Genomic DNA, 55,972 nt, shown 5'->3' with positions numbered 1-55,972 from the left:
AGATCGCGTTCACCGCGCCCTTGGTCCCGCTATAGACCGCGGCGGCCGGCGTGCTGACATGGGTGATGGCCGAGGAGATGTTGACGATGCTCCCGCCCTCCCCGAGGTGCTTGGCCGCCGCCTGGGAGGCGAGCAGGACACCGAGCACGTTGACGTCGAAGAGCCGGTGGTAATGCGCCTCCGTGACCTCCTCGATCGTGGCGAATTCGTAGACGCCGGAATTGTTGACCAGCACGTCGAGCCGGCCGAACTGCGCGACCGCCGCCTCGATCAGGGCCTGCGCCTCCGCCGTCTTGGAGACGTCCGCCCGGACCGCGATCGCCCGGCCTCCTTCGGCGGTGATCGCCGAGACCACGGCGTCCGCCCCCGCCTGGCTCGAGGCGTAGTTGACCACCACCGCCGCGCCGTCCCGTGCCAGCGCCTTGGCGATCCCCGCGCCGATCCCCTTCGATGCGCCGGTCACGACCGCGACCTTGCCCTGAAGCTTCGACATCTGTGCATCCTTCCGACATGGGCCGGTGCCGATGCGGCACCCTGGATCCCATAGTTCGAAAGTTCGGAACTACCGAAGTCTCGGTCAAGGGTCCATATGTCGAAAACATGAGACCGCTGTTCCATCCCGCCCCCGAGGACCTGCAGACGCGTGCGATCCTGCACGCGCTGGCCGACCCGGATCGGGCCGCGATCTTCGCCAACATCATGCGCGCGGGGTGCGTCGAGGCCTGCTCGGCGCTCTCGGCGGTCGGCGACCGGGTGATTCCGAAATCCTCGCTCTCCAACCACTTCAAGGTGCTGCGCGAGGCCGGGCTGATCCGCAGCGAGCGCCGCGGCGTCGAGATGCGCAACCACTCGCGCTGGGCGGAGGTGGAGTCGCGCTTCCCGGGCCTGCTCCCGGCGATCCTGAACGCCTATGCGGGCGAGTGTGCGCGGGTCGCGGATGGGGCGCCGGCGGAGCCGTAGGCGAACGCGAAGCTCTGGGCGCGCCTCGCCGGCAGGCGCGGGTTCCCTGCCCCGCCGGGACCGGGAGCGCCGTTGCGTTTCGGCGCAGGCTCACTCGCTCATCGAACATCGCCGCCGCTGACAGCCGAAGAGGCACCTGAATCCGGTATCGCGCTGGGGGCTCGGGTCCCTCTGCTGAAAGGAGAGGAACAGGGTGAGGTGTGTGCTTTGTCCGGAAAGGTCACACACCTCACCCCAACCCTCTCCTTTCAGGAGAGGGAGCGCCGTTGCGTCTCGGCGCGACCCGACTCGCTCATCGGACATCGCTGCCGATGACAGCCGAGGAAGCCCGGATGCCGGTATCGCGCTGGTCGCGCGGGTCCTCTCTCCTTCCAGGAAAGAGAGCACCGTCGCGTCTCGGGTCGTGCGTCGGCGACCGTCCGGTTCGGGATGCGGGCAGGGCCGCCCCGCTCCCATCGCCTCGCGATCCGGTGCAGCCGGTCCGGTCTCCGGTGGATTCGCACCGCCGTTCCGGCGCGCCAACCGGAGCCGCTGACGGCGTCAGGCTCGGCACCACCCGCGTGTCCGGATCCCGGGCTCCGCTGCGCGACCCCGGGATGATGCGGTGCCGCGCGCCGAGGACGGCGGAGCCCCCGCCCCAAACCCGTCACGCCGCGGCCGCGAGCGCCTTCCGGAACTCCGCCTCGGGCAGGAGCGCCCCGCCGGTGGTCCACACCACCTGGGTGGCGCCGCGCAGGTCCGGCCGGGCCGCCAGGGTCGGGCGGACGGCCGCGAAGGCGGCGGCGGCCGAGGGTTCGAGGCGCAGGGCCGCCCGCTGCCAGAGATCGCGCACCCCGGCGAAGAGCGCGTCGTCCGCCACCGTGACGACAGCCGCGATGAGCGGGCCGACCGTGCCGGCGACGAGGAGCGAGGCGCTCGACACCGCGAGGCCGTCGGCGGCGGTGCGGTTGTCGAGGCCGATGTCATAGACGCTGAGCGGCCGGTCGAGCCCGGCGGCGAGCTGCACCAGCATGCAGGGCGCGGCGACGGGCTCGACGAAGACGCAGTGAACGGCGTCGCCGAACAGGAGTTTCAGCCCCAGGGTGACGCCCCCCGGCGCGCCGCCGACGCCGCAGGGCAGGTAGACCACCAGGGGATGCGCGGCATCGACCCCGATCCCGGCCGCCGCCAGCTGGCGCTGCAGGTCGAAGGCCGCGGCGGCATAGCCGAGGAACAGGTCGACCGAGCTCTCGTCGTCGACGAAATGCGCGTCCGCCCGGCCCGCGAAGGCGTCCCGCGCCGCCGCGACCGCGCTGCCGTAATCGCCGGCATGCTCGACCACCCGGGCGCCGATGTCGCGCAAGCGCTGCTTCTTCCAGGCCTTGGCATCGTGGGACATGTGGACCTCGACCTGGAAGCCGAGGGCGCGCGCCATCACCCCAACGCTGAAGCCGAGATTGCCGGTGCTGCCCACCGCGACCGTGTAGGCCCCTAAGGCGGTCCGGATCTCCGGCTCGGTCAGGCGCGCGTAGGAGTCGCCGTCCCGCAGCCAGCCCTGCGCGAGCGCCAGGCGCTCGGCGGTGACCAGCACCTCGTAGACGCCGCCGCGCGCTTTGATGCAGCCCGTCACCGGCAGGTCATGGTCGGCCTTGACCCAGACCGCCGGACCGTCGCCGCCGCGGACATGGGCCGCGACCTCCGGGGCCAGCGGCAGCAGCGGCGAATCGATCCGTCCGGTCTCCAGTTCGGGGAACAGGGCCGCCAGCAGCGGATCGAACCGGCGCCAGCGCGCCTCCGCCGCGCGCACCTCGGCGAGGCCGTAGGCGAGGCCGGGCAGGACCTCGCCGGCCGGGCGGCTCCCCGGGTTGCGCCAGACCGTCGGACGTCCCGCGCGCACGGCCTCCGGAATCCCCTGCGGCAGATCGGACATGGGCGTGACCCTTCTTCCTGGACTGATCGGGCGGACGTCCCGCGCCTCCGTGCCCGCCGCCTTCGTATATCCCATGGGCCGCACGAGTCCTCGCTACCTTCCAGGAGAGGGAGCGCCGTCGCGTCTGGCGCAGCCCAACTTTCTCATTGAACGTCGTAGATGACAGCCGAAAAAGCCCGGATGCCGGCATCGCGCTGGTCGCGCGGGTCCCCTCTCCTGGAAGGAGAGAGACAGGGTGAGGTGTGTGGTTTGTCCGGAAAGGTCACCCACCTCACCCCAGCCCTCTCCTTCCAGGAGAGGGAGCGCCGTTGCGTCTCGGGTCGCTCGTCGGCGAGCTTCCGGTTCGGGATGCTGGCAGAGCCACTCCCGTCTCGATTTCCTTCCGACGAACTGCCGCCGGTCTGATTGCCGATGAAGTCGCGGCGTCCGACCGCGTGGGGTTCCGGCGCGACCCTCCGTCGAATGCCACCCCGTCGACGCCCCGCTCAGAGGTCGAGCGGCGCGTTGTCGACCACCTCCTTCATCACGAAGAAGGTCCGGGTCTGGCGGACCCCCGGCAGGGCGATCAGCGTCGCGCTGTGGAGGCGGTTGAAATCCGCCATGTCGGAGACGCGGATCTTGAGGAAGTAGTCGAAATCGCCGGCCACGAGGTGGCAGTCGAGCACCATCGGCATGGCCCGGGCCGCGGCCTCGAAGGCGGCGAAGCTCTCCGGCGTCGAGCGGTCCAGCACCACGCCGACCATGACCAGGGAGCCGCGCCCGACCTTCTCCGGCGCGATCTGCGCCCGCACGCCCCGGACGTAGCCCTCGTCGAACAGGCGCTGGATGCGCCGGTGGCAGGTGGCCGCGCTGGTGTTCACCCGCTTGGCGATCTCGGCATTGCCCATGCGCCCGTCGGCCTGGAGCAGGCGCAGGATCTTCAGGTCCATGCGGTCCAGCCCAGCGTCCATGAAAGATCCTTTCGCGAGAGGGGACAAAGTCGCAACCGATGTGCACCGATGCGGCCTGCCGGCTCCACTCTGCAAAATCCGAGCCCTGATTTCGAGAGCACCTTTCGCGAAGCGTTTGCTAACTTTGCCGGGCTGACCACGAAGGATTCCGCCCATGCTGTCGAAATTCGAGCGCTACCCCCTCACCTTCGGCCCGACCCCGATCGAGCACCTGCCCCGCCTCACCGCCCATCTGGGCGGCGACGTGCTGATCTACGCCAAGCGCGAGGACTGCAATTCCGGCCTGGCCTATGGCGGCAACAAGCTGCGCAAGCTCGAATACATCGTGCCCGACGCCATCGCGAGCGGGGCCGACACCCTGGTGACCATCGGCGGCGTCCAGTCCAACCACACCCGCATGGTGGCGGCGGTGGCCGCCAAGATCGGCATGAAGTGCCGGCTGATCCAGGAAGCCTGGGTGCCGCACGAGGACGCCGTCTACGACCGCGTCGGCAACATCATGCTGTCGCGCATCATGGGCGCGGAGACGCAGCTCGTGGATGACGGCTTCGACATCGGCATCCGCGAGAGCTGGACCAAGGCCCTTGAGGACGTGAAGGCCAAGGGCGGCAAGCCCTACGCGATCCCCGCCGGTGCCTCGGTGCACAAGTTCGGCGGCCTCGGCTTCGTCGGCTTCGCCGAGGAGGTCCGCGCCCAGGAGGCCGCGATGGGCCTCCACTTCGACTACATCGTGGTCTGCACCGTCACGGGCTCGACCCATGCCGGCATGGTGGTGGGCTTCGCCGCCGATGGGCGCGCCCGCAACGTCATCGGCATCGACGCCTCCTGCACCCCGGCCCAGACCAAGGCGCAGGTGCTGGAGATCGCCCGCAACACCGCCGAGCTCATCGGCGCCCCAGCCATCGCCGCCGACGACATCGTGCTCAACGAGGACTACGCCTACCCGGTCTACGGCGTGCCCTCGAAGGAGACCGTCGAGGCCATCCGACTCTCGGCCCGGCTGGAGGGCATGATCACCGACCCCGTCTACGAGGGGAAGTCGATGCAGGGCATGATCGACCTCGTGCGGAAGGGCTTCTTCCCCAAGGGTTCGAAGGTGCTCTACGCCCATCTGGGTGGCGCCCCGGCGCTCAACGGCTACAGCTATACCTTCCGCAACGGCTGAGTTGCTGGGCCGGTCCGGGGGCTGACAGGTCTCCTCCGGTTGAAAGGCGAGCGCTTTCCTTCGGCGCCGCCGCGCGACATGGTTCGACCGCGAAGGCCGAACCTGCGCGCGGCCAGCCACGACGCGCCCTGCCGGAAGACCCCCCATGCCGGAATCCCTGTCGGATCGCGACGACCTGACCCCGTTCAAGGCCCTCCTCGGCGCCGGCGGTGTCCTCACGGACCCGGGCCTGACGGCGCGCTACACCCGGGACCAGCGCGACCTGATGCAGGGCGAGACGCCCGCGGTGCTGCGCCCGCGCAGCGTCGAGGCGGTCCAGGGCATCGTCGGGCTCGCCCGGACCCACGGCTTCGGCCTCGTGCCCCAGGGCGGCAACACGGGCTATGTCGGCGGGGCGACGCCGGAGCCCGGCCGCCGCCAGCTCGTGGTCAACCTGGAGCGGATGACCCGCATCCGCGGGGTCGACCCCCTGAACTTCACCCTCTCCTGCGATGCCGGGACCATCCTGGCCGATGCCCAGAAGGCGGCCGAGGCGGAGGGGCTGTTCCTGCCGCTGAGCCTCGGCTCCGAAGGCAGCTGCCGCCTCGGCGGCAACCTCGGCACCAATGCGGGCGGCCTCCAGGTCCTGCGCTACGGCATGGCCCGCGACCTCGTCCTCGGCCTGGAGGTGGTGCTGCCGGACGGATCGCTGTTCTCCGACATGCGGACCCTGCGCAAGAACAACATCGGTTACGACCTGAAGCAGCTCTTCATCGGGGCCGAGGGGACCCTCGGCATCATCACCGGCGTGGTCCTCAAGCTCTGGCCGGCCCAGGGCCAGCGGGCGACCGCCTGGCTCGAACTCGCCGCCGGGGCGCCGATCCCCGAGATGGCCGCCCTGGTGCGCCGGGAGACCTCCGACCTCGCCTCGACCTTCGAGCTGATCTCCGCCTCCTCCCTCGGCCTCGTCACCGAGATGCGCGGCGCCGAGACCGGACTGAAGGCCGGACCCGGCGGGGCGGTGCTCCTCGAGCTCACCGCCTCCTCGGACCGCATCCCCCTCGACGACGTGCTGACGGGCTGCCTCGAGGCCCTGATGGAACGAGGCTGGGTCGTCGACGCGGTGCTGGCCCAGTCCGAGACCCAGCGCCGCGCCTTCTGGGCGGTTCGCGAAACGATTCCCGAGGGGGAGAAGCATGCCGGCGGATCGGTCAAGCACGATATCGCCGTGCCGATCTCCCGCCTGACCGATTTCCTCGATCGCGGCGCCGCCCTGCTCGCCGAGCGCCTGCCGGACGTCCGCCTCTCGGTCTACGGCCATGTCGGCGACGGCAACCTGCACTACAACCTTGTCGTGCCGGCGGGCCGTGACCGGGTCGCGTTCACGCGCGAGATCGAGGCGGGTTTCGCCCACGACCTCTACACGATCGCGCTGGAATACGGCGGTGGATACAGCGCGGAATACGGCATCGGCCGCTTCAAGCGCGACCTCCTGGAACGCTACTCCGATCCCGCCCGCTTGCGCCTGATCGCGGCCGTCAAGCACGCCCTCGACCCCGACGGGATCATGAATGCCGGCGCCCTGGTCTGAGGAATCCTCAGCCCTGGAACGAGAGGGTGGCCCGGGTTCCGATCGGGCCGCCGCCATAGACCAGGCCCGAGCGCAGGTTCGCCGCCATCGCCCGGATGATGCGCGAGCCGAGGCCGGTGCCCCGCGGCTGGCCCTCGCCGGTCCAGCCGATCCCGTCATCCTCCACCGTCAGGGTCAGTCCATCGGCGCCCTCGCGCGCGACGGAGACCCGGATTTCTCCTGGAACTTCCGGTGGATAGGCGTATTTGTAGGCGTTCGTCACAAGCTCGGTGACGACGACGCCGATCGAGACCGCCTTGTCGGTGGCGAGCCGCACCGGCGCCGCGTCGAGGCGGATGGCATGGTCGCGCCCGGCCGCCTTCATGGCCGCCTGGAGCTCCTCCACGAGGCTCGCCAGGTAGGCGTCGAGGTCCACCGCCTCGACGTCGTCGGAGGTGTAGAGCCGGCGATGGATGCCCGCGATCGCCGAGATCCGGGCCTGCATCTCCCGGAGCGCGGCCTTCGCGGCCGGGTCCGTGACCGCGTTGGTCTGCATGTGCGCCAGCGCCGCCACCAGGGCCAGCGAGTTGGCGACGCGGTGGTTGACCTCCCGCAGCATGATCTCCGCCCGGTCCCGCGCCTCCCGCACAGCCTGCTCGGCCCGCTCCTTGTCCCGCCGCAGCGCTTCCTGCCGGAGCGCCGTGTCGATGGCTTCGCCGAGGAGCTCTCGGAACTGGCCCTGGAGGTCCTTCCAGACGTAGTCGACGGCGCCCGCCTTCAGGGCCGCCACCGCGACGCGGCTGTCCTCCGACCCGGTGACGTAGACCACCGGCGGCGCGTCTGGCAGCGCGCGGATCGTCGGCAGGATGTCGAGGCCGGTCTGGCCCGGCATGTGATGATCCAGCGCGACGACGTCGATGCCACCCTGTCCGAGACGCAGGAGGCCGGCATCGCCGTCGACGGCGATCTCCACGGCGTAGCCCCGGGCCGCGAGGGCACGCTGGACGAGCCGCCCCAGGCCGGGGTCGTCGTCGATGTAGAGGACGCGACCGCGGCCTGCAGGGGCGGGCTCGGTCATGAGCGTGCGGACGTCATGGGTTTTCCGGCACCTGCATGACCGAGAAGAACAGCCCGAGCTGCCGGATGGCGTTGGCGAAGCCCTCGTAGTTCACCGGCTTGGTGATGTAGACGTTCGCCCCGAGATCGTAGCAGCGCTGGATCTCGCGCTGGTCATCCGTGGTGGTGAGGACGACGACGGGCGAGCGCTTGGTGTGGGTGTTCGCCTTCACCTTCTCGAGGATGTCGATGCCGGTCATGTCCGGCAGGTTCAGGTCGAGGAGGATCAGCAGGTGACGCTTGGCGCTCGCCTCACCCGTTCCATCGGCGCCGAGCAGGTACTCGAGCGCCGTCGTCCCGTCCCGGAAGGGCAGGATGGTGTTGTTCACGCCGGCACGGCGGATGTTGCGCTCGATCAGGCGCGCATGGCCTTCGTCGTCTTCGATCATGACGATTTCGACGGCGTTCACGCTTCGCTCCGCACCTATTCCGCAGCGAGCCGCATCGGCGGCTCATCCTGTCCCCGACCTGTAGCGGTCTCGCGCGGCAGCGTCACGCTGAAGGTTGTACCGACCCCCAGTTCCGACGCGACCTCGATCCGACCCCCGAGCGAGCGCACCAGCGCCTTCACGTGGGCGAGTCCGATGCCCTCACCGGGCTTGTCCTGAGCGCCGGAGCGCCGGAACAGCTCGAAGACCCGCGCGTGGTCGCGTTCCGCGATGCCGCGGCCATTGTCCATGACGGTGTAGCGGATGCGACCGCCTCCCAGCGCCTGTCCCTTGATCTCGATGCGGCCCGGCCGCGCCGGGTCGAGATACTTCACCGCGTTGTCGATGAGATTGCCGAAGATCTGCTCGATCGCCAGCCGGTCGGCGACGAGGCGGGGCAGGTCCGGTGCGATCGTGACGCGGGCGTCTACCCGATCGATCTGATGCTGCTGCGCATCCGCGAGGCGGCGCAGGAGGCCCGTCATGTCGAGACGTTCCGGCGTGAAGCTGCGCCGGCCCTCCCGCGACAGCTTCAGGATGGCGGCGATCAGACGCTCCATGCGCGTCACCGCAGCCTTGATGAAGCCGAGAGCCTCGCCGAGATCCGCGTCGATCCGCTCCGCCTGCGGATGCCCCTGGAGGGCGGCGCGCACGTCGTCCCGTGTCGTCTCCAGCTCGCTCGTGAACCCCATCACGTTGACGAGGGGCGCGCGCAGATCGTGACTGACGATGTAGGCGTAGCGCTGGATCTCCTCGTTGGATTCGCGGAGTTCCGCCTCCGCTTGTCGCTGCTCGGTGATGTCGGTGTGCACGCCGACCCATTCTCGGATCGACCCATCGGCATTCAGGACCGGCACGGCACGGATGGCATAGTGCCGCCAGGCGCCGTCGGCGGAGCGAACCCGATGCTCGTGCACGAAGGTCTGGCGCGCCCGGACGGTCTCGTTCCAGGCCTCGATACTGGCCTGCTGGTCGTCGGGATGAACCGCGTTGGCCCAGCCGTAACCCTCGTATTCCATCTGGGTCTGGCCGGTGATGGCGCTCCAGCCGGGCTGCTCGCCGAGCATCCGGCCCTCAGCATCGTTGGTCCAGAGGACGCCGCGCACCGCCTGCACGGCGGCACGGAAGCGCGCCTCGCTGGCCTGCAGTTCGCCCTGGACCCGCTGCTGGTCGAAGGAGGACGCGAGCATTGCCAGGAACAGGATCAGGAAGGTTGCGCCGGCCACGGCCAGGGCGAGGTTCTGCTGCGCGGCGCTGAGGCCGGACGCGTGCCCGGCAGCGCCCTCGGCGGTGAAGGTCGCTGCAGTCATGCCGGTGTAGTGCATGCCCGCGACAGCGAGGCCCATGACGCCGGCAGCGATGAGTGTCTGCGACACGCTGTTCTGACGCAGGGTCAGCCAGAGGGCCGCAGTCGCCGCCGTGACCGCGATGACGACCGAGAGCGCAACCAGCGGCCAAGCATAGGTGAGGTGGCCCGGCATGCGCATCGCCGCCATGCCGGTGTAGTGCATGGCGGCCACCCCGACGCCCATGACCGGCCCTGCGACGAACAGGTCGCGATGCGTCGCTCCCTGCCGGCCGATCCAGCCAAAGGCCGCTCCGGTGCAGACGACGGCGAGCAGAAGGGACAGGGCCGTGGCGCCGAGATCGTAGGCGACCGGCATGCCCATCTCGAAAGCCAGCATTCCAACGAAGTGCATCGACCAGATGCCTCCGCCCATGGCGCAGGCGGCGGCAGCGATCCAAGCCCAGCGGCGCCTGCCCGCCGAGACCCGGCCGCGTCCCCCAAGATCGAGGGCGGTGTAGGAGGCGAAGATCGCGATCGTGACGGACAGGGCGACGAGCGCCGGATTGTAGCCGGTGTGGACCATCGGAGGCGCGAAGAGACCGTTCTGACCGTGAAAGCGCCAGCCTAGCCGGTCTTCGCCTCAAGGACCATCGGCACCGAACCGGGAGAAGGCACCGGCCCGGTGCCGCCCTGCACTACCCCTTGGCGCCCGCATGCCGTAAGGCCGCTGCATCCGCCCGAACCTCTGTGAAACCATGATCCGCCTCGAAAAAATCGGCAAGCAGAACGGTCGCCAGATCGTCTTCATCGAGGCTTCCGCCGCGCTGCAGCGGGGCGAGAAGGTCGGCCTCGTCGGGCCCAACGGTGCCGGCAAGACCACGCTGTTCCGGATGATCACCGGCGAGGAGCAGCCCGACGAGGGCCAGGTCGCAGCAGATCGGGGCATCACCATCGGGTACTTCAGCCAGGATGTCGGCGAGATGTCCGGCCGGACCGTGGTCTCCGAGGTGATGAACGGTGCCGGCCCGGTCAGCGAGATCGGGGCCGAGTTGAAAGAGGTCGAGCAGGCCCTGGCCGATCCCGAGCGAGCCGACGAGATGGAGGCGCTGATCGAGCGCTACGGCGAGGTTCAGGCCCGTTTCGAGGAACTCGACGGATACGCTCTGGAAGGCCGTGCCTACGAGGTTCTGGCGGGCCTCAGCTTTTCCCAGGAGATGATGGACGGCGACGTCGGCAAGCTCTCGGGCGGCTGGAAGATGCGCGTGGCGCTCGCCCGCATCCTTCTGATGAATCCGGACGTCATGCTCCTCGACGAACCGAGCAACCACCTGGACCTGGAGAGCCTGATCTGGCTCGAGGCCTTCCTCAAGGGGTACGAGGGCGCCCTGCTGATGACCTCGCACGACCGCGAGTTCATGAACCGCATCGTCACCAAGATCGTCGAGATCGACGGCGGGCAACTCACAACCTATTCGGGCGACTATGCCTTTTACGAGCAGCAGCGGGCACTGAACGAGACTCAGCAGCAGGCGCAGTTCGAGCGCCAGCAGGCGATGCTCGCCAAGGAGATCAAGTTCATCGAGCGTTTCAAGGCGCGGGCCTCCCACGCCGCCCAGGTACAGAGCCGGGTGAAGAAACTCGACAAGATCGAGCGGGTGGAGCCCCCCAAGCGCCGTCAGAGCGTCGCCTTCGAGTTCCTGCCCGCCCCCCGCTCCGGCGACGACGTCGTGATGCTCAAGAACGTGCACAAGCGCTACGGCAGCCGCACGATCTACGAGGGCCTCGATTTTTCGATTCGGCGTCGTGAGCGCTGGTGCGTGATGGGCATCAACGGGGCCGGCAAGTCGACGCTCCTGAAACTGGTGACCGGCACCGCGGAGCCGGACGACGGCAGCGTCGCGGTGGGCGGGAGCGTGAAGCTCGGCTATTTCGCCCAGCATGCGATGGATGTGCTGGACGGCGATCGCACGGTGTTCGGTTTTCTCGAGGATTCCTTCCCACAGGCCGGCCAAGGCTCACTCCGGGCGCTGGCGGGCTGCTTCGGCTTCTCGGGCGACGATGTGGAGAAGCGCTGCCGGGTGCTCTCGGGCGGCGAGAAGGCCCGCCTCGTCATGGCCCGGATGCTCTACGATCCGCCGAACTTCCTCGTTCTCGACGAGCCCACCAACCACCTCGACATGGGCACAAAGGAGATGCTGATCGCCGCCTTGGCGAACTATGAAGGCACGATGCTGTTCGTGAGCCACGATCGGCACTTTCTCGCCGCCCTGTCGAACCGCGTCCTCGAACTCACTCCGGACGGGATCCATCAGTATGGCGGGGGCTACACCGAGTACGTCGCCCGCACGGGCCAGGAGGCACCTGGACTGCGAAGCTGACGTCGGGGAACGGGTCGGCCGAGGCTCCGTCGAGCCGACGCCGGCTCGGCGATGCCGGATCGACCGTGATCCATATGGTGAGTCTGTCGGCCTCACGCGGAGCAGAAACGATCGCCCGGAAGACACTCTGCGAGTGCCATCGGACACAAAGCGGATGATCCGCGAAAGGCGCATTCCGACCCTGAACTTGAAATGAACAAAATGTCAGATTAACTGAACGTGAACGATCAGCCTCCCACACTCGGCTGCCACTCACCAACCAGGAGTACGGATATGTCCAGCGGACTGTTCCAGAACCTGCCGGGCGCTCACGAAATGGGAGGGCTTCAGGCCCTTCCGAGTGAGCCGTGGCTTCTTCCGATCTCGGACCGGATGAACTCCGTGACGACGGATGCCGATCGATTGGAAGCGGCCGTTCGATTGTCCGTTCGTCCGTTCCAGCGAGCGGCGAACGTGCTGGTGGCGGCGCTTCTGCTCCTGCTGTCTGTTCAGATCGGCGCGGATTGGATGAGTGCGCGCACCCCGCATCCAACTACGGGCCAGATCGCGGACGCCACCCCGCCAGAGATGCCGGTGACGAAAGCCACGCTCACCATCAACAACTGAACGCTCACTCCGTCGGTCCCATGGCCGACCCGCTTCCGAGCGGGTCGTGGGGATGTCAGAGCAAGCGTCGCGTCAGCCAGATCTACCCAGCCACCTGAGCGGCCTCGCTATCGCGCCGGGTCCGTGCGTCGACCCGGTCATTACCGCGAGAGCGAGGCGATCGATCGCGTCCAGCTGCGCCTTTAAGCGTCTCCTGATCACCCGCGTGAGACCCGTCGGCGGCTCCATGCCGCCTCGCGGTTTTGGGCGGGATCAAGCGGTGATCGAAGCCGAGTGTGAAGCCGCTGTTGCCGGCACATCCCCATCCTCATCCTTGGCCAGTCCGGGCTTCCGCCGTGACAGGGTCAGGATGAGCACCGGCAGGATCAGCAGGATCAGGAGCGGCGCTAGGCTCATGCCGCCGACGACCACCAGCGCCAGCGGCTTCTGAACCTGCGAACCCACGCCGTTGGAGAAGGCAGCCGGCAGGAGGCCCACGCCGGCGACCACGCAGGTCATCACCACTGGCCGGAGTTGGGTGTGGCAGGTCCGCAGCATCGCCCGCACACGCTCCTCGCCCTCGGCGATGAGGCCGTTGAAATGCGAGAGCACGATGATGCCATCCATCACGGCGATGCCGAGCAGCGCGATGAAGCCGATGGCGGCGGACACACTGAACGGCGTGTCGGTGATCACCAGCGCGAGGACGCCACCGGCCGCCGCCATCGGGATGACGCTGAGCGCCAGCAGCATGTCGATCACCGAACCGAAGTTCATGAAGAGCAGGATCGCGATGAGGCCGATGGCGATCGGCACCGTGACCGACAGGCGCGCCAGGGCGCCCTGCATGTTGTTGAACTCGCCCACGAGTTCGAGGCGATAGCCGCGCGGAAGGGTCACTTCGGTATTCACGCGCTCGCGCGCCTCCAGGATCGCGCTGCCGAGATCACGGTCGCGGACGCTGAACTTGACCGGCAGGTAACGCTCCTGGCCTTCGCGGTAGATGTAGGCCGGGCCTGAAACGAGAGCGACCTGCGCGACCTCGCTCAGGGGCACCTGCATCAGGGTACCGTTCGGCCCCTGCCCCGAGATGCGGAGGTTGCGGATCGAGGCCACGCTCTGGCGGAATTGCTCGGCCAGGCGGATCACGATCGGATAGTGCCGGTCCGAGCCGCTGTCGTAGAGGTCGCCGGCGCTGTCGCCACCGATGGCGGTGCGCACGGTGGCGTTGATGTCACCGGGGGTGAGCCCGTAGCGAGCCGCACGGATGCGATCGACATCGATCTGGACCGTCGGCTGGCCGAGCGACGTGAAGACGCCGAGATCGGTCACGCCGGGGACCTTGCGCAGCACCGTTTCGACCCGGTTGGCGACCTCCGTCAAGGTTTCGAGATCCGGCCCGAACACCTTGAAGGAATTCTCGCCCTTGATGCCCGAGACCGCTTCGGCGACGTTGTCCTGCAGGTACTGCGAGACGTTGAACTCGACGCCGGGGAAGTCGGTGCGCAGTCGGTCCAGGAGATCGCCGACCATCCGGTCCTTGCTCATGCCGGGACGCCACTTCTCGGCCGGCTTGAGGGGCGCGAAGAATTCGCCGTTGAAGAAGCCGGCCGCATCCGTCCCATCATCCGGCCGGCCGTGCTGGGAGACCACGCTCTCGACCTCCGGCACCGCGGCGATGATGCGGCGGATGCGGTTGACGTAGAGGTTGCCCTCCTCCAGCGAGATCGTGGCCGGCATGGTGGCACGAAGCCAGAGATTCCCCTCCTCGAGCTTGGGCAGGAACTCGAGCCCGAGCTGGCGTCCCGCGACGCCGACGCCGGCGGTGAGCAGCAACGCGAGGCCGAGGGTGAGGATGCGGTTGCCCAGGGCGGCGCGGATCGCAGGCCGGTAGAGCCGGTCGAGCGTCCGTACCAGGATCGTCTCGACCTCCTCGACATGGGCCGGCAGCAGGTAGGCGGAGAGGACCGGTGTCACCGTGAACGTGGCGATGAGACCACCGAGCAGCGCATAGGCGTAGGTCTGTGCCATCGGCCCGAAGATGTGGCCTTCCACCCCTGTGAGCGTGAAGAGTGGCAGGAAGCCGGTCACGATGATGATCGCCGCGAAGACGATCGAGCGACTGACGTCGCCGGAGGCCTGACGAATGCGTAGGAGCTTGCCGGCGAGGCCCGGCCGGACGACCTCCCCGGTCGGGGTGCCGTGACCGGAGAGCCGCCGGAAGATCGCCTCGACCATGATCACCGTGCCGTCGACGATCAGCCCGAAATCCAGGGCGCCGACGGAGAGCAGGTTCGCCGACTCGCCTCGCACCACCAGGATGATCACGGCGAAGAACAGCGCGAAGGGGATTGTCGCCACCACGATGAGGGCGCTGCGCAGGTTGCCGAGGAACAGCCACTGGACGATCAGGATCAGGACGATGCCGACCAGCATGTTGTGCAGCACGGTGTGCGTGGTGACAGCGATGAGATCGGCGCGGTCGTAGATCCGCTCGATCTTCACGCCGGGCGGCAGTAAGCCCATGGCCTCGATGCGTCCGACCTCCGCCTGGACGGCCTCGATGGTTGGGGTGCTTTCCTCGCCACGCCGCATCAGCACGATGCCCTGAACGATGTCGTCGTCGTCGTTCATGCCGGCGATGCCAAGGCGCGGCTGATGCCCGATGGTGACGGTGGCGACGTCCTTAACCAGCACCGGCGCCCCGCCCGACTGGGTCAGCACGGTCTCGCCGATGTCGTCCGTCGAGCGAATCAGGCCGACGCCACGCACCACCGCCGACTGCGTCCCGAGATTGATCCGGTTGCCGCCGACGTTGAGGTTGCTGTCGTTCAGGGTCTTCACCACGCCCGAGAGGGTCAGGCCATAGGCAGTGAGCCGGTCGAGGTCCACCGCGATGTCGAAGGTCTTGGTCTTGCCGCCCCAGCCGATCACGTCGATCACGCCGGGCACGGCGCGGAAGCGGCGGCGCAGGACCCAATCCTGGAGGGATTTCAGGTCGAGAACGCTGTAGCCAGCTGGAGCAGTCAGCTTGTAGCGGAAGATCTCACCGATCGGGCTCACCGGAGAGATCGTGGGTTTGGCGCCGTTCGGCAGGGCATCGAGCTGGGCCAGCCGGTTGAGCACTTGCTGCTCGGCCTCGCGATAGCTGAACTCGAATCCGAACTGCAGCTTCACGTCGGACAGGCCGTAGAGCGAGACGGAACGGACCTGCTTCAGGTTCGGCAGGCCCGAGGTGATCACCTCGATGGGCACGGTGACGTAGCGCTCGATTTCCTCTCCCGAAAGGCCCGGCGCCTGCGTGATCACGTCGATCATCGGCGGCGTCGGATCCGGATAGGCTTCGATGTTCAGGGTTCGGAAGGCCACCAGCCCGCAGGCCAGCAACAGGACGAACGCGAGCACCACCAGGGCACGCTGGCGCAGCGCGAGATGGACAAGGCCGGTCATGCGTGGGATTCCTGTTGCCGAGGGCCGACGGATCAGCCCCGGGTCACCATCCGGTCGATGAATAGGGAACCGCGCGAGATGACGCGCTCGCCCGTCGCCAGACCTTCGAGGATCTCTATCTTCGCTCCGTCGATGATGCCGGGCTTGACCCGGCGGTTCTCGACGGAATTGTCGGCCTTGAGCACCCAGACGCTCGCCTTGCTGCCCTCGAGGACCACGGCCGCCCGCGGAACCGACTGCGACAAGGTCTCCCGCTCGTTAATGACGCGCACGGTGGCGTACATCTCGGGCTTCAGCAGGTTCTGGCTGTTGTCGATGTCGGCCCGGACCGTGATTCGGCGGGTCGCGGGATCGACCGATGAGCCGATGAAATTGATCCGACCCTCGAAGGTCTTGTCGGGATAAGCCAGGACACGAAACTTGAGGCGGTCGCCGAGGTCGACCTTGGCCGCATCCGGTTCGCGCAACTGCGCGATGAGCCAGACCTTGGACAGGTCGCCGATGATGTAGGAGGGGTCGCTGCCGCCGGTGCCGACATACTGGCCCGGTCCGATCTTGCGCTGGATGATGGTTCCCTTCAGGGGCGCATTGATCGCCGTCTCCGGGTTGATCGAACCCTTCTGCAGATTGGCGACCTCGTCGTCGCGCAGCCCGAGGATGCGCAGGCGGTTGCGCACCGCCTCGAGGCCGACCTCGGCCGTCCGGGCATCGTTGCTGGCGGTGTTCAGGTCGTTCTGCGCGGACTGGAGCTCGCGCAGGGTGGTGACCCGCGAATCATAGAGGTCGTGCAGGCGCTTCTCGGCCGCCTGGGCGTAGCCGAGCTGCGAGCGCGCCTTGGCCAGGACGTTCAGCGCCGCGAGATAGTCGTTCTGAGCCTGAACCATCTCGTTGGCCTGGATCGAGAACAATCGCTCGCCCTTCTGCACCTGTTCGCCGGTGCGCGCGAAGATGGCGATGACACGACCAGGATAGGGCGAGAACACCGGGGTCGCCTGATACTCATCGACGCCGATTTTACCCTCGGTGGTGATCTCCTCGTAGAAGAGGCGCTGCTCAACCGTCTCCGTGTCTATGGCTGCGAGCTGGTCGGCGCTGAGGACAAAGTCGCCAGGGCTCGAGGGCGCGGCCGTGACGGCCGCCGGCGTCGAGGATGTCGAAGCACCCGCGAATGTGCCCGGAAGCCAAAGAAATCCAGCAGCGAAAAGAATTAAGGCAACTAACAGAATTGAGATCTGTGTGCGATGCTTCAGGCCGGCGAGTGGAGCGAACGAACCCTGAGGGTTAGTCATCTGATTAATCTCGCGCGTCATCGCATCTATGCACTCATCCGACCCGACCGAATGGCGCGTCGGTCTGTAGAGGGCCGTCGCCAGAGATACAAGCGTGCCCGATTCACGTTTTGATCGCCTCGCGCGACGCGCGATCGGTGTGGCTTCCTTGCCTACTCCGGCAGGTCATTCCGTTACGCGGAACGCTTCCTGAAAACGAGGCCTTCACTCGAACCTCCCGTGACGCGGAATGTCAGGACGACAAAACCCCGCGGACCCTAGGGTCTGCGGGGTTAAAGTTGCGTCACATGAATCCCTGGGAGGGATCATTGGTATACTACATGCCAACCGCAGCACTGCAAGGGTCATCCGGCCCAGATGCGCTTTATTTTGCCGATCGCCATGTCGCCGACAGAACGATTGTTCAGCTTCGACGGAATCGCCTCGAACTCACTCCCACTCGATCGTCCCGGGCGGCTTCGAGGTGATGTCATAAGTCACCCGGTTGATTCCCTTGACTTCGTTGATGATCCGCGTGGCGACTCGGCCCAGGAAGGTCATGTCGAAGGGGTAGAAATCTGCGGTCATGCCGTCGACCGAGGTCACGGCGCGCAGAGCGCAGACGTGGTCATAGGTGCGGCCGTCGCCCATCACGCCGACGGTCTTCACGGGCAAAATGACCGCGAAGGCCTGCCAGATCGTGTCGTACAGACCGGCCTTGCGGATCTCGTCGAGGTAGATCGCATCCGCCTTGCGCAGGGCTTCGAGCTTGTCGGGGGTGATCGTGCCCGGGCAGCGGATGGCGAGACCCGGGCCCGGGAAGGGGTGACGCCCGACGAAAGCCTCCGGCAGGCCCAACTCCTTGCCCAGTACGCGGACCTCGTCCTTGAAGAGCTCACGTAGGGGTTCGACGAGCTGCATGTTCATGCGCTCGGGCAGACCACCGACATTGTGGTGGGACTTGATGGTGACGGAGGGGCCGCCGGTGAACGATACGCTCTCGATCACGTCCGGGTAGAGTGTGCCCTGGGCGAGGAAGGCGGCGCCGCCGATCTTCTTCGATTCGGCCTCGAACACGTCGATGAACAGGCGTCCGATCGTCTTGCGCTTCTGCTCCGGGTCGCTGACGCCGGTCAGCTCACCCAGGAACAGATCCTGGGCCTCCACGTGGACGAGGGGAATGTTGTAATGGTCGCGGAACAGGCGGACGACCTCCTCGGCCTCGCCCATGCGCAGGAGGCCGTGATCGACGAAGACACAGGTGAGCTGCTCGCCGATCGCCTCGTGGATGAGCACCGCCGCCACGGCGGAATCGACACCGCCGGACAGGCCGCAGATCACCCGCTCCCGGCCGACCTGCGTGCGGATCTTCTCGATCGCCTCCTCGCGGTAGGCACCCATGGTCCAGTCGCCGGAGCACCCGGCGATGTCGCGCACGAAATTCCGGATCAGCAGGGCTCCGTGCGGCGTGTGTGCCACCTCGGGGTGGAACTGCACGGCGTAATAGCTGCGTGCCTCGTCGGCCACCGCCGCGAAGGGAGCGTTCTTCGACATGGCAACGGTGGTAAAGCCGTCCGGCAGCTTGGTGACGCGGTCACCATGGCTCATCCAGACAGGGTAATGCTCGCCCACGTGCCAGACGCCCTTGAATAGGGGACATTCCGAGAGGATCTCGATCTCGGCCCGGCCGAACTCGGCGTGATGCCCACCTTCGACCTCACCGCCGAGCTGGGCCGCCATGGTCTGCTGGCCGTAGCAGATGCCGAAGACCGGAACGCCGGAATCGAACACGATCTGGGGCGTCCGTGGCGAGGCCTCGGTGGTCACCGATTCGGGACCACCGGAAAGGATCACGCCCTTGGGCTTCGTCTCGGCAAAGGCTTCGGCGGCCTTGGTGAAGGGAACGATCTCGCAATAGACCCCCTCCTCGCGCACGCGGCGCGCGATGAGCTGCGTCACCTGGCTGCCGAAATCCACGATGAGGATCTTGTCGTGTTCTGTCGTCATGGAACCGGAGTTAGACGAGGCCTCGATCCGGTGCAACGGATCGGCCCGCAGAGTCGTCACGCGATCGGCATCGGACTGGGGATGCGGGGCTCCCAGGCGTTAACCGTTCGTTCACCGCCCAGCGACGACACCGTGCGCCCCCAGCAACGAACAGGAGCCTCAGCCATGAGAGCCACCATCTTCGGGATCGCCACCCTCGCCCTCGCCGGTTTCGGAACCACCTCGGCCTCCGCCCTGCCCGTGCCGGCCGGGATTGCACTGGCCAGCGGGCTGGAGCAGGTCCGCGTCGTCGAGCGCAGAGTGATCCGCGGCCCTCGTTGCACGACCGTCGTCACCAAACGCCGCGGGCCGCTGGGCCGGGTGGTCGTGGTGCGTAAGCGCCGCTGCTTCTGAGACGTGCGCCGCCGCGCCTCAGCGGCAGCGGCTTGAACTTCCGGAATGGCCCCTCGCGGGGCCATTTCGCGTTTCAGTCCCTGCGCTGGAGGGTGGCGACGTAGAAGCCGTCGGTGCCGGTCCGGGCGGGACTCATCTGAAGGCCATGCTGCGTCAGGCGAATAGCCGGGCCGAGGTCGGGCGCGTATGCGGCGAGGACCTGCGAGGCGGAGACCGCTGTGAGATCCTCCGAACGACGCCCGAGAAAGCCGGCGATGGCTGCGTCGTTCTCCTCGGGCAACAGGGAGCAGGTGACATAGGTGATGCGACCACCGGGGCGCACCAGCCGCGCTGCCCGGTCGAGCACTGTGGCTTGGTCGGCGCTGCGGGTGCTCAGGGCATTCGGGCGCATCCGCCACTTGGCATCGGGATTGCGCCGCCAGGTGCCGGAGCCGGTGCAGGGGGCATCCACGAGCACTCGGTCGGCACTGCCGTCGAGGTCGGCGAGGACGTCGGTGCGGGCCTTGCCGGTGCGGGGCGTGCGAATCTCCGCGGTGGCACCCGCCCGGCGCAGGCGCTCATGGATTGGGGCGAGCCGGCGCGGATCGTCGTCGCTGGCCACCAAGCGACCCGAATTCTCCATCATCGCGGCCAGACTCAGGGTCTTGCCGCCGCCGCCGGCGCAGAGGTCGATGACGGTCTCGCCGGGCCGTGCGCCGCACAGGAGGCTCGCGAGTTGCGAGCCCTCGTCCTGGATCTCGTACCAGCCGTCGATGAATTCCGGCTCGACATGGAGGGCGGGTCCCCGCCCGTCCTCGCCGATGGGGATGCGCAGCCCGTTCGGCGCGTGCGGGGTCGGCTCCGGGGTCAGGTGGGCGAGGCCTGCCAGGGCCTCCGCACGGCTGCGCTTCAGGGTGTTGATCCGAATGTCGAGGGGCGCGCGCCGGCTCAAGGCACGCAACTCGTCGAGGGTCTCGGAGCCGAAAGTCGCTGCCAGTGAGGGCAGAACCCATTCGGGCACGTCGCCGGCGACATGCAGCGGTGCGTCGGCCAGGGTCCCCTCGGCCAGACGCCTCCGCTCGTCGTCGGACAGGGGCGCCGGGGCGAAGCGCTCGCCACTGAACATCTCTGCGATGGTTGGGGCGGCGCGGCCGTATTGCAGCCGCAGCATGCCGATGACGAGACTGCGCGGGCTTTCGTCCGCCATGATCCAGGCGGCGGAGGCGCGCCGGCGCAGGGCGTCGTAGACGAGGCTGGCGATGGCGGCCCGGTCGCCCGAGCCAGCGAAGCGGTGAGCGAGACCCCAGTCCTTCAGGGCGTCAGCGGCGGGGCGGCGGCGCGCGGCGATATCGGCGAGGACCTCGATGGCGGCGGAGAGGCGTGCGGGGGGCGTCAGGGCAAGATCCTCGGATTCATCGGCGGGCGCCGCGATACGGCCACGCTTCGGGCGGCGGCCGGACACAATACAGTCGAGCTTCCGGCGCGTTTACGGCTCAGCTTGAACCTTGGAGCCGCGCGGAGCGGACGTCCGGAGCTTTAGAGAACCCCATGTCTCCCGTCATCCATCTCAGCCTCGCCGGCCTCGTCATGCTCGCGGTCGCCGCCTGTTCCCCGGCGCCGGACGCCCCCGACCTGTCGGCCCCGCCTCCGCGCCGGCTCGATGCCAAGACCCAACTCGAATACGGGGCGCCCCCGCCCCCGCCGCCCAGCCCCCGCTACTGAGCCGACCCCTCGCGGCCGCGGCGGTTCTCGTAGGCCTTGAGATGCGTGTAGACGCGGTCGAGCATCGGGTGCCCGGCCGCGTCGGGCGCCCGCGCGATCAGGTCGCCGATGATGTGATCGGCCTCGATCCGGGCGCCGCCTTCGATGTCGCGCAGCATCGAGGCGGTGAAGGCCGAGCCTTCGGCGGTAAGGGTCTTGCGTGTGTTCTCCAGAGCGGTTTGCCGCGGCGCGTAGCCGGCGGCCTCGGCAATGGCGCGGCACTCCTCCATCAGCGCCTCGATGAAGGCGAGGCCGCCCGGAGCGGCGACGATGTCGCCGATGGTGGCGCGCATCAGGCAGGTGGAGCCGGCCAGCGTCGCCAGGAAGCTCCATTTCTCCCACATTTCCAGCACCATGGTCTCGCTGAGGCGCGGCTGGAAGTTCGCGCCCCGCATCAGGGCCTCGATGGCCTCGACCCGGGCGGAGCGGCTGCCGGCCCGCTCGCCATAGGTCAGGGTGTGGAGTGGATTCATCTGGCGGATCTCGCCCGCAGGGCCCAGGGTCGCCACGATGGCGCAGGCGCCGCCCAGTACCCGGTCCGCACCGTATACCATGTCCAACGCGTCGAGGTGGCGCATGCCGTTGAGCAGGGGCAGGATCGACGTGTCGGGACCGACGGCCGGAGCGACGTCGGCGATGGCGCTGTCGAGATCGTACGCCTTGCACGAGAACAGCACGAGGCCGAAAGCGCCGCCCTTGCCGGCGGCGAGGTCGGCGGCGGTCACCGTCCGAGGCGCCGGAATGTGCAGGTCGCCGGCGGGGCTCTCGACCGTCAGGCCGGCGCTGGCGAGCTTGGCCGCGCGGGCCGGACGCACGAGGAAGGTGACGTCGCGACCGGCCTCGGCGAGGCGTGCGCCAAAGTATCCACCGGTGGCTCCGGCGCCGACAACGAGCACGCGCATGGTCTCATCCCTTTCGTCGTTCGGGGAGCGAGCCCCGACGTGGCTCTGATCCCGTCGCTGCCGCGTCTTCGGAGCGGCTCAGACGCCGATCGGCGCCAGGAATATCCGAATCGCGTAGAGGATCCACATCGCCAGCAGCACCAGCGTGCCGATGGCATAGGCGCGGAAGCGGTGGGGGATGTGATTCGTGGTGAGGTAGACCCCGGCATGGACGAAGCGGGTCGCGACGAAGACCCAGGCCAGGATCACGAACAGCAGGTCCGCCTTGCGCGTCGCCAGGGCGAAGCCGACGAGGACGTAGAACAGAACCGGGATCTCGAACTGGTTCGAGAAGGTGTTGGCGGCCTGCTGGGCCGGGGCGGGCCAGTTGCGCTGGCCCAGGGAGAGCTCGCGGCCCTTCGCAGCGCCGCCGCGCACGGCGGAGAGGCGCCGGCGCCCCGTCCAGAACAGCAGCGCGAAGGTGAGGAGGACCTGCGCGAAGACGGGCGCCAGGATGGCTTGGACGGTCACGGCGGTTCCTTCGCGCGCTGGCCCGGCCGGACGTCCGGCACGGGCGCCCCAGGGCTGTTCAGGCGCGACCGGGATAGTTCGGGCTCTCGCGGGTGATGGTCACGTCGTGGACGTGGCTCTCGCGCAGGCCCGCATTGGTGATGCGGATGAACTGCGCCTTCTCTTGGAAGTCGGGGATCGTCGGGGCGCCGACATAGCCCATGGCGGCCCGCAGGCCGCCGGCGAGCTGGTGCAGCACCGCCGCCACAGGGCCCTTGTAGGGCACCTGCCCCTCGATGCCCTCGGGGACGAGCTTGTGGGTGTCGCTGACCTCGGCCTGGAAGTAGCGGTCGGCGGAGCCGCGGGCCATGGCGCCCACCGAGCCCATGCCGCGGTAGCTCTTGTAGGAGCGGCCCTGGTGCAGGAACACCTCGCCGGGCGCCTCGTCGGTGCCGGCCAGGAGCGAGCCCAGCATGGCGACGGAGGCGCCGGCCGCGATCGCCTTGGCGAGGTCGCCCGAGTACTTGATGCCGCCGTCGGCGATGACCGGCACGTCGGCGCTTTGCGCAGCCTCGACGGCCTCCATCAGGGCGGTGAGCTGGGGCACGCCGACACCGGCGACGATTCGGGTGGTGCAGATCGAGCCGGGGCCGATGCCGACCTTGATCGCGTCCGCGCCGGCATCGATCAGGGCCTGGGCGCCGTCGCGCGTCGCGACGTTGCCGGCCACCACCTGCACGGCGTTGGAGAGCTGCTTCACCCGGCGCACCGCGTCGAGGACCTTGATCGAGTGGCCGTGGGCGGTGTCGACCACGATGACGTCGCAGCCGGCATCGATGAGGCGCTCGGCCCGCTCGAAGCCGCCGTCGCCCGTGGTCGTGGCGGCGGCGACCCGCAGGCGGCCCTGCTCGTCCTTGACCGCGCCCGGATAGGCGACCTGCTTCTCGATGTCCTTGACGGTGATGAGGCCGATGCAGCGGTAGTGGTCGTCGACGACGAGCAGCTTCTCGATGCGGAACTGGTGCAGGAGGCGCTTGGCCTCGTCCTGGCTCACGCCCTCGCGCACGGTGATGAGCCGGTCGCGGGTCATCAGTTCGGCGACGGTCTCGGTCGCATTGGTGGCGAAGCGCACGTCGCGGTTGGTGAGGATGCCGACGAGCTTGCCGCGCGAGCCGTTGGGGCCGCGCTCCACCACCGGGATCCCCGAGATGCGGTTCTGCTTCATCAGCGAGAACGCGTCCGCCAGGGTCTCGTCAGGGTGGATGGTGATGGGGTTCAGCACCATGCCCGACTCGTACTTCTTGACGAGGCGGACCTGCTCGGCCTGCTCGGCGGGCTCGAGGTTGCGGTGGATCACGCCCATGCCGCCGTTCTGCGCCATGGCGATGGCCATCGGCGCCTCGGTGACGGTGTCCATGGCCGAAGCCAGGATGGGCAGGTTGAGGTGGATCGAGCGGGTCAGCCGGCTCGCGATCTTCACGTCGGCGGGCATGACCGAGGAGGCAGCGGGGCGCAGCAGGACGTCGTCGAAGGTCAGGCCCTCGATGATGGACTCAGCGGTGATGCGGGCCATGAACCAACTCCGGAACGGGTGCTGCGTCGGGCCCTCGCGGGCGTTCCGACGTCACTGGGTTGGCACGGGCCAGTATCATGCGCGGGGAACCGGCGCAAAGCCGCCGGTGAGCCCGTCCGACAGGAAAATGCGCCCGCGGCGCCGTTCTCCGGTGGGGGTTGCGCCTAGCGCACGCCTCGCGGTGCGCCCGGCAGACCCTCGGCCGGTCCCTTGTCGGTCCATTCCGGCGGCGCGCCGACATAGTCGCCCAGAATGCCGTCGAGGCCGGGGGCGCGGCCGAAGGCCTCGCAATCCGGGTCGAGGGGCGCTTCGCCGAGGGTGGTGATGCGGACGCGGTCGTAGGTCGGCAGCGTGAGCGGCGCCTTGAACGGATCCTGCCCGGTGGCGAGGTAGAAGCCGAAATCCTGGCCGAATTCGCCGGCGAGGTCGTAGGCATCGCTGGCCGGCGAGAACCGGGCTTGGTTGGTGAAGGCGTTGCTCGCCCCGCCCCAGACCATGGCGGCCCGCTGCACGTTGCGGCTGTCGAGCGCCTCGGCCTCCACCGTGAGGCTGCCGAGGCCGATCGGAATGCGCGGGATCGGGATGCGGCCCACCGCCGTCGCGAAGCCGGCGCCGAGTTGGGACGCGATGGTGATGCCCGCCGAGGTCGCCACCGTGGCGCCGGCCGCCGGCACGTTGGTGAGATCGATCCGGGTCACCGCCGAGCGCACGGTGAGGTCCGCTTTCCGGCCGGAGACCACGTCGTAGCGCAGGGAGAGTTCGTAGCAGAGAGCGCGGTCGGCCGCGTTGGCGACGAGCTTGCGCTCGGCCGGGGTCAGCCCCGGCGCCACGACCTCGGAGAAGGTGGTGGGCACGATCCGCACGGTGCGGGTGGCCGCGAGGGCCGCCGGATCGACGAAGATCCTGGAGGAGCTGGCCGTCTCGTCGCTGCTGGCGAGGCGGTCGTATCGGGTCAGGGCGCCCGATTCGGTGAGCACGACGGTGCCGCACCCGGCGACCGCGGCCGCCAGGGCGAGGCAGGAGACGAAGCCTGCCAGCCTGCGTCGATGTTCGAACCTCGGAAGCATCGGTGACTTTCTTGGGGACGCGCGGGTGGACGCTCGCCAGGCCTCCCGGAGGAGATCTGCGGCGTCCAGATCATGCCGTCGAGCTTAGCGGCTCCAGCAACATTGTGGAAAGGTGAGCGAGGCCGCCGATCGTCCGAAGCTGGGCTGATGTGGCCGCAGGGCCACGCCGTCGGAAGCCCCAGGCTCTGCACGTGCGGCATGCCCATTTCATCCGGTGCCATTCGTCACCGGGCGCGCACTCGCCACGGCGCAACTTTTCGAAGGTGTGAGGCACTCGAACGGCCCGACCCGACCTATGTCTCGCCGATGCGCACGTCCCAGATCGTTCCCCTCGTCGTCGCCACCGCGCTGTTCATGGAGAACACCGATTCCACCGTGATCGCCACCGCGCTCCCGGCCATCGCCCGCAGCCTGAACGAGGACCCGATCGCCCTGAAGCTCGCGCTGACCGCCTATCTCGTCAGCCTCGCGATCTTCATTCCGATCAGCGGCTGGATGGCCGACCGCTTCGGTGCCCGCACGGTGTTCCGGGTGGCGCTCGGGGTGTTCATGGCCGGCTCGCTGGCCTGCGCGGCCTCGAACTCGCTCGTGGGCTTCGTCGCGGCGCGGTTCTTCCAGGGGCTCGGCGGCGCCATGATGGTGCCGGTGGGACGTCTGGTGATCCTGCGCAGTGTGCCCAAGAGCGAGCTCGTCAGCGCCCTGGCCTACCTGACGATTCCCGCCCTGATCGGGCCGATCTTCGGCCCGCCGTTGGGCGGCTTCATCACCACCTACTTCGACTGGCGCTGGATCTTCTTCATCAACATCCCGATCGGGATCGCCGGCATCGTGCTGTCGACGATCTATTTCGAGAACGTCCGCGAAGCCGAGCGCCCGCCCCTCGACGTCCTCGGCTTCCTGCTCTCGGGGCTGGGGCTCGCCACGCTGATGCTCGGGCTCGCCTCGACCGGGCGCCACCTCCTGCCGGACGGCGTCTCCTGGGGCTGCCTCGTGGCCGGCGCCGTCCTGCTGGTGCTGTATTTCCGGCATTCGCGCGGCATCGCCCATCCGGTGATCCGCCTCGACCTGCTGCGCTATCCGACCTTCCGCGCGGCGGTGACCGGCGGCAGCCTGTTCCGGATCGGCACCGGGGCGATCCCGTTCCTGCTGCCGCTGATGCTGCAGATCGGCTTCGGCCTCGATCCCCTGCGCTCGGGCCTGATCACCTTCGCGGCGGCGGCCGGCGCGCTCCTGATCAAGATCGTCGGCCCGCGCATCCTGCGCGCCTACGGCTTCCGGCGGGTGATGCTCGTCAATGCCCTCGTCGCCTCGGCCTTCCTGGCGGTGAACGGCCTCTTCACCGCGGAGACTCCGCACGCGGTCATCGTCTGCATCCTGCTGATCGGCGGCTGCGTGCGCTCGCTGCAATTCACCTGCGTCAACGCCATCGCGTATGCCGAGCTGGAGAACCGCGACATGAGCGCCGCCACCAGTCTCGCCAGCGTGGCGCAGCAGCTCTCGCTGAGCCTCGGGGTGTCCCTCGGGGCGCTGGCCCTGGAGGGCGCCGCCGCCGCGCATGGCCGCACCGAGATCGCGGCGCAGGATTTCGCCCCCGCCTTCCTCGCCGTGGCGCTGATCTCGGTGATGTCGTTCTTCGCGTTCCGGCGGCTCGGCCCGGATGCCGGCGCCGAGGTCTCGGGGCACCGGCTCGTGGCCACCGCCCCGCGCAACGCGATGCCGTAGGACCCGAAGGGGTTCGGGGCTCAGGCCGCGGCCCGGGCCGGAGCGCGCCCGGGGGCACGCTTCGGCTTCTGCCCGCCCCGTGCGGCGGGTGTCGGCTTGGCCGGTGCCTTGGCCGGGTTCGCGGCGGCGCGGGCGCCCTGGCGCCAGCCCTGCCAGCTCCAGCGGCCCGGACCCGTCATGGCGTACATGAGGAAGCCGCCCGCGAGACCGAAATCGGCCAGCAGCAGGGTCCGCTCGGCCACCGCGCTCGGACCCACGAACTGCCAGAAGGGGTGGAGCAGGACCGCCATCACCCCGGCGAAGGCGGCGAGGGCCAGGCCGCTCAGGCGCGGCAGCACGCCGAGGATGAGGGCGACGGGGCCGAACACCTGCACGATCACCGCCGCGGTGGCGACGGCGTTCGGAGACGGCAGGCCGGTGGCCGCGAGGGTGACGGCGAAGCCGGAGACGTTCAGGGCCCGGGCGATGCCGGTGGGCAGCAGCGCGGCGGCGAGCAGCAGCCGGGCGAGGAGGAGCAGTCCGTCTTGGGCTCGGCCGGTCACGTCTGGGGCTCCGTCTGGCATCCTGGAACGCCGAGCTTTGTCGCGACCGGCTGAAGACGGCGTTAAGGCCGCCGCGCCCTCAACCGGAGACGCCGCCGCGGAACAGGCGGCCCCGCTCGGTCCAGGCCACCACCGCGAGGGCGAGGCCGCCGAGGAGCGCGTAGCCGATGCCGATGGGCAGCACCGAGCCGTCGAAGGCGTGCCCGATCAGGAACCCGCAGAAGGCCCCGAGGATCGTGGTGTAGAAGCCGAGGAAGGACGAGGCCGTGCCGGCGATCTCGCCGAGGGGCTGCAGGGCCAGGGCGTTGAAGTTCGGCATGGCGAAGCTGATCAGGAACTGGTTGGCGGCCAGGATCCCGAGGAACAGGGCCAGGGGCGGGTGGCCGTGATAGGCGAGGCCCGCCACCACCTGCCCCACCGCCACGACGACGAACAGGCTCAGGCCCGCATGGGAGAGCGGGCGCATGCCGAGGCGCCGGACGAGGCGGGCATTCACCAGGGTCGCCGCCCCCATGGCGCCGGCGATGAGGCCGAAGGCCAGGGGGAACAGGCCCCCGAGATGATAGAGCCCCGTGTCGAAGACCTGCTGGGCGGAGCCGACATAGCCCATGATGCAGCCCGTGAGCAGGCCGAGCGCGGTCGCGTAGCCCACCGCGACGCGGTTGCGGAAGGTGATCGCCACCGCCTGGGCCACGGCCCCGAGGGAGAAGGGCCGCCGGTAGGCGGGATGCAGCGTCTCGGGCATCCGCCAGGCGAACCAGACCACCAGGATGCCGGCCAGCGCCAGCATCGAGACGAACACGTAGACCCAGGAGCCGAACAGCAGCATCGCGCCGCCGATGGCCGGCGCGATCATCGGCACGATGAGGAACACCATCATGATGAGCGACATCACGCTCGCCATCTCGCGCCCCGCGAAGCGGTCGCGCACGATCGCCGTCGACAGGACGCGCCCGCTGGCGGCGCCGATGCCCTGGATGATCCGCGCCGCGAGCAGCCAGCCGAAGGACGGCGCCACCATCGCGAGGCCGGTGCCGACGACGTAGATCGCCAGGCCCGCCAGCAGCACCGGGCGCCGCCCGTAGGTGTCCGAGAGCGGCCCGTAGACGATCTGGGCCGTGCCGAAGCCGATCATGTAGACGTAGACCAGGAGTTGCAGGCTGTTGGGATCGGCCACGCCGAAGCGGGCCTGGATCGCCGGAAACGCCGGCAGCAGGTTGTCGATGGAGATCGCCGTCACCGCCATCATCAGCGCGACGATGCCGACGAACTCGCCGAAGCCCGGGCCCTTCCACGGCCGGGCGGCGGGTTCGGAAAGCCGCGCCGTCGGGGCGTGCGCATTCGTGGCCGGGGTGGTGCTCACCTGGGACGGTCCTCGGGGGCTGGGGCGGCGCGGCGGGTCACCCGTCGAGCCAGAACGCTTCGTCCGGCTCTTGGTGCCTTCGGCGCGGCCGGGCCATCGGGGCCGCCGCATGGCAGCCGCGCGGGCGCCTCGGCGCGTTCGCGCCACAATTCCGGAGAACCGTGCCCGGGCGCCGGGATCGCGGCGCGGCTCGGAGCGGACCCGCGGCAGCATGTACGAGACGCGTCGCCGCATCGTTCAGTTCGCGCTCCTCGGCGCCCTCCTCTCGATCCACTCCGCATCGGCCGAAGCCGAGGCCGTCGCGGGCGAGGCGCCGCCCCCGGGCGATCTCGCCGGCCGGGCCGACGCCCTGGTGCGGCCCTATGCCCGCGCCGGCATCTTCTCCGGCGCCGTCATCGTGGCCCGGGACGGCGCGGTGCTGTTCCGCCGGGCCTACGGCGCCGCGCAGCGCGAATGGTCCGTGCCGAACACGCCCGAGACCCGCTTCCGCATCGCGTCCCTGACGAAGCAGTTCACCGCCGCCGCGATCCTCAAGCTGCAGGAGGCGGGGCGGCTCGGCCTCGCCGATCCGGCCGCGCACCACATGCCCGGCCTGCCGGCGACCTGGGCGCCCATCACCCTGAGGATGCTCCTCGACCACACCGCCGGCCTGCCCAACGTGACGGCGCTGCCCGACTTTCCGACCACGATCGCCCGGGCCGCCCGGACGCCGATGGAGGTCGTCGGCCGGCTCTTCCGCGAGGCGCTGCTGTTCCCGGCGGGGACGGCGCAGGAATACAGCAACACCGGCTACATCCTCCTCGCGGCGATCATCGAGCGGATCACCGGCGCGCCCTTCGCGGACGCCCTGCGCAGCCTGGTCCTCGCGCCGGCCGGGCTCGCGGAGACCGGCGATGCCGACCCCGACACCGTCGTCCAGCAGCGCGCCGCCGGCTATCACCGGGTCGCCGGGCAGTGGCGCAACGCGCCGCCCGTGGTGCCGGCGGCGGCCCTCGGGGCCGGCGGTCTCGTCTCCACCCTCGACGACCTCGTGGCCTGGGACGCCGCGCTGCTCTCGGGCCGGGTCCTTCGGCCGGCCTCTGTGGCCGAGATGGTCCGCGACGGCGGCCACGGCTACGGGCTCGGCCTCTATGTCGGCCAGGCCTACGGCGAGCGGCTCCTGTCCCATGGCGGGTTCCTGAACGGCTTCTCGGCGATCAAGGACACCTATCCGGATCTCGGCCTCAGCATCGTCGTCCTGGGCAACACAGAGACCGGGCCGGCCCAGACCCTGTCCCGCCGCCTCGGCGCCCTGGTCCTCGGCCGGCCGGAGGCCACCGAGATCGCGGTGCCGGCCGCCGTGCTCGACCGCTACGCCGGGTTCTACCGGACGGGACCCCGGGCCGTGGTGTCCCTCGCCCGCGAGGGGGAGCGCCTCGTCGCCCGCGGGGCCGGCCCGGCGCGGCTCGTCCTGGCTCCGGAGAGCGACCGCGTCTTCGTGGCCGAGGACGGGACCCGCGTCGCCCTCGACATCGAGCCCGACGGCCGGGCGACCGGCCTCCTCCTCGACCTCGCCGGCGGCGCCCGCTCGGGACCGCGCATCGACCCGGCGAAGGCGCGCCGCATCGGCAACCGCCGCCTGGCCCGCCTCGGCCCGCGCTGAGCCCCGGCCCGTCCGGGTCGCCAACCCGGCCGAACGGGTCTACCATCCCGCCCCGCGCCAGGACGCCATCCGGCGCGCCGAACATTCGGGCCGCGCCCGTCCGTTGGCCAAAAGTCCACCTTGATTTGACCCTGCGCCTGGCTTTGACTGCTGCCCATAAGAACAATCAGGAGGATACGCGATGAACAAGCCGGAATTTCTCAACCAGGGGACGAAGGCACCCTTCTCGGCGCGCTACGACAACTTCATCGGCGGCCAGTGGGTCGCGCCCGTGGCGGGCCGCTACTTCGAGAACACCTCCCCGATCACCGGCCGGGTGATCTGCGAGGTCGCCCGCTCGGACGCCGCCGACGTCGACAAGGCGCTCGACGCCGCCCATGCCGCGAAGGAGGCGTGGGGCCGCACCGCGCCGGGCGAGCGCGCCCGCATCCTGAACAGAATCGCCGACCGGATGGAGGAGAACCTCGACCTGATCGCGCTCGCCGAGACCTGGGACAACGGCAAGCCGATCCGCGAGACGACCCACGCCGACATCCCCCTCGCCATCGACCATTTCCGCTACTTCGCCGGCTGCGTGCGTGCGCAGGAGGGCTCGATCTCCGAGATCGACCACGACACCGTCGCCTACCACTTCCACGAGCCGCTGGGCGTCGTCGGCCAGATCATCCCGTGGAACTTCCCCATCCTGATGGCGGTGTGGAAGCTCGCCCCGGCGCTCGCGGCCGGCAACTGCATCGTGTTGAAGCCCGCCGAGCAGACCCCGGCCTCGATCCTCGTGGTGGCCGAGCTCATCGCCGACCTGCTGCCGGCGGGCGTGCTCAACATCGTCAACGGCTTCGGCCTCGAATGCGGCAAGCCGCTGGCCTCCTCGCCCCGCATCGCCAAGATCGCCTTCACGGGCGAGACGACGACGGGCCGGCTGATCATGCAGTACGCCTCGCAGAACCTGATCCCGGTGACGCTGGAGCTCGGCGGCAAGTCGCCGAACATCTTCTTTTCGGACGTCGCCAACGAGGATGACGACTTCTTCGACAAGGCGCTCGAGGGCTTCACGATGTTCGCCCTGAACCAGGGCGAGGTCTGTACCTGTCCGAGCCGCGCCCTGGTGCACGAGTCGATCTACGACCGCTTCATGGAGCGGGCGATCAAGCGCGTCGAGGCGATCACGCAGGGGTCGCCCCTCGATCCCGCCACGATGATCGGCGCCCAGGCCTCCTCGGAGCAGCTGGAGAAGATCCTCAGCTACGTCGACATCGGCAAGCAGGAAGGCGCCCAGTGCCTCACCGGCGGCGAGCGCAACCTGAAGGACGGCGAGTTCGCGGAAGGCTACTACATGAAGCCGACCGTGTTCCGCGGCCACAACAAGATGCGCATCTTCCAGGAGGAGATCTTCGGCCCCGTCCTCTCGGTCACGACCTTCAAGGACGACGCCGACGCGCTCAGCATCGCCAACGACACCCTCTACGGCCTCGGCGCCGGTATCTGGACCCGCGACGGGACTCGTGCCTACCGCTTCGGCCGCGCCATCCAGGCCGGCCGCGTCTGGACGAACTGCTACCATGCCTACCCGGCCCACGCGGCCTTCGGCGGCTACAAGCAGTCCGGCATCGGCCGTGAGAACCACAAGATGATGCTAGATCACTACCAGCAGACGAAGAACATGCTGGTCAGCTACTCGGCCAAGAAGCTCGGCTTCTTCTAGGACCCGTTCGAGACGCGCAGACCCGCGTGAGACTTGCCCCGGCCGGACGACGGCCGGGGCTTTTTAGTCTCCCGCCCTATCTCTCCCGAAAGGCCCTTCCCGGAGACCGCCCCATGAGCGAGACCGCCCTCGACCCGACCACCGCCGATCAGGCCGGCGCCGACGGGACGCCCCTGCGCGTCACCGCGACCCCGGCCGCCATCGACCTCATCGAGGAATTGCGGGCCGATCACGGTCCGGTCATGTTCCACCAGTCCGGCGGCTGCTGCGACGGCTCGTCGCCGATGTGCTATCCGGTCGGCGACTTCCTGACCGGCGACAGCGACGTCCATCTCGGCACCGTGGCGGGGGCGGATTTCTGGATCAGCCGGCCGCAATTCGAGGTCTGGAAGCACACCCACCTCATCCTCGACGTGGTGCGCGGCCGCGGCGGCATGTTCTCCCTCGAGAACGGCCGCGACAAACGCTTCCTGATCCGGTCCCGAATCTTCACCGAGGCCGAGAACACGGCCCTCGCGGGCGCCTGCCGGATCTGAGGCGTCAGGCGCGCGGCTTCGGCGCCTCGCCGGCATTGCAGCGCTTCATCGCCGCGAAGGCCTCGGAGGCTCCGCTGAGGTCGAAGCCCGCCTTCCAGCCCTTGCCCTTGAGCAGAATCTCCTCGGATTCCGCGGCCTTCTCGACGAGGTTGGCCGGCAGGGTTCCGACGAGCCGTGTGCCGTTGCCGGTCCAGGTCGCCTTGGCGTTCACGGTCTTGCCGCCGAGCTCGGTGGCGGCCACGATCTTCTCGTCCTTGTCGTGCTGCCACTTGCTGTAGGTCAGCACCACGACGAGCGCCTTGTTCTCCAGCGCGAAGGTGACGGAATTGTCGGCGTCGTCATCGTCCTCGTCGACGTAGGACCGCACGATCACGCAGGCATTGGTGCCGGTGATGCTGCCGGCCCGCTCGACCTGCCAGCCGTTCAGGCTCTCGAACAGGGGACGCTCCGGGAGACGACTCTCCTGGGCTGCCGCGACCGCGGGGGAAACGAAACTGGCGAGGAGGCCGAACAGGCAGATCCGGGCCGGCGACGGGCGCTTCATGACGGGGTTCTCCGGTTGGGGCGGGGACGGTCGCGGTTCAGAGCTTGGCGCCGGGCACCGGCGTGTCCGCCGCCTTGGCCGCGGACTTGGCGGCCTCGCGGGCATCCATGAACCCGGCGAAGTCCTCGGGCGTCTGGGTCGAGAACGCCACGATGGGCTGCGGATCCTCCGACAGGTCGCGGAATGCGCCGCAGAGTTCGGCAACCGGCTTCGTCAGGGTCGGCTGCAGCTTGCCCTGAACCTCGTCCAGGACCGTCGTCATCTCGGGCGCCAGGGCCGCGAGCTTGGCATCGAAGGCGGCCCGCTGCCGGGCGGTGGTCGGGATCTCGCAGCTCCCGAGAAGCTTCTGGAAGATCAGGCCCATGCCGTAGACCTTGATCCGGGTCTCCGAGGGCCGCGCGGCCGCGTTCTTCTTCTCCTGGCGCCGCGCCGTCTCGGCCGCGAAGGCCTCCGGCGGCAGGACGAGGTACTGGTCGAGGGCGGTCCCGAAAGCCGCCGCGTCGGCCGGCTTCGGGCAGAAGGGCTCCTTCGGGTCGCTGAACCGCTTGGCGAGTTCGATGTCGATCAGGGCCTGGATCGGGCTCATCTCCGGGCGCATGCCCGCCAGCTTGGCGTCGAGGTCGGCGCGCTGCTTGCCCGTGCTCGCCACTTCGCAATCCGTCAGCGCCTTCTGGAAGTAGAGCCCGCTCGCGTAGTTGGCGATGCGGCCTTCCGACGGGATCTCCGTCGCGACGGGCGCCGTGTCCCCGTTGCAGCGCTTCAGGGCCTCGAAGGCTTCGGCGAAGGCCGGGATCTTGAAGTCGGCGTCGCCGTCCTTGAAGCGCAGCACGAGGGCGTCGGCGCCCAGGAGATGCGGCAGGAGCGTGTCCGGGAACTCGCCGGTGAGCTGGGTCTCGTCCGCCTTCCACTTCGAGCGCGGAAGGACGACCTTGCCGCCGGCCAGGAGAACCACGGTGCGGTCCCCCTTGTCGTGCGACCAGCCCTGGTAGCCCAGGGAGAGGATCAGGAAGCCCGGAGAGGTGGCGACGACCACCGAGCTGGCATTCTCGTCGTCCGGATCCTGGTAGCCGCGGGCCATGAGGCACTTGGCCTTGTCGCCCTCCCCGCTGCGGCTGATCTCCCAGTCCTTCACCTTCGCGAAGGGAACGTCCTTGGCCGCCGCCGCGGTCGCGGCGAACCCGATCCCGGTCGCGAGCAGGGACACCAGAAACCGGGAGACCATGGGCAACTCCACATCGCCTGTGCGTCCGGGGCCAAGTGCCCGGACCAGCTCCGGTCGCTATAGATGGTGGAGCGTGGACGATGTCTTGATTTCACCGAGACCCTCGAACCTTCGTGCGGATCAGGGCTAATGAAAGCGTAATCACGCGCGACCCCGATGCCGGTGATCGTCCGTTTGGGCAGAAATCGAGACGGGTCCTGCGCCCGATCATCGGTCGGAGCGGAGTTGTCGCGCCGAACCCGGTCGGACCCGGAAGTCGAGGATCGACCCCGGTCCAGTTCAGGCCGGGTGAAGGGAGAGCTCCGTGCAAGACCGAGGACCGACGCGCTCGGTCCGCTTCGGAGGGGGCCGAAACGCCCATCGCTCCCCGGGCGGTCCGGCCCGGGGAGCGATGTCCTGGCGGCGCGGTGAAATCTGCCGCGCGGCCCTCGGGATCAGGCGCGGCTGACGCTGGCCGGGGTGATCTCGGAGAGCTTCGTGGCGCCGACCTGGCGCATGATCGTCTCGAACTCGCGCTGCATGATCGCCAGGACCGCCGTGACGCCGGGCTCGCCGAAGGCGGCCAGACCCCAGACGTAGGGACGCCCGATGCAGACCGCGTTGGCGCCCAGCGCCAGGGCCTTGATCACGTCGGTGCCGCGTCGGAAGCCGCCGTCGATGAGGACGGGCACCTTGCCGTTGACCGCCTGGACCACCTCCGGCAGCGCGTCGATCGTCGCCTCGAGGCTCTCCTCGGCGCGGCCGCCGTGATTCGACACGATCAGGGCGTCGACGCCGTAATCGAGGGCCTTCTTGGCGTCCTCGTGGGTGACGATGCCCTTGAGGACGAGCTTGCCCTTCACGATGCCGCGCAGGCGCTTCACGTAGTCCCAGGTCATGCCGGTGCCGTAGAGGTTCGTCACCTTCGACACGTCGATGTCGTCGAACATCGGCTTGCGGCTAACCTCGTTCTTAAAGCCGGGCGTATGGCAATCCGAGCAGTTGCGGGTGTCCATCCGCCGCTCGCGGAACAGCGTCTCGGTGTTGCGGCCGCCCTGGCGGTCGACGGTGAGCACGATCGCGGGGGCGCCGGCTTTCTCGGCCCGCTTCACCAGCGCTTCGGTCACGGCCCAGTCGTCGGTGGGGTACAGCATGTACCAGACCGGGGCGCCGCGCTCCTTGATGACGTCCTCGATCGAGGTGCTGCCCACCGTGGACAGGATCATCTGGTGACCCTTGACCTTGGCGCCGCGCGCCACGGCCGACTCGGCCTCGGGGTGGAAGGCTCCCTGGCTGCTCACCGGGGCCAGGACGATCGGGCTCGCCCAGGTCTCCCCGAAGATCTTCACCGTGGTGTCGATCTTGCGCACGTCGATGAGGCGGCGGGCACGGATGCGGATCTTCTCGAAGCCGTCGCGGTTGGCCTTGAGGGTCTCGTCGCCGTCGACGCCGCTGGCGAGGTAGCCGTAATGGGCCGGGGGCAGGGCCTTCTTCGCGGCCGGCTCGAAGTCGAAGACGTTCAGCGCCTGGCTCGGGGAATCGATGATCTCGCCGACATTGCCGGGGGATTGGCGCAGGACGTCGTAGCTCTGGGCCATGGCCGAATCGGTGCCGAGGGCCGACAGGCCGGCGAGCGCGCTCACCATCGACGGCGCCACCACGGGGCTGGCCGACAGGAATTCCAGGAACTTGCGGCGATGGAACATTTTTTCAGTCTCAGGACCGGGCTGAGGTTGAAAAGTCTCGGACATGGAACGGGCTCACACAGCAATCTCGCGAAGCCGCCGTCCTGCACCAGAAATGTTGCACTGCGCAAGATCGCAGCGCGGATCTATAGTTCTACAGTTTCGGACGCGAACCACCCGATATAATTCCGGCCCGACTTTTATAATGAGAATAAGATGACGGGAGGCCGGCGTAGACAGATCCTCACAGTGGAGAGGTCTGCACGGGACTGCATGCTGCATTGCACCCAGCGCATTATGGTCACGCTTCACGCGCCCCAGGATGGCCCGGTTCAGCCGTCCCGAGGATCGACGGCGGCCCCGGCCGGGCCGCGATAGCCCGAAGCCAGGACGTAGAGTTCGCTCGAATCGGCCCGGCTGGCGTTCGGCTTCACGTGGCGCACGCTGGCGAAGTCGCGCTTCAGGTCGGCCAGCAGGGTCCCCTCGGTTCCGCCCTGGAACACCTTGGCGAGGTAGGAGCCGCCCGGCGCCAGGATCTCGCGGGCGAATTCCGCCGCCGTCTCGGCGAGGCCGATGATGCGCAGGTGGTCGGTCTGCTTGTGTCCGGTGGTGTTGGCGGCCATGTCGGACAGGACGAGGTCGGCCGGCCCGCCGAGGAGGTCGGTGAGCAGCTTCGGGGCTTCCGGGGCGAGGAAGTCGAGGGTGATGAAGTCGACGCCGACCATGGGCTCGATCTCGAGAAGGTCGATGCCGACGATCTTGCCGCTGGCGCCGACGATCTTGGCCGCCACCTGCGACCAGCCGCCGGGGGCCGCCCCGAGGTCGACGATGCGCTGGCCGGGCTTCAGGAGCTTGAAGCGCTCGTCGATCTCGATGAGCTTGAAGGCCGCGCGCGAGCGGTAGCCCTCGCGCTTGGCCCGGGCCACGTAGGGATCGTTGAGCTGGCGCTCGAGCCAGCGCTTCTGGGAAGCGGTGCGGCCCCGCCCCGTCTTGACCCGCTGCTTGAGTTCGCCGCGCAGACCCGCGCCGGCACCACGCCTGTCACTCACCGGTAGCTCCCACGGCGCCAGACGCCGTCCTCACGCATCATGTTCATCAGGAGACCCTCGCGCAGGCCGCGATCGGCGATGCGCAGGCGGTCGGAGGGAAACGCCCGGCGGATCGCCTCCAGGATGGCGCAGCCCGCGAGCACGAGGTCCGCCCGGTCGCGCCCGATGCACGGATTGTCCGCGCGCTGCTCGAGCCGGGTGTCGAGGAGGTCGTCGATGGCCTCGCCGACATCGGCGTCGCTCATCCACAGACCGTCGACCCGCCGGCGCTCGTAGCGGGCGAGACGCAGGTGCATCGCCGCCAGCGTCGTCACCGTACCGGAGGTGCCGAGCAGGTGGAAGTGCCGGGCATTGGCGGCGGGCGCGGCCCGGATCGCGAAGCGCGCCAGCAGGTCGGCCACCTCCTCGACCATGCCCTCGAAGGTCAGGCGCGTGACGTCGGAGCCGCCGTGCCGCTCGGCCAGGGTGACGACGCCCACCGGCAGGGAATCCCAGGCCCGGATGCGCAGGGTCGGGTCGGCGGACGGGTTGGTCGCCGCCCCGTCGAGCCAGGCGATCTCGGTGGAACCGCCGCCGATGTCGAAGATCACCACCGATTCGGAATAGGGGTCGGCCAGGGCGGCGCAGCCCGTCACCGCGAGGTAGGCCTCGGTCTGGCGGTCGACGATCTCGAGGTCGAGCCCGACCTCGTCGCGGACGCGCTCGACGAACTCGGCCCCGTTCACCGCGAGGCGGCAGGCCTCGGTGGCGATGATCTTCGCCCGCACGACGCCGCGGGCCTGCATCTTGGCCTTACAGACCCGCAGAGCCTCGATGGTCCGCTCGATCGCCGCCTCGCTGAGCCGGTCGGAACTGCCGAGGCCCTCGCCGAGGCGCACGATGCGCGAGAACGCGTCGATGACCCGGAAGCCGTGAGCGGCCGGCTCCGCCACCAGCAGGCGGCAATTGTTGGTCCCGAGGTCGAGGGCGGCATAGGCGCTGCGCCGGCTGGCGCGCCCCGGGGTTCCCGGCGCGTCGGCGCGCGAGGCGGGGGCCGGTGACGGCGTCTTCCCACCGCTCGGGCGGGCCGGCATGGTCGCGGCGCTCTCTTCCCTCATCGGCCGAGCCGAAATCCCCGATCGTGGTCCCAGGCGGAGAGCCGGACCAACACGTCCCCGGGACGCTACAGGTCTCCCCGGCAAACTGCAAAGCCTCGATCACGAGGGCGCGTGGATCGGGGATGATTTCGGCCGCCCGAACGGAGCGGCCGGCGGGTCAGCCGAGCTTGCCGGCGGCGGCCATGCGCGGCACCGGCCTGAGCAGGCTCTTGACCTGCGAGAACGGGCGGGGCCGGTTGATCACCTCGTCGAGGCGCGACCAGAGGGTCTTGGGCGAGAACGGCTTGGCGATGATCTCGTTGACGCCGAGCGAGATCGCCCGGTCCACCACGTTCCGGCGGGGCTGCGCCAGCATCAGGATGATCGGGACGGTCGGCGACGGCGAGGTGGTGGGGGTCCGGGCGAGGCGGATGAACTCCTCGCCGGAGAGGATGGCCAGGTCCCAGTCGATGATGGTCAGGTCCGGCTTGCTCTCGGCCAGGACGCCGAGGGCCTCGGCCCCGTCCGGCGCCTCCAGGACCCGCTTGATGCCGACGCGCATCAGCATGTCGCGCACGATGCGGCGGATATAGAGGCTCTCGTCGACCACGAGTGCCGAGAGGTCCGGAAAGCTCGGAGTGGCGATCATCGATGCGGCGTCGGGCCCGGCGAGTCGGGGCGAGCGTGCCCCGCCGGCACCCTACCTCCCCGGGGCTTTGCGCTTTGCTAACGTCGGCCAGCAAATCGACTCGATCGCGCCCGGCGGAAACTGCTCAAATGGCAGGCACGGGGTGGGCCGCCCACGCGGCTGCGCGAAAAAGCTACGCATTTTGCCGCAGGAAAGTTACGGAACTCTCGCCAAGCGGGACAGAAGCATCTTGCGATCAAGGCGGCTTTCAGTCAGGACTAAGGCGTTATTCTTGGTCACCGCTGCTGGGAGTAATGATAGGGCGGAGCGTGGGCTGTCTGGGATGGCGCGCACGCGGTTATCGAAACTGATGGTCGGCGGACGGTTTTTGCGAGCTTTCTATGGGACGTGGTCGTGATTTTCGGGGGCCGCAGAAGCGCGGCTTCGATGAGGGTGGAGCCGAGCCGCGTTGGCCGGATCAGGCTCCCCCGAGCGGCGGTGGCTACGGTGGCGGTTTCGGCGGTGGCGGCGGTTTCGACCGTGGTCCGTCGCGCGCCGCCGCGGCACCCTCTGGGCCGGAGCGCGATGCGACGGTCAAGTGGTTCAACAAGGAGAAAGGCTTCGGTTTCGTCGAGCTGGCTGACGGCTCGGGCGATGCCTTCCTCCACATCCGCGCCGTCGAAGCAGCTGGCCATGCCGACCTTCTCCCCGGCACGCGCCTGACGGTCCACACCGCGCAGGGCCAGAAGGGTCCGCAGGTGACGGACGTCACCAGCGTCGACACCTCCACGGCCGAGGCCGCTCCCATGCGCGACGCGCGTCCGCCCCGCAGCGGCGGCTTCGGCGGCGGCGACCGCTTCGGCGGTGGCGGCGGTTACGGTGGTGGCGGCGGTGGCTACGGCGACCGCGGCGGTGATCGTGGCGGCGGCCGCTTCGCCAGCGGTCCGTCCACCGAGATGACCGGCACCGTGAAGTGGTACGACCCGGCCAAGGGCTTCGGCTTCGTCTCCGTCAACGACGGCGGCAAGGACGTGTTCGTGCACCGCTCCGCCCTCTCCCGCGCCGGCCTCGACTCCCTGGCCGAAGGCCAGCAGGTCGTCCTCGGCGTCGTCGAGGGTCAGAAGGGTCGCGAGGCCCAGAGCATCAACGTCGACGATTGATCGTCCCGGGGCTGGCCGCGCTGCGGCCACCTTTCACGGCATGACTGAAACGGCGGCCCCCACCGGGCCGCCGTTTCACGTTTCGAGACCTGACTTGCCTTCGGAGATTGCGATGCGGACCGCCCTCCTCGCGCTGATCGGCCTCGCCGGCCTGGCGATGCAGCTCCCGGCCTCGGCCGAGGACTTCACCGGCTTCTATGCCGGCGTGAATGCGGGCTACGGCTTCGAGACCGGTGGACGCGACAAGCGCGGCTTCGTGCCCGGCCTGCCGGGCGACGAGTCGGGAACCGCCGCCGAGACCGGACTTCCGCCGAGCGCGCGGGATGCGTCCCGCGCCCTGCAGTCGCGCAACCGGGCGTCTCAAGGGGCCGGCGCCGTCACCCGCTGACATCCCGCGCATCCGCCCCGGCCGTACGAACCCGCAACGAGAAAGGGCCGCCCTCGCGGGCGGCCCTGTCGTATCGTCGCCGGTGATCCGTGGGGATCAGCGCGAATAGAACTCGATCACGAGGTTCGGTTCCATCTGGACCGGGTAGGGAACCTCGCCGAGATTCGGCACGCGGGTGACGCGGGCGGTCATCTTGGAGTGATCCACCTCGATGTAATCGGGCACGTCGCGCTCAGGGAGCTGCGCGGCCACGACCACGATCTCGAGCTGCTTCGACGAATCCTTGACCTCGATCAGGTCTCCCGGCTTCACGAGGTAGCTGGCGATGTTCACGCGCTGGCCGTTGACCTTGACGTGGCCGTGATTGACGAACTGACGCGCCGCGAACGGAGTCGGAACGAACTTCGCGCGGTACACGACGGCGTCGAGGCGGCGCTCGAGCAGGCCGATCAGGTTCTCGCCGGAATCGCCGCGCAGGCGGATCGCCTCTGCGTAGTAGCGGCGGAACTGCTTCTCGGTGATGTTGGCGTAGTAGCCCTTGAGCTTCTGCTTGGCGCGCAGCTGCGTGCCGAAGTCGGACATCTTGCCCTTGCGGCGTTGGCCGTGCTGGCCGGGGCCGTACTCGCGGCGATTGACGGGGCTCTTCGGGCGGCCCCAGATGTTCTGCCCCATGCGGCGATCGAGCTTGTGCTTCGCCTGAATGCGTTTTGACATCGCGGTTCCTCTCGCAATGGAGATCTATCGAGGAACGCGCCCTCCTCTCTTCGCCCCCGGCCTCGGTCGGGGACGGAGCGACAGGACGGACATTGCCGCCCACGGGTGCGCTGGAAAATGCTTCGGGGCCCCTCGTCGGAGCCCTGTCACCGGCGCCTCGTTAGAGCAGGTCGACCTCCGCGTCAATGCCGAGCCGGCTCGGTTCAGACCGACGCTGCCGGGCGGATCGGCCCCGAGCGGGTCAGGCGCGGTTCGCGGTAGGTCATCGCCGCGTGCCGCGCGCTCGGGTGGTGGACCTTGGAGGGCCGGCCCTCGGCGCGCATGCGCGCGTCCGCCGCCGCCCAGGACGGCAGGTCCGCCGCGTCCTGGACCCAGTGAACGATCGAGGCCTCATCGCACCAGTGGACCAGGCGCGGCATGGCACGCCGATGCGCGCCCGCCAGGATGTAGGCGCGCATGCTGGCCTCGTCGGTCCAGGCCGTCATGGTCCAGAAGGTCCAGCTCCGGTCCGGCAGCAGCGCCCCACCTATGAAGCCCGGGGCCGCCCGAACCTGGTTGCGGGTCCGGACGGCGTGGAGCGCGAAGCCGGGCAGGAAGCGCAGCGCGCGGATGCGCAGGCGGGTGACGCTGATGAACGGCATGGTGGGTTCGTTCGCCCCGGAAATTCTTGCGCCCGCGCAGATGTCGCGCACCTGCGCAGACCTGGAGGCCGGGCGCCAGCGCCGCGTCGGCTATTGCAGGCCCAGCGGCATGCCCTCCACCGCGATTCCGTCGATGCCGCGCGCGGCCAGGGAGCGGCGTAGCGACGGGGTCAGGCCGGATCCGCCGGTGAAGGCCCCCTGCACCGGAGCGGAGGCCGGGGCGCTGCGATCGACGGGTCCGAGGAGCTGGATCACCCGCCGGGCGATGGCCGGGGCGGGGTCGATCCAGGTCACGGGCCAGGGAGCGAGCGTCTGGAAGCGGGCGAGCAGCAGGGGATAGTGCGTACAGGCGAGGCAGATCACGTCGGTGCGCCGGCCGTCTTCGAGGGTGACGAAGCAGGGCGCGATCTCGCGGGCCAAGGCGTCGTCGTCCACGGGCAGGCCGGCAAGCTCGGCCTCCGCGAATCCGGCGAGGTTCGGGGCGCCCACCAGGGTGACGGCGCAGGCGCTCGCGTAGGATTCGATGAGTTCGTGGGTATAGGCGCGGGCCACGGTGCCGGGCGTCGCCAGCAGGCTGACGACCCGCGAGCGGGTCGCTTCGGCCGCCGGCTTGATCGGCGGTACGACGCCGACGAACGGCGTCGCGAAGCGCTGGCGCAGGGCGGGAAGCACCAGGGTCGAGGCGGTGTTGCAGGCCACCACCACGAGATCCGGCGCATGCAGGCCGATCAGGCGCTCCATGACGCCGAGCACCCGGTCGATTAGCACCGGCTCCGCCAGGCGGCCATAGGGAAAAGCGGCGTCGTCGGCGGCATAGACGTAAGCGGCATCCGGCCGGGCGCGCCGGACCTGCTCCAGCACCGTCAGGCCGCCCAGCCCGGAATCGAACACCAGGATGGTCGGCGCCGGCGCGACGCTCCGTGCCACGGCCGCCGTGGTCGCTCCTGCCATGAGATCGATCCGCATCCGAGTCCGGCCCGACTGTCCCGCGTGAACGGCGAAGTGTCGGCCCCGGAGGGTTAAGGGGAGGTCACCGTGGCCGGAAAAAGGCGATCGATCCGCCGGTCCGAGCGTGGCCGCGACGAACGACCCCGATGCGCCTCCGTTGCCGAATGCGCGCGCGGCCATATCTCCTCCTGACGTTCGAGTCCGAACCTTCAAGTCTGGGAGTGGTCGCCATGGCAGCGACGGCAGCGTTTCGCGAGACCCTTGAGGCGGAGCCCGGCCGATCCGCGTTCCCGCCCCCGCCCCTCTCGGCCAGACCCGTCGACCGTGCAGCCTGGATCGCGGCTTTCCACCATGTCCGTGACGAGACCGAGCGCCGCGCCGGGCCACTCTCTCCGGAGGACCAGCAGGTCCAGTCGATGGCGGATGCCAGTCCGACCAAGTGGCACCGCGCGCACACGACCTGGTTCTTCGAGCAGTTCCTGCTGCGCGAGCACCTGCCGGGCTACGCCATCTACGACGAGCGACTGCACTACCTGTTCAATTCCTACTACGTCGCCGCCGGCCCGCGTCAGCCGCGGATCCTGCGCGGCCTGATCACCCGCCCGACGGCGGACGAGGTCGCCGCCTATCGCGCGCATGTGGACCGGTCCGTCGACGCCCTGCTGAGCCAAGCTTCGGCGAGCGCCCTCGAAGCGGTCCTCCCAGTTCTCGAGATCGGGCTCTATCACGAGCAGCAGCACCAGGAATTGCTGGTCACCGACATCCTGCACGCCTTCGCGCAGAACCCGCTCGGACCGGCCTACGACGCGGACTGGCGCTTTCCGCAGGCACAGGGCGCGACGGGCCGCACCGACCTGCGCCGCGGCATCGCGCTCATCGGCCACGACGGCGAGGGCTTCTCCTTCGACAACGAATCGCCCCGGCACGACGCGCTCATCCAGGGCGGCACCATCGACCGGGCCCTGGTGACCAATGCGCAGTGGCTCGAATTCATGGCCGATGGTGGTTATGCGCGGCCCGAACTCTGGCTCTCTGACGGCTGGATCGCGGCCCAGGCCGAGGGCTGGCAGGCGCCGGGCTACTGGCGCGAGGCCGATCACGGCTGGGCGAGCATGACGCTCGCGGGGATCCGCCCGGTCGATCCGGCGCTTCCCGTCACCCATATCAGCTACTACGAGGCCGACGCCTATGCCCGCTGGGCCGGGCGCGACCTGCCCACGGAGTTCGAGTGGGAGGTGGCAGCGCGCGCGGGCGATCTCCCCGACGCCTTCGGACTGGTCTGGCAATGGACCCGAAGCGCCTACACGGCCTACCCGGGCTACCGCCCGGTGGACGGGGCGCTCGGCGAGTACAACGGCAAGTTCATGTCCAACCAGTTCGTCCTGCGCGGCTCCTCGGTGGCGACGCCGCAGGGCCATGCGCGGGTCGGCTACCGCAACTTCTTCTACCCGCACCAGCGCTGGCAGTTCACGGGCCTGCGCCTGTCGGACGCCCGGTCCTGATCCTCGAATCGTCGCGCACCCGGAGACGTCCCTTGACCATCAACCCCGTCTTCACGGACGCGACCCCGATCGCCGCCATCGACGCCGAGCGTCAGTTCCTGGACGACGTGCTGGCCGGCCTCTCGGCGCCGCAGAAGTACCTTTCGGCGAAGTATTTCTACGACGCGGCGGGTTCGGATCTGTTCGAGGCGATCACCCGGCAGCCGGAATACTACCCGACGCGTACGGAACTCGGCATCCTCGAGGCGCAGGGCGCGTCCATCGCCGCCACCCTGCCGGCAGGGGCCAACCTCGTCGAACTCGGCAGCGGCTCGACGGTCAAGGTCCGGCGCCTGATGGTGCACCGGCCGGATCTGGCCGCCTACGTCCCGGTCGACGTCTCGGAGAGTTTTCTCCTGCGCGAGGCCGAAGCCCTGGCCCGTGACTTCCCGAACCTGACGATCGCTCCGGTGGCGGCCGATTTCACGCGCGCCTTCACCCTGCCCGACGGCCTGTCGGACGGCCCGGTGGCCGGGTTCTTCCCGGGCTCGACCATCGGCAATTTCGAGCCGCCGCAGGCGACCCGGCTGCTGGCCCATTTCGGGCGTGTGCTCGGTGCGGGCGCCGCCCTGATCATCGGCGTCGATCTCGTGAAGGCGAAGGTCGTGCTCGATGCGGCCTATGACGACGCGGCCGGCGTGACGGCGGCCTTCAACCGCAATCTTCTCGTGCGGATGCGCCGGGAACTCGGCGCCGAGGTCGACCTCGACGCCTTCGCCCACCGCGCGTTCTTCAACGCCGAGGCCTCCCGCATCGAGATGCATCTCGTCAGCCTGAAGGCCCAGACGATCCGAATCGCCGATCGCGTGATCGCCTTCGCCGAGGGCGAGACGATCCACACCGAGAACAGCTACAAATACACGGTCGAAGGCTTCCGCGCCCTGGCGCAAGAAGCCGGATGGAGCGCCGAGGCGGTCTGGACCGATCCCGACCGGCTGTTCTCGATCCACGCCCTGCGGCGGTGCTGACGGATCAGCTCCGCTTCTCCATCATCGCCTTGACCTGCATCAGCTGGTCCCAGAGCTGGCCCGGCGAGGTTCCGAGGAAGTCGAGGCCGGCGGTCACGCCCCAGTAGATCCCAACGACGATCACCGGGACGAGGATCCAGCCCAGGATCTCCTCACCGCGCCGGCGCCGCCTGCGCCGCAGGCGGCGCTGCTCGCGGGCCGTGAGCTTCGGGGCCGGCGGCTGCTTGGTCGCGATGGGCGTGAGGGGTCCCTCCTGCAAGTCGTTCATCGGGGACGCCCCTCCTCAACCGATCTCAGCGTTGGGGAGGCGTATCCGGCCAGTCTCTCGCAGTGCCCGCTCTCCGTTCCCGCGCTTGCTAACCATCCGGCGACCGCGTGTCGACCGCCCGATGTCGTTTTCCGCACCCTCAAGACGTGACGAACCGGCCCCTCCCCCACGGGCGGGGCCGGTTCGACGGATCGCGATCAGGCCTTGACCAGCGGCACCTTCGGAACGGTTCGGACGCCACCGGAGCCGCCGCTCGGGCCGCCCTTGTCGTCGCGCTTGTCGTTCGTCTTGCGTGCGCCGGCCTTGGCCTTCGTGCGCTTGTGCTTCTTGGCCGCGTTGGCCACGTCCTTCTCGGGCTTGGGCGTGACCGGGCCGGCCGGGAACTCGAAGCCGAGTCCGTCCTTCTCCGCGCCCTCGCCCTTGCGCAGGACCACCCGCACCGCGCCGCCATCCTTGAGCCGCCCGAACAGGACCTCGTCGGCCAGCGGGGTCTTGATGGTCGACTGGATCAGGCGGGCCATCGGCCGGGCGCCCATCGCGTCGTCGTAGCCGTTCTCGGTCAGCCACTCGCGCGCCTCGTCGGAGAGCTCGATGGTGACGTTGCGGTCGGCGAGCTGCGCCTCGAGCTGGAGGACGAACTTGTCGACCACCTTCGCCACCACGTCCTTCGGCAGGTGGCCGAAGGAGATGATCGCGTCGAGACGGTTGCGGAATTCCGGCGCGAACAGCTTGTTGATCGCCTCGACGTCGTCGCCCGTGCGCTTGGCCTGGGTGAAGCCGTAGGCCGAGCGCGCGAGGTCGGAGGCGCCCGCATTCGTGGTCATGATGATGATCACGTTGCGGAAATCGACCTGCTTGCCGTTGTGGTCGGTCAGCTTGCCATGATCCATGACCTGCAGCAGGATGTTGAACAGGTCCGGATGCGCCTTCTCGATCTCGTCGAGCAGCAGCACGCAATGCGGGTGCTGGTCGATGCCGTCGGTGAGCAGGCCGCCCTGATCGAACCCGACATAGCCGGGCGGCGCGCCGATGAGGCGGCTGACCGTGTGCCGCTCCATGTACTCCGACATGTCGAAGCGCAGCATCTCGACGCCGAGGGACGCGGCGAGCTGCTTGGCGGCCTCGGTCTTGCCGACGCCGGTCGGACCCGCGAACAGGTACGAGCCGATCGGCTTGTCCGGATCGCGCAGGCCGGCCCGGGCGAGCTTGATCGCCGAGGTCAGCGCCTCGATAGCGTTGGGCTGGCCGTAGACCACGCGCTTGAGGTTCTCGGTCAGGTTCTTGAGAACCACCGCGTCGTCCTTCGAGACGGTCTTCGGCGGGATGCGGGCCATCGTGGCGATGGTGGCCTCGATTTCCTTGACACCGATGGTGCGCTTGCGGCGCGCCTCCGGCACCAGCATCTGCGAGGCGCCGGTCTCGTCGATGACGTCGATCGCCTTGTCCGGCAGCTTGCGGTCGTTGATGTAGCGCGCCGACAGCTCGACCGCGGCCTTCACGGCCTCGGTGGTGTACTTGAGCTTGTGGAACTCCTCGAAATACGGCTTCAGGCCCTTCACGATCTCGATCGCATCGGGGATCGACGGCTCGTTGACGTCGATCTTCTGGAAGCGGCGCACCAGGGCGCGGTCCTTCTCGAAGTACTGACGGTATTCCTTGTAGGTGGTCGAGCCGATGCAGCGCAGAGAGCCGTTGGCCAGCGCGGGCTTGAGCAGGTTCGAGGCGTCCATTGCCCCGCCGGAGGTGGCACCGGCACCGATCACCGTGTGGATCTCGTCGATGAAGAGCACCGCGTTCGGATGCGCCTCGATCTCCTTCATCACCTGCTTCAGGCGCTCCTCGAAGTCGCCGCGGTAGCGGGTGCCCGCCAGCAGGGTGCCCATGTCGAGGGAGAACACCGTGGCCTCGATGAGGACCTCGGGAACCTCCTTGTTGATGATCTTGCGGGCCAGGCCCTCGGCGATGGCGGTCTTGCCGACGCCGGGCTCTCCCACGAGGAGCGGGTTGTTCTTCTGGCGGCGGCACAGGATCTGGATCGTGCGCTGCACCTCGGCCTCGCGGCCGATCAGCGGGTCGATCCGGCCGTCGCGGGCCTTCTTGTTGAGGTTGACGCAATAGGCGTCGAGGGCATCGCCCTTCTTCTTGGTGCGGCCCTCGCCCTCGTCGCCGCTCGGGCGCTCGGAGGCGGATTCCTCGTCGGCCCCGCGCACAGGCTTGGCCTCGGAGGCGCCGGGGCGCTTGGCGATGCCGTGGCTGATGTAGTTGACCGCATCGTAGCGCGTCATGTCCTGCTCCTGCAGGAAGTACGCGGCATGGCTCTCGCGCTCGGCGAAGATCGCCACCAGCACGTTCGCGCCGGTGACCTCCTCGCGCCCGGAGGACTGCACGTGGATCACGGCGCGCTGGATGACGCGCTGGAAACCGGCCGTCGGCTTGGCATCCTGGCGGCCGTCCCCGATGAGGTTCGACAGTTCGGTGTCGACGTACTCCACGAGGGCGCGCTTGAGGGTGTCGACCTCGACGTTGCAGGCCCGCATGACGGCCGCCGCGTCCTGATCGTCCACGAGGGCGAGCAGGAGATGCTCCAGCGTCGCATATTCGTGCCGGCGCTCGCCGGCGAGCGCCAGGGCGCGGTGGAGAGCTTGTTCTAGGCTGCGAGAGAAGCTGGGCAAAGCGTGGCCTCTGTGTGGGGTGCCTATTTCTTTTCCATAACGCACTGGAGAGGATGTTGGTGTTTGCGGGCGAAGTCCATGACCTGCGTCACCTTGGTCTCCGCAACTTCGTACGTGAAGATGCCGCACTCGCCGACACCGTTGTGGTGCACGTGCATCATGATCTGAAACGCGGCTTCCTGCGACTTGTTGAAGAATTTTTCGACGACGTGAACGACGAATTCTTGCGGTGTGTAGTCGTCGTTCAGCAAGAGAACCCGGTAGAGGCTCGGTCGCTTGGTCTTCGGCTTGGTGCGGGTGATGATGGCGGTCCCGGAACGTCCGTCATCCGCACCACCCGGTTCGCGCGGCTCGTCCGCCGCCCGCACATCCGTGCGGTGACGGTAATGCGGGAAGGTTTCGGGGCCGCCCGCGCGCGAGGATTCGCTGCCCCGTATCAGGACGTCGGTCATCTGAATTGCATCGACCCCTTGGTGCGGCATGCTGCTCGTTGGCTGCTCATCCGCGGGTCGCGCCGGCGAGGCGCGCTCGCATCGCCGGTAATCTATAGGGCGTTCGGCCGCTTCGCCAGTCGGCTGCGCGCACTTGTCCGAGACCGTCACGGTCCGGGTCCGCGCTGGTCGCCGAGCGCGTAGCCGCGAACGGTCGGCGTGAAAACGGAAACGGCCCCGTGCGATGGCTCGCACGAGGCCGACTGGGAGGCTTCGAGGCCGGGTCCGCGAGCGGAGCCCTCCGCTTGCGGAACGCCGGGTGTCAGGCGGCCTTCTGCTCGGCCGCGGGGAAGCCCGGGAGCTTCGGGAAGGACTTCAGGTCGAAGGCCTTGGGATCGAAGAACGTCTTGGGGTCGAAGAACGCCTTCGAGTCGAAGAAGGTTTTCATGTCGAAGGGAGCCTTGGCCTGCAGCGGCGCGCCGATCTCCTGGGCGAGGCCCTGATACAGATCGGTCATCACCTTGGCCTGGCTCTGGAAGCGCTCGTAGAAGGCCTTCAGGTAGTCGGCCTGGATCTCGAGGGCGGACTGGAGCGTGCGGGCGGCGGCCAGCTTCTTCATCGCTTCGGCGCCGGCGCTGTAGGATTCCTTGGCGAAATCGGCCATCTCGATGCCGGCGGTCTGGTTGGTCTTGGCGAGCGACGAGACGCTCTTCATCACGGTGGCGAGACCGGTCTTGTTCATCTCGGCGGCCTTCTCGTAAACTTGGCTCATCTGATGATCCTTTCGCCCCGATGGGGCTTACCCTGACGTGTCGGGCAGATGCCCGCGAGGCCGGATGCGGCCCGTATCGCCTATGTGTGCGATGCAATATGGAACGTCAAGCGATATATTGCACTGCACCATGCCGATCGATTTCGAGAATCGGTCGCATGGCATTAACCGGGCCGTAACTGCGTCCACCTAGCCTGATTGACAGATGTTGCGGGGTTACGGCGGCACGGCCGCACACCCCGCCGAGATGTTGCGGTGCAAGCCGGCCCGCGGGCCGTGCATGTCGAGGCAGTGAGTCGTGATGCGTAGCCATACTCCCCGCGTCGGCCGGGTGCCCGCCCTGTCGGCCGCGATCGCGGCGGCCGCCGTCCTGGCCGCCCTCGCCTCCCCGGCCGAGGCGCGGCGCGGCCACCATCACCGCGGTGGCGGCGGTGGCGGCTACAACCCGCCCTATGCCGCCATGGTGGTGGACGTGAAGACCGGCAAGACGCTGCACGCGATCAACGAGGATTCGCTGCGCCACCCGGCCTCGATCACCAAGGTGATGACCCTCTACATGCTGTTCGAGCAGCTGGAGCGCGGGCGCTACACCCTCGAGTCGCCCCTCACCATCTCGTCCTTCGCTGCCTCCCAGGCCCCCTCGAAGCTCGGCCTGCGCCCGGGATCCACCATCGAGGTCGAGGACGCCATCAAGGCGATCGTGACCAAGTCGGCCAACGACGTGGCCTGCGCCATCGGCGAGAACATCGCCGGCTCGGAGTCCCGCTTCGCCGAGATGATGACGCAGAAGGCCAAGGCGCTCGGCATGAGCCGCACCCACTACGCCAATGCGTCCGGCCTGCCGGATGCCGACCAGATCACCACGGCGCGGGACCTGACGATCCTCGCCCGGGCGATCCAGGATCGCTTTCCGCGCTACTACAAGTATTTCCAGACCCGCTCCTTCGCGTTCCGCGGCCGGGTCATCGGCAATCACAACCGTCTCCTCGGCAACGTCCAGGGCGTGGACGGGATCAAGACCGGCTACACCCGGGATTCCGGCTTCAACCTGATGACGGCGGCCAGGCTCGACGACCGGCAGATCGTGGCGATCGTGCTCGGCGGAAAGTCCGGCGCCAGCCGCGACCGCATCATGGCCGACCTCGTCCGCCAGTCCCTGCCCCGCGCCTATGCCGGCTCCCGCCAGACCCCCGCGACCACCGAGGTCGCCGAGCGCGCCCGCCCCGCCGTGGTCGCCGACGGCGCTTCGCGGACCCGGACCCAGGTCGCCTCCGCCGATGACGAGGCGGACGTGGAGACCACGGCCTCGACCCTGCGGGCCGGGCAGCCCCTGGACATCTCGCCCAACCGCTCCGCCACCACGACGCCCGGCAGCGCCGGCATGAAGTGGCGCTCCGGTGCCCTCCCGGCGTCGGCGCAGGCCTATGCGCCGTCGAACGGCCAGGCCGCGTTCCCGGCCGGCGGCAAGACCGACGCCCGCCTCGCCTCCGTCGATGGCCCGCGCACCGAAGGTCCGAAGCCGGTGGCCGGTGCGCGGATCACGCCCACGGCCTGGGTCATCCAGCTCGGCGCTATGGACGACGAGGACAAGGCGAAGTCCATGCTCTCCGACGCACGCAGCCGGGCCGGCGGCGCGCTGGCCAAGGCCTCGCCCTACACCGTGAAGGTCGAGCACGGCGGCGCCACGCTGTTCCGCGCCCGCTTCTCCGGCTTCGCCGAGCAGGACACCGCGCAGGACGCCTGCAACGCCCTGAAGCGCAACGGCTTCAACTGTTTCGCCACCCGCAGCTGAGTTCGCGCTGACGGCTTGGCAAGGGACCGGAGCCGCCCGCGGGCGGGCCGGCACAGCACAGCTACGCCCGGTTCGTATCGCCGGACGTCCGCACCCTCGACATTCCCTGTCTGGCAACGCGCGTGGAGTATCAGCGATGTCGGTTGTTAAGCCTGTCACGGGCCGCGTTGACGCGGGCCGCCTGCTCGGCCGTGCCTCCCTGGTCGGGGTGCAGCCGCTTCATCAGCGTCCGATGAGCCGCGCGGACCTGCTCCAGGGACGCCCCGCGCTCAAGCCCCAGGATCTCATAGGCCTCCTGCTCCGTCATCGCCCCTGGATACGCCGCGCGGCGCGGCCCCGGGTCGGAATCTCCCTGAGCGTCTACACGCCAGGCGGGATGCCGGCGGTCGAGATACGCCTCTAGGCGCCGCGTCGTTTCCGCGTCGCGTCCGAACAGGGCGACCAGGGCGGGCAGCGGGATCACCGAGAGGGGCTGTCCCGCATAGGGTCCCGCAAGGGCAATTCCCTCTCCGACCCCGTCGAAGCGGATGGTCGCGCCCGTGAGGCGGGCTGGATCGAAGCGGGCGGCAAAGGCCCGGCCCCGGCTCCGAAGACCGTCCGAGCCTTCGAGCAACCAGACGGCACCCCCGCCGAACAGGATCGCGAGTTCGACGCGGCCCCGCACCAGGAACAGGCCCGCCCCCGCGAGAGCGGCGTAGCCTCCGACCCGGCGCAGGACGCGCGTGGTCAGAGCGGGATGGCGAAGCCAAAGGTTCCGCCCGAACCACCAGATCAGGAGAAGCGCGACCGCACCGGCGAGGAACGTCACCGGCCGGTGCCGTATTCGGCGCTCACCCGGCCTCCGACCCGCAGCGTCACCCCGCCGAGGTCGCGAAAGCCCTGCGCGTCCGATGCCGCCGGTCGCGCGCGGGCGGTCCCGCAGCCGGGGCGCCGCGGAAGCCGGACGCCCTCCGGTGCGTTCTCCGGGCAGAGATGCGGCGGGGTCCGCTCGGCCGCGCCGGCGGCGAGGGCGCCGGCGAGCCAGAGCAGGACGACGGGGGGAGAGCGGTGCCGGGCCATGGATCGCCTTCGCTGATCGATGCGCCGCTTTAGCGAGCGCGGCGCGCCGTGACGAGGGGGCGGGCTCAGAGCCGGCTCTCCGCCACGTCGGTGGTGGTCAGGCGGACCCGGCGCGTGCGCCCGTCGCGCTCCACGGTGAGATCGATCGAGGCGCCGAGGCCGGCAGCCTCCATGGCGGCCGTGAGATCGGCGAGGCGGTGCACCGGCCGGTCTCCGGCGCCCACGATGATGTCCCCGATCTCGCCGGTCTGCGGATCGACCCCGCGCAGGCCGGCCGCGGCGGCGGGCGAGCCGCGCAGGACGCGCAGGACGACGACCCCGTCGATGCCGAGGCGAGCCGCGGTGGCCTCCTGCCCCGCGATGATGCCGATGCCGGGATTGCGCGTCCGGCCGTTGCGGATCAGCTCGGGCACGACGCGGTTCACGACGTCGACGGGGATCGCGAAGCCGATCCCGGCGCTGGCCCCGGAGGGCGAGAAGATCGCGGTGTTGACGCCGATGAGCCGCCCGGCGGAATCGAGGAGGGGGCCGCCGGAATTGCCCGGGTTGATCGCCGCATCGGTCTGGATCACGCCCGAGAGCTCGCGGCCCGCGCTGGTGGGCAGGCGCCGCTGCAGCGCGCTGATCACGCCGGTGGTCAGGGTGTGGTCGAGGCCGAAGGGGTTGCCGATGGCGAAGGCCGACTGGCCGACCTTGAGGTCGGCGGAGGTGCCGACCGCCAGGGGCTGCAGCGGGGCGGTCGTCCGGCCGAGGCGGATGACCGCGAGGTCATAGCTCGGCGCCGCGCCGACGAGGCTCGCCGAGACGACCTCGCCCGAGGACAGGCGCACCGCGATGGAGCCGCCGCCCTGGGCGGCCGCCGCGACCACGTGGTTGTTGGTGACGATGTGCCCGGCCGCGTCCCAGAGGAATCCCGTTCCGGTCTGCGAGCCACCGCCCTGCTCGCCGTTCTCGCTGTCGACCCCCATCAGGGCCCGCCCCTGCGCCGCCGCCTGGACGAAGACGTGGACCACCGACGGGCTGGCGCGGGCGAAGAGGTCCACGGTCGCCGTCTCGGCGGGCGCGAGGTCGCCCCGGGCGGTGACCGCCCGCGGGCTCTCGGCCGAGAACAGGAAGCCGGTCAGGTAGGGCTGTGCCACGAACAGCGCGAGCAGGATGAGGGCCGCCCCGGCGGCCCAGCGCAGGAAGCGATCCGCCGGCCGCGGCGGATACCGATCGGGCATGTGTCATCCTCTTCACCATGCTGCGAAAACCGCATCGCCTCGCAGGTCCATTAACTGGGCGGTGACCCAATGCCCTTCAACTGGATGGGTGGCGTGACGGATCAGGGTGCGACAGCACACGGAAGCCGGACGCGACCAAAGATAAACATCGGCTCGATATTGTCAGCCGAAGCGACAAAACAGAACGAGAGGGCGTCCAAAAGCAGCCATATTCTGCGCGCTGATCAGCAACGGCGCGCTTTATGTGAGGGAGGGAGCGTTCTGGCCGGAATGAGCTTTTCATTCTTGCCTGATTTGACCTCAAAGCTGCCTTAGAGATGCTTCCATTCACCCGGATAGACGTCCCGCAGCAAATGTTCAGGTTCGAGGTCGTACAGACTTCTGGCCGGACATCCGGCATCGCGGGGAACGACCCTCACGATTGAAGGAATCGAGACCTATGGAAACCCAAGCCCTGGAACGCCCCGCCGATCTCACGATCTGGCGCACCGCTCCGGTCCCGGCGCCCCTCGCGCAGCCCGCCCGCTACCGCACCCTGCGCGAGGCGATCGAGGCCGCGGCCGGCGCCCTGTCCGATCCGGCCAAGCAGCCCTGGATCATCACCGAGGATGGCGAGGTCCTCTCGCCGAACTGGATCCGCACCTACCTGAACTGAGCCCGTCGGCGCTTTCGCGCCCGTCGTCCCGCGAGCCGACCGCCGCCCCGTGCGCGGCCGGCCCGCGCGCCGCTTCGCGGCGCATGATCGATCCCTGCGGCACCACGCCGAGCCTTCGCTCCGCGACTCCCACATCGCGTGCAGATCCGTAGCCTCCCCTGCCCCATCCTGACGCGCCCGCATTCCAGCGATGTTCTCGGAGCCAGCCTCACGGCGTTGGCTGGCCCCATCGCCGCCGTGACGCGCCGGACACCGGACGAAAAAAAGGCCGCTCCGAAGAGCGGCCCGAAGTCTAGGGAGGAAACGCCCAAGAAGGGCTGCTGAACCGCGACGCCATCGCGGTCCCGCAATGCACAATCTAAAGTGCGCCGCACAAAATGCAAGGGCTTTGAACGTCGTTCAACGCAGATTCTCGCCGCGGCGTGTCACGTCTCCCGCGGCGGCGCCTCGTCCCTAGTGCTCGCTCAGGAGCTGCGCGATCTCGGCCTTGAGGGCATCGGACAGGTCCTTGCGCTCGAGGGCGTAGGCGATGTTGGCCGTCAGGAAGCCGAGCTTGGAGCCGGTGTCGTAGGTCCGGCCCTGGTAGTGCATGCCGAAGAAGGCCTGGTCCTTGGCGAGCTTGATCATGGCATCGGTGAGCTGAATCTCTCCGCCGGCACCGGTCTCGCCGTGCGCGAGAATGTCGAAGATCTCGGGCTGGAGGATGTAGCGGCCCGAGATGATGAAGTTCGATGGCGCCGTGCCGGCCTTCGGCTTCTCCACCATGCCGTTGATCTCGAAGGTCTGGCCGAAGGTCTGGCCGACGCCGACGATGCCGTACTGGTGCGTCTCCTCGGGCTTGACCTCCTCGACCGCGATGACGTTGCCGCCGTGGCGCTCGTAGGCGGAGAGCATCTGCTGCATGCAGCCCCGGCTCAGCATGTCGGGCAGCAGGACCGCGAAGGGTTCGTCGCCGACGATCTCGCGGGCGCACCACACCGCGTGGCCGAGGCCGAGGGGCGCCTGCTGCCGGGTGAAGCTGGTCTGGCCGGCCGCCGGCAGGTCGCGCTTCAGGGCCTCGTAGGCCTCGGTCTTGCCCCGCTCCTGCAGCATCCGGTCGAGCTCGAAGGCGACGTCGAAGTGATCCTCGATCACCGCCTTGCCGCGTCCCGTCACGAAGATGAAGTGCTCGATCCCCGCTTCCCGAGCCTCGTCGACGACGTGCTGCACGACGGGACGGTCGACGACGGTGAGCATCTCCTTCGGAACCGCCTTCGTGGCCGGAAGGAAACGGGTGCCCAAGCCGGCAACGGGCAGGACGGCTTTGCGAATCGGTTTCATCAAGCGGGACCCGGTAGCGAGGATAGGGTGAGGAGAACCTCGAATGGATTGACGTCGCCCCGCTACAACCTCCACTGACAGAGGTGATCGAGGCGTCGCCGCTACGGGCATAACCGACAAGCTCGATTTCCGATATATCGTCGGTGAGACGTTTGGGGAGAAGGTGTCATGGCGGTTCTTGTCACGGGCGGGGCGGGCTATATCGGCAGCCACATGGTCCTGGCACTTCTCGACGCCGGACACGAAGAGGTCGTCGTGCTCGACGACCTCTCGACCGGGTTCGACTGGGCGCTCCCTCCCGAAGTCAAGCTCGTCGTCGGCGATGTCGCGGACCAGTCTCTGGTCACGGAGCCGGACACGAAGAGGTCGTCGTGCTCGACGCCCTCTCGACCGGGTTCGACTGGGCGCTCCCTCCCGAAGTCAAGCTCGTCGTCGGCGATGTCGCGGACCAGTCTCTGGTCACGGACCGGCCGGCCCCGCGGCTCTTCGCCCGTGGGAGATTCATCTTCTCTC

General features: G+C 68.9%; 50 protein-coding genes and 1 pseudogene (1 of these 51 cut by a window edge). 18 read left to right on the top strand and 33 right to left on the bottom strand.

Annotated features, from left to right (window positions below; genetic code table 11):
• Positions 1–493 carry the 5' portion of a glucose 1-dehydrogenase gene (locus ASF49_RS08175; RefSeq protein ID WP_056470494.1) on the bottom strand. The gene continues 254 nt to the left of window position 1, outside the view, so only the first 493 of its 747 coding nucleotides appear in the window; it begins with the start codon at positions 491–493; its stop codon lies off the left edge, out of view.
• A gap of 107 nt (positions 494–600) precedes the next feature.
• Here ASF49_RS08175 and ASF49_RS08170 point away from each other — a divergent pair, with 107 nt between their 5' ends.
• On the top strand, positions 601–960 hold the full coding sequence (locus tag ASF49_RS08170) for an ArsR/SmtB family transcription factor (protein WP_056470489.1): 360 nt from the start codon (positions 601–603) through the stop codon (positions 958–960).
• Between the two features lie 646 nt (positions 961–1,606).
• On the opposite strand, the gene ASF49_RS08165 is transcribed toward ASF49_RS08170, so the two are convergent.
• Together ASF49_RS08165 and ASF49_RS08160 are read right to left on the bottom strand one after the other, a co-directional pair.
• A complete protein-coding gene (locus ASF49_RS08165) occupies positions 1,607–2,869 on the bottom strand; it encodes a D-serine ammonia-lyase (RefSeq protein ID WP_056470486.1) in 1,263 nt (420 codons plus the stop codon).
• Positions 2,870–3,354: 485 nt separating this feature from the next.
• Complete coding sequence (locus tag ASF49_RS08160) at positions 3,355–3,819, bottom strand: Lrp/AsnC family transcriptional regulator (protein WP_056470483.1); 465 nt, start codon at positions 3,817–3,819, stop codon at positions 3,355–3,357.
• 154 nt (positions 3,820–3,973) lie between these two features.
• Here ASF49_RS08160 and ASF49_RS08155 point away from each other — a divergent pair, with 154 nt between their 5' ends.
• On the top strand, positions 3,974–4,984 hold the full coding sequence (locus ASF49_RS08155) for a 1-aminocyclopropane-1-carboxylate deaminase (protein ID WP_056470481.1): 1,011 nt from the start codon (positions 3,974–3,976) through the stop codon (positions 4,982–4,984).
• 145 nt (positions 4,985–5,129) lie between these two features.
• Positions 5,130–6,554 carry an FAD-binding oxidoreductase gene (locus ASF49_RS08150; protein ID WP_056470477.1) on the top strand — a complete coding sequence of 475 codons (1,425 nt, stop codon included), beginning with the start codon at positions 5,130–5,132 and terminating at the stop codon, positions 6,552–6,554.
• A gap of 7 nt (positions 6,555–6,561) precedes the next feature.
• Here the strand turns inward: ASF49_RS08150 and ASF49_RS08145 are convergent, their stop codons facing one another.
• The 3 genes from ASF49_RS08145 to ASF49_RS08135 are packed head-to-tail and all read right to left on the bottom strand — an operon-like array spanning position 6,562 to position 9,948.
• Positions 6,562–7,611 carry a sensor histidine kinase gene (locus ASF49_RS08145; RefSeq protein ID WP_056470473.1) on the bottom strand — a complete coding sequence of 350 codons (1,050 nt, stop codon included), beginning with the start codon at positions 7,609–7,611 and terminating at the stop codon, positions 6,562–6,564.
• A 13-nt stretch (positions 7,612–7,624) separates the two neighbouring features.
• Positions 7,625–8,038, bottom strand: a complete 414-nt coding sequence (locus ASF49_RS08140; RefSeq protein WP_056470588.1) for a response regulator — start codon at positions 8,036–8,038, stop codon at positions 7,625–7,627.
• A gap of 35 nt (positions 8,039–8,073) precedes the next feature.
• Positions 8,074–9,948 (bottom strand): MHYT domain-containing protein, encoded by a 1,875-nt coding sequence (locus ASF49_RS08135; protein WP_056470470.1) that lies wholly within the window; start codon positions 9,946–9,948, stop codon positions 8,074–8,076.
• A 172-nt stretch (positions 9,949–10,120) separates the two neighbouring features.
• On the opposite strand from ASF49_RS08135, the gene ASF49_RS08130 reads away from it, so the two are divergent.
• Positions 10,121–11,743 carry an ABC-F family ATP-binding cassette domain-containing protein gene (locus ASF49_RS08130; protein ID WP_056470467.1) on the top strand — a complete coding sequence of 541 codons (1,623 nt, stop codon included), beginning with the start codon at positions 10,121–10,123 and terminating at the stop codon, positions 11,741–11,743.
• 273 nt (positions 11,744–12,016) lie between these two features.
• The gene (locus ASF49_RS08125; protein WP_056470464.1) at positions 12,017–12,349 is read left to right on the top strand and encodes a hypothetical protein; all 333 of its coding nucleotides are present in this window, start codon (positions 12,017–12,019) and stop codon (positions 12,347–12,349) included.
• A gap of 252 nt (positions 12,350–12,601) precedes the next feature.
• Here ASF49_RS08125 and ASF49_RS08120 read toward each other — a convergent pair whose 3' ends face one another.
• The 3 genes from ASF49_RS08120 to guaA form a co-directional block, all read right to left on the bottom strand.
• Positions 12,602–15,778 carry an efflux RND transporter permease subunit gene (locus ASF49_RS08120; protein ID WP_056470461.1) on the bottom strand — a complete coding sequence of 1,059 codons (3,177 nt, stop codon included), beginning with the start codon at positions 15,776–15,778 and terminating at the stop codon, positions 12,602–12,604.
• A gap of 32 nt (positions 15,779–15,810) precedes the next feature.
• Positions 15,811–17,088, bottom strand: a complete 1,278-nt coding sequence (locus ASF49_RS08115; RefSeq protein WP_243214878.1) for an efflux RND transporter periplasmic adaptor subunit — start codon at positions 17,086–17,088, stop codon at positions 15,811–15,813.
• A gap of 408 nt (positions 17,089–17,496) precedes the next feature.
• Positions 17,497–19,053 carry a glutamine-hydrolyzing GMP synthase gene (gene guaA / locus ASF49_RS08110; RefSeq protein WP_056470458.1) on the bottom strand — a complete coding sequence of 519 codons (1,557 nt, stop codon included), beginning with the start codon at positions 19,051–19,053 and terminating at the stop codon, positions 17,497–17,499.
• A 165-nt stretch (positions 19,054–19,218) separates the two neighbouring features.
• Between guaA and ASF49_RS08105 the strand changes: the two genes are divergently transcribed.
• On the top strand, positions 19,219–19,446 hold the full coding sequence (locus tag ASF49_RS08105; RefSeq protein WP_056470455.1) for a hypothetical protein: 228 nt from the start codon (positions 19,219–19,221) through the stop codon (positions 19,444–19,446).
• A 73-nt stretch (positions 19,447–19,519) separates the two neighbouring features.
• Here ASF49_RS08105 and ASF49_RS08100 read toward each other — a convergent pair whose 3' ends face one another.
• The gene (locus ASF49_RS08100; RefSeq protein WP_056470582.1) at positions 19,520–20,821 is read right to left on the bottom strand and encodes an RsmB/NOP family class I SAM-dependent RNA methyltransferase; all 1,302 of its coding nucleotides are present in this window, start codon (positions 20,819–20,821) and stop codon (positions 19,520–19,522) included.
• 152 nt (positions 20,822–20,973) lie between these two features.
• Here ASF49_RS08100 and ASF49_RS24165 point away from each other — a divergent pair, with 152 nt between their 5' ends.
• Complete coding sequence (locus ASF49_RS24165; protein WP_200930026.1) at positions 20,974–21,147, top strand: hypothetical protein; 174 nt, start codon at positions 20,974–20,976, stop codon at positions 21,145–21,147.
• On the opposite strand, the gene panE is transcribed toward ASF49_RS24165, so the two are convergent.
• From panE to ASF49_RS08080, 4 genes are all read right to left on the bottom strand, one after another.
• Positions 21,141–22,088 carry a 2-dehydropantoate 2-reductase gene (gene panE, locus ASF49_RS08095; RefSeq protein ID WP_056470451.1) on the bottom strand — a complete coding sequence of 316 codons (948 nt, stop codon included), beginning with the start codon at positions 22,086–22,088 and terminating at the stop codon, positions 21,141–21,143. The two genes, ASF49_RS24165 and panE, sit on opposite strands and share 7 nt — an antisense overlap.
• 78 nt (positions 22,089–22,166) lie before the next feature.
• The gene (locus ASF49_RS08090; protein WP_056470448.1) at positions 22,167–22,598 is read right to left on the bottom strand and encodes an MAPEG family protein; all 432 of its coding nucleotides are present in this window, start codon (positions 22,596–22,598) and stop codon (positions 22,167–22,169) included.
• Between the two features lie 58 nt (positions 22,599–22,656).
• Positions 22,657–24,150, bottom strand: a complete 1,494-nt coding sequence (gene guaB, locus ASF49_RS08085) for an IMP dehydrogenase (protein WP_056470445.1) — start codon at positions 24,148–24,150, stop codon at positions 22,657–22,659.
• 164 nt (positions 24,151–24,314) lie between these two features.
• Positions 24,315–25,217, bottom strand: a complete 903-nt coding sequence (locus tag ASF49_RS08080) for a DUF3313 domain-containing protein (protein WP_056470443.1) — start codon at positions 25,215–25,217, stop codon at positions 24,315–24,317.
• Positions 25,218–25,523: 306 nt separating this feature from the next.
• Here ASF49_RS08080 and ASF49_RS08075 point away from each other — a divergent pair, with 306 nt between their 5' ends.
• The gene (locus tag ASF49_RS08075) at positions 25,524–26,939 is read left to right on the top strand and encodes an MFS transporter (RefSeq protein ID WP_056470440.1); all 1,416 of its coding nucleotides are present in this window, start codon (positions 25,524–25,526) and stop codon (positions 26,937–26,939) included.
• A 20-nt stretch (positions 26,940–26,959) separates the two neighbouring features.
• Here ASF49_RS08075 and ASF49_RS08070 read toward each other — a convergent pair whose 3' ends face one another.
• Together ASF49_RS08070 and ASF49_RS08065 are read right to left on the bottom strand one after the other, a co-directional pair.
• The gene (locus ASF49_RS08070) at positions 26,960–27,481 is read right to left on the bottom strand and encodes a DoxX family protein (RefSeq protein ID WP_056470436.1); all 522 of its coding nucleotides are present in this window, start codon (positions 27,479–27,481) and stop codon (positions 26,960–26,962) included.
• A gap of 79 nt (positions 27,482–27,560) precedes the next feature.
• Positions 27,561–28,730, bottom strand: coding sequence for a multidrug effflux MFS transporter (locus ASF49_RS08065; RefSeq protein WP_056470579.1), 1,170 nt, complete (start codon positions 28,728–28,730; stop codon positions 27,561–27,563).
• A gap of 325 nt (positions 28,731–29,055) precedes the next feature.
• Between ASF49_RS08065 and ASF49_RS08060 the strand changes: the two genes are divergently transcribed.
• The 3 genes from ASF49_RS08060 (at position 29,056) to ASF49_RS08050 (ending at position 32,724) form a co-directional block, all read left to right on the top strand.
• Positions 29,056–30,486, top strand: a complete 1,431-nt coding sequence (locus ASF49_RS08060; RefSeq protein WP_082510997.1) for a serine hydrolase — start codon at positions 29,056–29,058, stop codon at positions 30,484–30,486.
• Between the two features lie 181 nt (positions 30,487–30,667).
• Complete coding sequence (gene adh / locus ASF49_RS08055; RefSeq protein WP_056470433.1) at positions 30,668–32,188, top strand: aldehyde dehydrogenase; 1,521 nt, start codon at positions 30,668–30,670, stop codon at positions 32,186–32,188.
• A 113-nt stretch (positions 32,189–32,301) separates the two neighbouring features.
• Positions 32,302–32,724, top strand: a complete 423-nt coding sequence (locus ASF49_RS08050; protein ID WP_056470430.1) for a DUF779 domain-containing protein — start codon at positions 32,302–32,304, stop codon at positions 32,722–32,724.
• Positions 32,725–32,728: 4 nt separating this feature from the next.
• On the opposite strand, the gene ASF49_RS08045 is transcribed toward ASF49_RS08050, so the two are convergent.
• The 6 genes from ASF49_RS08045 to ASF49_RS08020 form a co-directional block, all read right to left on the bottom strand.
• Positions 32,729–33,268 (bottom strand): hypothetical protein, encoded by a 540-nt coding sequence (locus ASF49_RS08045; RefSeq protein WP_056470427.1) that lies wholly within the window; start codon positions 33,266–33,268, stop codon positions 32,729–32,731.
• Positions 33,269–33,305: 37 nt separating this feature from the next.
• Entirely contained in the window at positions 33,306–34,490 is a 1,185-nt protein-coding gene (locus tag ASF49_RS08040; protein ID WP_056470424.1) for a hypothetical protein, read from the bottom strand.
• Between the two features lie 434 nt (positions 34,491–34,924).
• Entirely contained in the window at positions 34,925–36,175 is a 1,251-nt protein-coding gene (locus tag ASF49_RS08035; RefSeq protein ID WP_056470421.1) for an alpha-hydroxy acid oxidase, read from the bottom strand.
• Between the two features lie 311 nt (positions 36,176–36,486).
• The gene (locus ASF49_RS08030) at positions 36,487–37,203 is read right to left on the bottom strand and encodes an RlmE family RNA methyltransferase (RefSeq protein WP_056470417.1); all 717 of its coding nucleotides are present in this window, start codon (positions 37,201–37,203) and stop codon (positions 36,487–36,489) included.
• Positions 37,200–38,300 carry a Ppx/GppA phosphatase family protein gene (locus tag ASF49_RS08025; RefSeq protein ID WP_056470413.1) on the bottom strand — a complete coding sequence of 367 codons (1,101 nt, stop codon included), beginning with the start codon at positions 38,298–38,300 and terminating at the stop codon, positions 37,200–37,202. Before ASF49_RS08025 ends, ASF49_RS08030 begins: the two co-directional genes overlap by 4 nt.
• Before the next feature lie 157 nt (positions 38,301–38,457).
• A complete protein-coding gene (locus ASF49_RS08020) occupies positions 38,458–38,928 on the bottom strand; it encodes a response regulator (RefSeq protein WP_056189093.1) in 471 nt (156 codons plus the stop codon).
• A gap of 380 nt (positions 38,929–39,308) precedes the next feature.
• Here ASF49_RS08020 and ASF49_RS24700 point away from each other — a divergent pair, with 380 nt between their 5' ends.
• Positions 39,309–40,067, top strand: a complete 759-nt coding sequence (locus ASF49_RS24700; RefSeq protein WP_056470410.1) for a cold-shock protein — start codon at positions 39,309–39,311, stop codon at positions 40,065–40,067.
• A gap of 112 nt (positions 40,068–40,179) precedes the next feature.
• Positions 40,180–40,455: a hypothetical protein gene (locus ASF49_RS08010; protein WP_056470408.1), complete on the top strand. Its 276-nt coding sequence runs from the start codon at positions 40,180–40,182 to the stop codon at positions 40,453–40,455.
• Positions 40,456–40,551: 96 nt separating this feature from the next.
• Here the strand turns inward: ASF49_RS08010 and rpsD are convergent, their stop codons facing one another.
• From rpsD to murI, 3 genes are all read right to left on the bottom strand, one after another.
• The gene (gene rpsD, locus ASF49_RS08005; RefSeq protein ID WP_056189104.1) at positions 40,552–41,169 is read right to left on the bottom strand and encodes a 30S ribosomal protein S4; all 618 of its coding nucleotides are present in this window, start codon (positions 41,167–41,169) and stop codon (positions 40,552–40,554) included.
• Positions 41,170–41,372: 203 nt separating this feature from the next.
• Complete coding sequence (locus tag ASF49_RS08000; protein WP_056470406.1) at positions 41,373–41,810, bottom strand: DUF3291 domain-containing protein; 438 nt, start codon at positions 41,808–41,810, stop codon at positions 41,373–41,375.
• A gap of 90 nt (positions 41,811–41,900) precedes the next feature.
• The gene (gene murI / locus ASF49_RS07995) at positions 41,901–42,776 is read right to left on the bottom strand and encodes a glutamate racemase (protein ID WP_056470404.1); all 876 of its coding nucleotides are present in this window, start codon (positions 42,774–42,776) and stop codon (positions 41,901–41,903) included.
• A 212-nt stretch (positions 42,777–42,988) separates the two neighbouring features.
• Between murI and egtB the strand changes: the two genes are divergently transcribed.
• A complete protein-coding gene (egtB, locus tag ASF49_RS07990) occupies positions 42,989–44,260 on the top strand; it encodes an ergothioneine biosynthesis protein EgtB (RefSeq protein ID WP_056470402.1) in 1,272 nt (423 codons plus the stop codon).
• 32 nt (positions 44,261–44,292) lie between these two features.
• Positions 44,293–45,267: an L-histidine N(alpha)-methyltransferase gene (gene egtD, locus ASF49_RS07985; RefSeq protein WP_056470400.1), complete on the top strand. Its 975-nt coding sequence runs from the start codon at positions 44,293–44,295 to the stop codon at positions 45,265–45,267.
• 4 nt (positions 45,268–45,271) lie between these two features.
• Here egtD and ASF49_RS07980 read toward each other — a convergent pair whose 3' ends face one another.
• From ASF49_RS07980 to ASF49_RS07965, 4 genes are all read right to left on the bottom strand, one after another.
• Positions 45,272–45,535: a hypothetical protein gene (locus ASF49_RS07980; protein ID WP_056470395.1), complete on the bottom strand. Its 264-nt coding sequence runs from the start codon at positions 45,533–45,535 to the stop codon at positions 45,272–45,274.
• Between the two features lie 197 nt (positions 45,536–45,732).
• Positions 45,733–48,207, bottom strand: a complete 2,475-nt coding sequence (gene clpA / locus ASF49_RS07975) for an ATP-dependent Clp protease ATP-binding subunit ClpA (protein WP_056470392.1) — start codon at positions 48,205–48,207, stop codon at positions 45,733–45,735.
• 23 nt (positions 48,208–48,230) lie between these two features.
• Positions 48,231–48,659, bottom strand: a complete 429-nt coding sequence (gene clpS / locus ASF49_RS07970) for an ATP-dependent Clp protease adapter ClpS (protein ID WP_243214876.1) — start codon at positions 48,657–48,659, stop codon at positions 48,231–48,233.
• Between the two features lie 301 nt (positions 48,660–48,960).
• Entirely contained in the window at positions 48,961–49,410 is a 450-nt protein-coding gene (locus ASF49_RS07965; RefSeq protein ID WP_082510995.1) for a phasin family protein, read from the bottom strand.
• 301 nt (positions 49,411–49,711) lie between these two features.
• On the opposite strand from ASF49_RS07965, the gene ASF49_RS07960 reads away from it, so the two are divergent.
• Positions 49,712–51,202: a D-alanyl-D-alanine carboxypeptidase gene (locus ASF49_RS07960; RefSeq protein ID WP_056470391.1), complete on the top strand. Its 1,491-nt coding sequence runs from the start codon at positions 49,712–49,714 to the stop codon at positions 51,200–51,202.
• 130 nt (positions 51,203–51,332) lie between these two features.
• Here ASF49_RS07960 and ASF49_RS07955 read toward each other — a convergent pair whose 3' ends face one another.
• The 3 genes from ASF49_RS07955 to ASF49_RS07945 all read right to left on the bottom strand — a co-directional run bounded on the left by ASF49_RS07955 (position 51,333) and on the right by ASF49_RS07945 (position 53,484).
• Positions 51,333–52,010 (bottom strand): J domain-containing protein, encoded by a 678-nt coding sequence (locus ASF49_RS07955; protein WP_056470388.1) that lies wholly within the window; start codon positions 52,008–52,010, stop codon positions 51,333–51,335.
• The gene (locus ASF49_RS07950; protein ID WP_056470385.1) at positions 52,007–52,261 is read right to left on the bottom strand and encodes a hypothetical protein; all 255 of its coding nucleotides are present in this window, start codon (positions 52,259–52,261) and stop codon (positions 52,007–52,009) included. The genes ASF49_RS07955 and ASF49_RS07950 overlap by 4 nt, the downstream gene beginning before the upstream one ends.
• A gap of 65 nt (positions 52,262–52,326) precedes the next feature.
• Positions 52,327–53,484 (bottom strand): S1C family serine protease, encoded by a 1,158-nt coding sequence (locus ASF49_RS07945; protein WP_056470379.1) that lies wholly within the window; start codon positions 53,482–53,484, stop codon positions 52,327–52,329.
• A gap of 439 nt (positions 53,485–53,923) precedes the next feature.
• Between ASF49_RS07945 and ASF49_RS07940 the strand changes: the two genes are divergently transcribed.
• Positions 53,924–54,139 carry a hypothetical protein gene (locus tag ASF49_RS07940; RefSeq protein ID WP_055953370.1) on the top strand — a complete coding sequence of 72 codons (216 nt, stop codon included), beginning with the start codon at positions 53,924–53,926 and terminating at the stop codon, positions 54,137–54,139.
• A 453-nt stretch (positions 54,140–54,592) separates the two neighbouring features.
• On the opposite strand, the gene galU is transcribed toward ASF49_RS07940, so the two are convergent.
• Positions 54,593–55,459 (bottom strand): UTP--glucose-1-phosphate uridylyltransferase GalU, encoded by an 867-nt coding sequence (gene galU, locus ASF49_RS07935; protein ID WP_056470571.1) that lies wholly within the window; start codon positions 55,457–55,459, stop codon positions 54,593–54,595.
• 168 nt (positions 55,460–55,627) lie between these two features.
• On the opposite strand from galU, the pseudogene ASF49_RS22975 reads away from it, so the two are divergent.
• Positions 55,628–55,810, top strand: a pseudogene (locus tag ASF49_RS22975) (NAD-dependent epimerase/dehydratase family protein); the annotation flags it as partial.
• Positions 55,811–55,972: the final 162 nt, after the last annotated feature.

This window comes from Methylobacterium sp. Leaf104 (assembly GCF_001422885.1).
Taxonomy (GTDB): domain Bacteria; phylum Pseudomonadota; class Alphaproteobacteria; order Rhizobiales; family Beijerinckiaceae; genus Methylobacterium.
This window is presented reverse-complemented; position numbering and strand designations above follow the sequence as displayed.

What these genes read in the sequence shown, in the direction of transcription:
- murI (WP_056470404.1), bottom strand. Translation starts at nt 42,776, where the DNA reads ATGCGGATCGATCTCATGGCAGGAGCGACCACGGCGGCCGTGGCACGG.
- clpS (WP_243214876.1), bottom strand. Translation starts at nt 48,659, where the DNA reads ATGACCGACGTCCTGATACGGGGCAGCGAATCCTCGCGCGCGGGCGGC.
- ASF49_RS08155 (WP_056470481.1), top strand. Translation starts at nt 3,974, where the DNA reads ATGCTGTCGAAATTCGAGCGCTACCCCCTCACCTTCGGCCCGACCCCG.
- ASF49_RS08130 (WP_056470467.1), top strand. Translation starts at nt 10,121, where the DNA reads ATGATCCGCCTCGAAAAAATCGGCAAGCAGAACGGTCGCCAGATCGTC.
- ASF49_RS08020 (WP_056189093.1), bottom strand. Translation starts at nt 38,928, where the DNA reads ATGATCGCCACTCCGAGCTTTCCGGACCTCTCGGCACTCGTGGTCGAC.
- ASF49_RS07945 (WP_056470379.1), bottom strand. Translation starts at nt 53,484, where the DNA reads ATGCCCGATCGGTATCCGCCGCGGCCGGCGGATCGCTTCCTGCGCTGG.
- guaB (WP_056470445.1), bottom strand. Translation starts at nt 24,150, where the DNA reads ATGGCCCGCATCACCGCTGAGTCCATCATCGAGGGCCTGACCTTCGAC.
- ASF49_RS08075 (WP_056470440.1), top strand. Translation starts at nt 25,524, where the DNA reads ATGCGCACGTCCCAGATCGTTCCCCTCGTCGTCGCCACCGCGCTGTTC.
- panE (WP_056470451.1), bottom strand. Translation starts at nt 22,088, where the DNA reads ATGCGCGTGCTCGTTGTCGGCGCCGGAGCCACCGGTGGATACTTTGGC.
- ASF49_RS07965 (WP_082510995.1), bottom strand. Translation starts at nt 49,410, where the DNA reads ATGAGCCAAGTTTACGAGAAGGCCGCCGAGATGAACAAGACCGGTCTC.
- ASF49_RS08120 (WP_056470461.1), bottom strand. Translation starts at nt 15,778, where the DNA reads ATGACCGGCCTTGTCCATCTCGCGCTGCGCCAGCGTGCCCTGGTGGTG.
- ASF49_RS08145 (WP_056470473.1), bottom strand. Translation starts at nt 7,611, where the DNA reads ATGACCGAGCCCGCCCCTGCAGGCCGCGGTCGCGTCCTCTACATCGAC.
- rpsD (WP_056189104.1), bottom strand. Translation starts at nt 41,169, where the DNA reads ATGTCAAAACGCATTCAGGCGAAGCACAAGCTCGATCGCCGCATGGGG.
- ASF49_RS08135 (WP_056470470.1), bottom strand. Translation starts at nt 9,948, where the DNA reads ATGGTCCACACCGGCTACAATCCGGCGCTCGTCGCCCTGTCCGTCACG.
- ASF49_RS24165 (WP_200930026.1), top strand. Translation starts at nt 20,974, where the DNA reads ATGTCTCCCGTCATCCATCTCAGCCTCGCCGGCCTCGTCATGCTCGCG.
- ASF49_RS08150 (WP_056470477.1), top strand. Translation starts at nt 5,130, where the DNA reads ATGCCGGAATCCCTGTCGGATCGCGACGACCTGACCCCGTTCAAGGCC.
- ASF49_RS08060 (WP_082510997.1), top strand. Translation starts at nt 29,056, where the DNA reads ATGTACGAGACGCGTCGCCGCATCGTTCAGTTCGCGCTCCTCGGCGCC.
- ASF49_RS08140 (WP_056470588.1), bottom strand. Translation starts at nt 8,038, where the DNA reads ATGATCGAAGACGACGAAGGCCATGCGCGCCTGATCGAGCGCAACATC.
- ASF49_RS08050 (WP_056470430.1), top strand. Translation starts at nt 32,302, where the DNA reads ATGAGCGAGACCGCCCTCGACCCGACCACCGCCGATCAGGCCGGCGCC.
- ASF49_RS08115 (WP_243214878.1), bottom strand. Translation starts at nt 17,088, where the DNA reads ATGACGCGCGAGATTAATCAGATGACTAACCCTCAGGGTTCGTTCGCT.
- ASF49_RS08080 (WP_056470443.1), bottom strand. Translation starts at nt 25,217, where the DNA reads ATGCTTCCGAGGTTCGAACATCGACGCAGGCTGGCAGGCTTCGTCTCC.
- ASF49_RS07950 (WP_056470385.1), bottom strand. Translation starts at nt 52,261, where the DNA reads ATGGCCCGGCACCGCTCTCCCCCCGTCGTCCTGCTCTGGCTCGCCGGC.
- ASF49_RS08000 (WP_056470406.1), bottom strand. Translation starts at nt 41,810, where the DNA reads ATGCCGTTCATCAGCGTCACCCGCCTGCGCATCCGCGCGCTGCGCTTC.
- ASF49_RS08105 (WP_056470455.1), top strand. Translation starts at nt 19,219, where the DNA reads ATGAGAGCCACCATCTTCGGGATCGCCACCCTCGCCCTCGCCGGTTTC.
- ASF49_RS08065 (WP_056470579.1), bottom strand. Translation starts at nt 28,730, where the DNA reads ATGATGGCGGTGACGGCGATCTCCATCGACAACCTGCTGCCGGCGTTT.
- ASF49_RS07980 (WP_056470395.1), bottom strand. Translation starts at nt 45,535, where the DNA reads ATGAACGACTTGCAGGAGGGACCCCTCACGCCCATCGCGACCAAGCAG.
- ASF49_RS08125 (WP_056470464.1), top strand. Translation starts at nt 12,017, where the DNA reads ATGTCCAGCGGACTGTTCCAGAACCTGCCGGGCGCTCACGAAATGGGA.
- guaA (WP_056470458.1), bottom strand. Translation starts at nt 19,053, where the DNA reads ATGACGACAGAACACGACAAGATCCTCATCGTGGATTTCGGCAGCCAG.
- ASF49_RS07960 (WP_056470391.1), top strand. Translation starts at nt 49,712, where the DNA reads ATGCGTAGCCATACTCCCCGCGTCGGCCGGGTGCCCGCCCTGTCGGCC.
- ASF49_RS08025 (WP_056470413.1), bottom strand. Translation starts at nt 38,300, where the DNA reads ATGAGGGAAGAGAGCGCCGCGACCATGCCGGCCCGCCCGAGCGGTGGG.
- ASF49_RS08165 (WP_056470486.1), bottom strand. Translation starts at nt 2,869, where the DNA reads ATGTCCGATCTGCCGCAGGGGATTCCGGAGGCCGTGCGCGCGGGACGT.
- galU (WP_056470571.1), bottom strand. Translation starts at nt 55,459, where the DNA reads ATGAAACCGATTCGCAAAGCCGTCCTGCCCGTTGCCGGCTTGGGCACC.
- ASF49_RS07940 (WP_055953370.1), top strand. Translation starts at nt 53,924, where the DNA reads ATGGAAACCCAAGCCCTGGAACGCCCCGCCGATCTCACGATCTGGCGC.
- ASF49_RS08035 (WP_056470421.1), bottom strand. Translation starts at nt 36,175, where the DNA reads ATGTTCCATCGCCGCAAGTTCCTGGAATTCCTGTCGGCCAGCCCCGTG.
- ASF49_RS08040 (WP_056470424.1), bottom strand. Translation starts at nt 34,490, where the DNA reads ATGGTCTCCCGGTTTCTGGTGTCCCTGCTCGCGACCGGGATCGGGTTC.
- ASF49_RS08045 (WP_056470427.1), bottom strand. Translation starts at nt 33,268, where the DNA reads ATGAAGCGCCCGTCGCCGGCCCGGATCTGCCTGTTCGGCCTCCTCGCC.
- ASF49_RS08160 (WP_056470483.1), bottom strand. Translation starts at nt 3,819, where the DNA reads ATGGACGCTGGGCTGGACCGCATGGACCTGAAGATCCTGCGCCTGCTC.
- adh (WP_056470433.1), top strand. Translation starts at nt 30,668, where the DNA reads ATGAACAAGCCGGAATTTCTCAACCAGGGGACGAAGGCACCCTTCTCG.
- ASF49_RS24700 (WP_056470410.1), top strand. Translation starts at nt 39,309, where the DNA reads ATGGGACGTGGTCGTGATTTTCGGGGGCCGCAGAAGCGCGGCTTCGAT.
- ASF49_RS08010 (WP_056470408.1), top strand. Translation starts at nt 40,180, where the DNA reads ATGCGGACCGCCCTCCTCGCGCTGATCGGCCTCGCCGGCCTGGCGATG.
- ASF49_RS08170 (WP_056470489.1), top strand. Translation starts at nt 601, where the DNA reads ATGAGACCGCTGTTCCATCCCGCCCCCGAGGACCTGCAGACGCGTGCG.
- egtB (WP_056470402.1), top strand. Translation starts at nt 42,989, where the DNA reads ATGGCAGCGACGGCAGCGTTTCGCGAGACCCTTGAGGCGGAGCCCGGC.